This is a genomic window from Hydrogenophaga sp. L310 (genome assembly GCF_055703065.1).
Genome location: NZ_JBVPZA010000001.1, coordinates 621,707 through 675,626, shown reverse-complemented (window position 1 = coordinate 675,626; position 53,920 = coordinate 621,707). Strand labels below are relative to the sequence as shown.

60 protein-coding genes and 1 pseudogene (2 of these 61 cut by a window edge) are annotated in these 53,920 nt (G+C 64.7%); 32 read left to right on the top strand and 29 right to left on the bottom strand.

What is annotated here, in order from left to right; genetic code table 11:
* The 5 genes in view from AC0GNO_RS03305 to AC0GNO_RS03285 are tightly spaced (at most 27 nt apart) and all read left to right on the top strand, a layout consistent with a single transcriptional unit that may run on beyond the window.
* Positions 1 to 184, top strand: the 3' portion of a protein-coding gene (locus tag AC0GNO_RS03305) for a DsrE/DsrF/TusD sulfur relay family protein (RefSeq protein WP_472902929.1). The gene continues 167 nt to the left of window position 1, outside the view; only the last 184 of its 351 coding nucleotides appear in the window; its start codon lies beyond the left edge, outside the window; it ends in the stop codon at positions 182 to 184.
* 14 nt (positions 185 to 198) lie between these two features.
* Positions 199 to 948, top strand: coding sequence for an MBL fold metallo-hydrolase (locus AC0GNO_RS03300; protein WP_472902928.1), 750 nt, complete (start codon positions 199 to 201; stop codon positions 946 to 948).
* 7 nt (positions 949 to 955) lie between these two features.
* Positions 956 to 2,233, top strand: a complete 1,278-nt coding sequence (locus AC0GNO_RS03295; protein WP_472902927.1) for an MFS transporter — start codon at positions 956 to 958, stop codon at positions 2,231 to 2,233.
* Between the two features lie 27 nt (positions 2,234 to 2,260).
* Positions 2,261 to 2,719, top strand: a complete 459-nt coding sequence (locus AC0GNO_RS03290; RefSeq protein ID WP_472902926.1) for a rhodanese-like domain-containing protein — start codon at positions 2,261 to 2,263, stop codon at positions 2,717 to 2,719.
* A 12-nt stretch (positions 2,720 to 2,731) separates the two neighbouring features.
* On the top strand, positions 2,732 to 3,169 hold the full coding sequence (locus AC0GNO_RS03285) for a hypothetical protein (RefSeq protein WP_472902925.1): 438 nt from the start codon (positions 2,732 to 2,734) through the stop codon (positions 3,167 to 3,169).
* A 347-nt stretch (positions 3,170 to 3,516) separates the two neighbouring features.
* On the opposite strand, the gene istB is transcribed toward AC0GNO_RS03285, so the two are convergent.
* Positions 3,517 to 4,269, bottom strand: coding sequence for an IS21-like element helper ATPase IstB (gene istB, locus AC0GNO_RS03280; RefSeq protein ID WP_472902924.1), 753 nt, complete (start codon positions 4,267 to 4,269; stop codon positions 3,517 to 3,519).
* Between the two features lie 2 nt (positions 4,270 to 4,271).
* On the bottom strand, positions 4,272 to 5,030 hold the full coding sequence (locus AC0GNO_RS03275) for a Mu transposase domain-containing protein (protein WP_472902923.1): 759 nt from the start codon (positions 5,028 to 5,030) through the stop codon (positions 4,272 to 4,274).
* A gap of 144 nt (positions 5,031 to 5,174) precedes the next feature.
* On the opposite strand from AC0GNO_RS03275, the gene AC0GNO_RS03270 reads away from it, so the two are divergent.
* On the top strand, positions 5,175 to 5,585 hold the full coding sequence (locus AC0GNO_RS03270; protein ID WP_472902922.1) for a LysR substrate-binding domain-containing protein: 411 nt from the start codon (positions 5,175 to 5,177) through the stop codon (positions 5,583 to 5,585).
* A gap of 126 nt (positions 5,586 to 5,711) precedes the next feature.
* On the opposite strand, the gene AC0GNO_RS03265 is transcribed toward AC0GNO_RS03270, so the two are convergent.
* Positions 5,712 to 7,241, bottom strand: coding sequence for a catalase (locus AC0GNO_RS03265; RefSeq protein ID WP_406560094.1), 1,530 nt, complete (start codon positions 7,239 to 7,241; stop codon positions 5,712 to 5,714).
* 103 nt (positions 7,242 to 7,344) lie between these two features.
* Between AC0GNO_RS03265 and AC0GNO_RS03260 the strand changes: the two are divergent.
* Positions 7,345 to 7,496 (top strand): annotated as a pseudogene (locus AC0GNO_RS03260) (IS481 family transposase); the annotation flags it as partial.
* A 51-nt stretch (positions 7,497 to 7,547) separates the two neighbouring features.
* On the opposite strand, the gene AC0GNO_RS03255 reads toward AC0GNO_RS03260, so the two are convergent.
* The 4 genes from AC0GNO_RS03255 to AC0GNO_RS03240 all read right to left on the bottom strand — a co-directional run bounded on the left by AC0GNO_RS03255 (position 7,548) and on the right by AC0GNO_RS03240 (position 11,542).
* Complete coding sequence (locus tag AC0GNO_RS03255) at positions 7,548 to 8,063, bottom strand: DUF6933 domain-containing protein (protein ID WP_413964545.1); 516 nt, start codon at positions 8,061 to 8,063, stop codon at positions 7,548 to 7,550.
* Between the two features lie 871 nt (positions 8,064 to 8,934).
* On the bottom strand, positions 8,935 to 10,371 hold the full coding sequence (locus tag AC0GNO_RS03250; RefSeq protein ID WP_472902921.1) for an aminotransferase-like domain-containing protein: 1,437 nt from the start codon (positions 10,369 to 10,371) through the stop codon (positions 8,935 to 8,937).
* A 107-nt stretch (positions 10,372 to 10,478) separates the two neighbouring features.
* The gene (locus tag AC0GNO_RS03245) at positions 10,479 to 11,147 is read right to left on the bottom strand and encodes an LrgB family protein (RefSeq protein WP_472902920.1); all 669 of its coding nucleotides are present in this window, start codon (positions 11,145 to 11,147) and stop codon (positions 10,479 to 10,481) included.
* On the bottom strand, positions 11,147 to 11,542 hold the full coding sequence (locus AC0GNO_RS03240; RefSeq protein WP_472902919.1) for a CidA/LrgA family protein: 396 nt from the start codon (positions 11,540 to 11,542) through the stop codon (positions 11,147 to 11,149). Before AC0GNO_RS03240 ends, AC0GNO_RS03245 begins: the two co-directional genes overlap by 1 nt.
* Before the next feature lie 159 nt (positions 11,543 to 11,701).
* Between AC0GNO_RS03240 and AC0GNO_RS03235 the strand changes: the two genes are divergently transcribed.
* From AC0GNO_RS03235 to AC0GNO_RS03220, 4 genes are all read left to right on the top strand, one after another.
* Positions 11,702 to 12,370, top strand: coding sequence for a hypothetical protein (locus tag AC0GNO_RS03235; RefSeq protein WP_472902918.1), 669 nt, complete (start codon positions 11,702 to 11,704; stop codon positions 12,368 to 12,370).
* 5 nt (positions 12,371 to 12,375) lie between these two features.
* Positions 12,376 to 13,785, top strand: a complete 1,410-nt coding sequence (ccoG, locus tag AC0GNO_RS03230) for a cytochrome c oxidase accessory protein CcoG (RefSeq protein ID WP_472902917.1) — start codon at positions 12,376 to 12,378, stop codon at positions 13,783 to 13,785.
* 10 nt (positions 13,786 to 13,795) lie between these two features.
* A complete protein-coding gene (locus AC0GNO_RS03225; protein WP_472890587.1) occupies positions 13,796 to 14,437 on the top strand; it encodes a Crp/Fnr family transcriptional regulator in 642 nt (213 codons plus the stop codon).
* A gap of 282 nt (positions 14,438 to 14,719) precedes the next feature.
* A complete protein-coding gene (locus AC0GNO_RS03220; RefSeq protein ID WP_472902916.1) occupies positions 14,720 to 14,962 on the top strand; it encodes a hypothetical protein in 243 nt (80 codons plus the stop codon).
* A 379-nt stretch (positions 14,963 to 15,341) separates the two neighbouring features.
* On the opposite strand, the gene AC0GNO_RS03215 is transcribed toward AC0GNO_RS03220, so the two are convergent.
* Together AC0GNO_RS03215 and AC0GNO_RS03210 are read right to left on the bottom strand one after the other, a co-directional pair.
* Positions 15,342 to 16,139 (bottom strand): hypothetical protein, encoded by a 798-nt coding sequence (locus AC0GNO_RS03215; protein ID WP_472902915.1) that lies wholly within the window; start codon positions 16,137 to 16,139, stop codon positions 15,342 to 15,344.
* Between the two features lie 196 nt (positions 16,140 to 16,335).
* Positions 16,336 to 17,292 (bottom strand): ParA family protein, encoded by a 957-nt coding sequence (locus AC0GNO_RS03210; protein WP_472902914.1) that lies wholly within the window; start codon positions 17,290 to 17,292, stop codon positions 16,336 to 16,338.
* A gap of 135 nt (positions 17,293 to 17,427) precedes the next feature.
* Here AC0GNO_RS03210 and AC0GNO_RS03205 point away from each other — a divergent pair, with 135 nt between their 5' ends.
* Positions 17,428 to 17,610: a hypothetical protein gene (locus tag AC0GNO_RS03205; protein WP_472902913.1), complete on the top strand. Its 183-nt coding sequence runs from the start codon at positions 17,428 to 17,430 to the stop codon at positions 17,608 to 17,610.
* 41 nt (positions 17,611 to 17,651) lie between these two features.
* On the opposite strand, the gene AC0GNO_RS03200 is transcribed toward AC0GNO_RS03205, so the two are convergent.
* The 8 genes from AC0GNO_RS03200 to mltG all read right to left on the bottom strand — a co-directional run bounded on the left by AC0GNO_RS03200 (position 17,652) and on the right by mltG (position 24,518).
* Positions 17,652 to 19,163: a tripartite tricarboxylate transporter permease gene (locus AC0GNO_RS03200; protein ID WP_472889256.1), complete on the bottom strand. Its 1,512-nt coding sequence runs from the start codon at positions 19,161 to 19,163 to the stop codon at positions 17,652 to 17,654.
* A 15-nt stretch (positions 19,164 to 19,178) separates the two neighbouring features.
* Positions 19,179 to 19,667, bottom strand: a complete 489-nt coding sequence (locus AC0GNO_RS03195) for a tripartite tricarboxylate transporter TctB family protein (protein WP_472889257.1) — start codon at positions 19,665 to 19,667, stop codon at positions 19,179 to 19,181.
* Positions 19,668 to 19,821: 154 nt separating this feature from the next.
* Entirely contained in the window at positions 19,822 to 20,373 is a 552-nt protein-coding gene (locus AC0GNO_RS03190; RefSeq protein ID WP_472902912.1) for an ankyrin repeat domain-containing protein, read from the bottom strand.
* A 134-nt stretch (positions 20,374 to 20,507) separates the two neighbouring features.
* Positions 20,508 to 21,317: a TatD family hydrolase gene (locus AC0GNO_RS03185; protein WP_472902911.1), complete on the bottom strand. Its 810-nt coding sequence runs from the start codon at positions 21,315 to 21,317 to the stop codon at positions 20,508 to 20,510.
* A 61-nt stretch (positions 21,318 to 21,378) separates the two neighbouring features.
* Positions 21,379 to 21,750, bottom strand: a complete 372-nt coding sequence (locus AC0GNO_RS03180; protein ID WP_472889260.1) for a PilZ domain-containing protein — start codon at positions 21,748 to 21,750, stop codon at positions 21,379 to 21,381.
* An 11-nt stretch (positions 21,751 to 21,761) separates the two neighbouring features.
* A complete protein-coding gene (locus AC0GNO_RS03175) occupies positions 21,762 to 22,811 on the bottom strand; it encodes a DNA polymerase III subunit delta' (RefSeq protein ID WP_472902910.1) in 1,050 nt (349 codons plus the stop codon).
* Positions 22,812 to 22,821: 10 nt separating this feature from the next.
* Positions 22,822 to 23,505, bottom strand: a complete 684-nt coding sequence (tmk, locus tag AC0GNO_RS03170; protein WP_472902909.1) for a dTMP kinase — start codon at positions 23,503 to 23,505, stop codon at positions 22,822 to 22,824.
* A 5-nt stretch (positions 23,506 to 23,510) separates the two neighbouring features.
* Positions 23,511 to 24,518: an endolytic transglycosylase MltG gene (mltG, locus tag AC0GNO_RS03165; RefSeq protein WP_472902908.1), complete on the bottom strand. Its 1,008-nt coding sequence runs from the start codon at positions 24,516 to 24,518 to the stop codon at positions 23,511 to 23,513.
* A gap of 109 nt (positions 24,519 to 24,627) precedes the next feature.
* Here mltG and ygfZ point away from each other — a divergent pair, with 109 nt between their 5' ends.
* On the top strand, positions 24,628 to 25,563 hold the full coding sequence (gene ygfZ / locus AC0GNO_RS03160) for a CAF17-like 4Fe-4S cluster assembly/insertion protein YgfZ (RefSeq protein ID WP_472902907.1): 936 nt from the start codon (positions 24,628 to 24,630) through the stop codon (positions 25,561 to 25,563).
* 31 nt (positions 25,564 to 25,594) lie between these two features.
* Complete coding sequence (locus tag AC0GNO_RS03155; RefSeq protein WP_472889265.1) at positions 25,595 to 26,449, top strand: NRDE family protein; 855 nt, start codon at positions 25,595 to 25,597, stop codon at positions 26,447 to 26,449.
* A 1-nt stretch (position 26,450) separates the two neighbouring features.
* Here the strand turns inward: AC0GNO_RS03155 and AC0GNO_RS03150 are convergent, their stop codons facing one another.
* Positions 26,451 to 27,311, bottom strand: a complete 861-nt coding sequence (locus tag AC0GNO_RS03150; RefSeq protein WP_472902991.1) for a YbgC/FadM family acyl-CoA thioesterase — start codon at positions 27,309 to 27,311, stop codon at positions 26,451 to 26,453.
* Between the two features lie 34 nt (positions 27,312 to 27,345).
* On the bottom strand, positions 27,346 to 28,326 hold the full coding sequence (locus AC0GNO_RS03145; RefSeq protein WP_472902906.1) for an alpha/beta hydrolase: 981 nt from the start codon (positions 28,324 to 28,326) through the stop codon (positions 27,346 to 27,348).
* 129 nt (positions 28,327 to 28,455) lie between these two features.
* Between AC0GNO_RS03145 and AC0GNO_RS03140 the strand changes: the two genes are divergently transcribed.
* Both AC0GNO_RS03140 and AC0GNO_RS03135 read left to right on the top strand, forming a co-directional pair.
* The gene (locus AC0GNO_RS03140) at positions 28,456 to 29,592 is read left to right on the top strand and encodes an iron-containing alcohol dehydrogenase (RefSeq protein WP_472902905.1); all 1,137 of its coding nucleotides are present in this window, start codon (positions 28,456 to 28,458) and stop codon (positions 29,590 to 29,592) included.
* A gap of 113 nt (positions 29,593 to 29,705) precedes the next feature.
* Positions 29,706 to 30,014, top strand: coding sequence for a DUF3817 domain-containing protein (locus tag AC0GNO_RS03135; RefSeq protein ID WP_472902904.1), 309 nt, complete (start codon positions 29,706 to 29,708; stop codon positions 30,012 to 30,014).
* Between the two features lie 62 nt (positions 30,015 to 30,076).
* On the opposite strand, the gene AC0GNO_RS03130 is transcribed toward AC0GNO_RS03135, so the two are convergent.
* Positions 30,077 to 30,574, bottom strand: coding sequence for a hypothetical protein (locus AC0GNO_RS03130; RefSeq protein ID WP_472889269.1), 498 nt, complete (start codon positions 30,572 to 30,574; stop codon positions 30,077 to 30,079).
* Between the two features lie 162 nt (positions 30,575 to 30,736).
* Positions 30,737 to 31,720: a YcjF family protein gene (locus AC0GNO_RS03125; RefSeq protein ID WP_472902903.1), complete on the bottom strand. Its 984-nt coding sequence runs from the start codon at positions 31,718 to 31,720 to the stop codon at positions 30,737 to 30,739.
* Between the two features lie 133 nt (positions 31,721 to 31,853).
* On the opposite strand from AC0GNO_RS03125, the gene AC0GNO_RS03120 reads away from it, so the two are divergent.
* The 6 genes from AC0GNO_RS03120 to AC0GNO_RS03095 all read left to right on the top strand — a co-directional run bounded on the left by AC0GNO_RS03120 (position 31,854) and on the right by AC0GNO_RS03095 (position 37,066).
* Positions 31,854 to 32,411, top strand: coding sequence for a septation protein A (locus AC0GNO_RS03120; protein ID WP_226466885.1), 558 nt, complete (start codon positions 31,854 to 31,856; stop codon positions 32,409 to 32,411).
* A complete protein-coding gene (locus tag AC0GNO_RS03115) occupies positions 32,408 to 32,692 on the top strand; it encodes a BolA family protein (RefSeq protein ID WP_472902902.1) in 285 nt (94 codons plus the stop codon). Before AC0GNO_RS03120 ends, AC0GNO_RS03115 begins: the two co-directional genes overlap by 4 nt.
* Positions 32,693 to 32,762: 70 nt before the next feature.
* Positions 32,763 to 33,542 (top strand): peptidylprolyl isomerase, encoded by a 780-nt coding sequence (locus AC0GNO_RS03110; protein WP_472889273.1) that lies wholly within the window; start codon positions 32,763 to 32,765, stop codon positions 33,540 to 33,542.
* Positions 33,543 to 33,679: 137 nt separating this feature from the next.
* A complete protein-coding gene (locus tag AC0GNO_RS03105) occupies positions 33,680 to 35,026 on the top strand; it encodes a glutamine synthetase family protein (protein ID WP_472902901.1) in 1,347 nt (448 codons plus the stop codon).
* A gap of 10 nt (positions 35,027 to 35,036) precedes the next feature.
* Positions 35,037 to 36,422, top strand: coding sequence for an aspartate aminotransferase family protein (locus AC0GNO_RS03100; protein WP_472902900.1), 1,386 nt, complete (start codon positions 35,037 to 35,039; stop codon positions 36,420 to 36,422).
* The gene (locus tag AC0GNO_RS03095) at positions 36,419 to 37,066 is read left to right on the top strand and encodes a GntR family transcriptional regulator (RefSeq protein ID WP_472902899.1); all 648 of its coding nucleotides are present in this window, start codon (positions 36,419 to 36,421) and stop codon (positions 37,064 to 37,066) included. The genes AC0GNO_RS03100 and AC0GNO_RS03095 overlap by 4 nt, the downstream gene beginning before the upstream one ends.
* Here AC0GNO_RS03095 and AC0GNO_RS03090 read toward each other — a convergent pair whose 3' ends face one another.
* Both AC0GNO_RS03090 and AC0GNO_RS03085 read right to left on the bottom strand, forming a co-directional pair.
* Positions 37,067 to 37,828 carry a heparan-alpha-glucosaminide N-acetyltransferase gene (locus AC0GNO_RS03090; protein ID WP_472902898.1) on the bottom strand — a complete coding sequence of 254 codons (762 nt, stop codon included), beginning with the start codon at positions 37,826 to 37,828 and terminating at the stop codon, positions 37,067 to 37,069.
* Positions 37,829 to 37,839: 11 nt separating this feature from the next.
* Positions 37,840 to 38,592, bottom strand: coding sequence for an alpha/beta fold hydrolase (locus AC0GNO_RS03085; RefSeq protein ID WP_472889278.1), 753 nt, complete (start codon positions 38,590 to 38,592; stop codon positions 37,840 to 37,842).
* A 69-nt stretch (positions 38,593 to 38,661) separates the two neighbouring features.
* Between AC0GNO_RS03085 and AC0GNO_RS03080 the strand changes: the two genes are divergently transcribed.
* The 6 genes from AC0GNO_RS03080 to AC0GNO_RS03055 all read left to right on the top strand — a co-directional run bounded on the left by AC0GNO_RS03080 (position 38,662) and on the right by AC0GNO_RS03055 (position 45,590).
* On the top strand, positions 38,662 to 40,635 hold the full coding sequence (locus AC0GNO_RS03080) for a peptidase U32 family protein (protein WP_472902897.1): 1,974 nt from the start codon (positions 38,662 to 38,664) through the stop codon (positions 40,633 to 40,635).
* Between the two features lie 345 nt (positions 40,636 to 40,980).
* Entirely contained in the window at positions 40,981 to 42,168 is a 1,188-nt protein-coding gene (locus tag AC0GNO_RS03075) for an ABC transporter substrate-binding protein (protein ID WP_472889280.1), read from the top strand.
* 75 nt (positions 42,169 to 42,243) lie between these two features.
* Positions 42,244 to 43,107, top strand: coding sequence for a branched-chain amino acid ABC transporter permease (locus AC0GNO_RS03070; RefSeq protein WP_472902896.1), 864 nt, complete (start codon positions 42,244 to 42,246; stop codon positions 43,105 to 43,107).
* A 16-nt stretch (positions 43,108 to 43,123) separates the two neighbouring features.
* Positions 43,124 to 44,116: a branched-chain amino acid ABC transporter permease gene (locus AC0GNO_RS03065; RefSeq protein WP_291188151.1), complete on the top strand. Its 993-nt coding sequence runs from the start codon at positions 43,124 to 43,126 to the stop codon at positions 44,114 to 44,116.
* A complete protein-coding gene (locus AC0GNO_RS03060; protein ID WP_472889283.1) occupies positions 44,113 to 44,874 on the top strand; it encodes an ABC transporter ATP-binding protein in 762 nt (253 codons plus the stop codon). Before AC0GNO_RS03065 ends, AC0GNO_RS03060 begins: the two co-directional genes overlap by 4 nt.
* Before the next feature lie 2 nt (positions 44,875 to 44,876).
* Positions 44,877 to 45,590: an ABC transporter ATP-binding protein gene (locus AC0GNO_RS03055; protein WP_472902895.1), complete on the top strand. Its 714-nt coding sequence runs from the start codon at positions 44,877 to 44,879 to the stop codon at positions 45,588 to 45,590.
* Positions 45,591 to 45,593: 3 nt separating this feature from the next.
* Here the strand turns inward: AC0GNO_RS03055 and AC0GNO_RS03050 are convergent, their stop codons facing one another.
* Positions 45,594 to 46,361, bottom strand: coding sequence for an IclR family transcriptional regulator domain-containing protein (locus AC0GNO_RS03050; protein ID WP_472889285.1), 768 nt, complete (start codon positions 46,359 to 46,361; stop codon positions 45,594 to 45,596).
* 141 nt (positions 46,362 to 46,502) lie between these two features.
* Between AC0GNO_RS03050 and pobA the strand changes: the two genes are divergently transcribed.
* Together pobA and AC0GNO_RS03040 are read left to right on the top strand one after the other, a co-directional pair.
* Entirely contained in the window at positions 46,503 to 47,675 is a 1,173-nt protein-coding gene (gene pobA, locus AC0GNO_RS03045; RefSeq protein ID WP_472889286.1) for a 4-hydroxybenzoate 3-monooxygenase, read from the top strand.
* A gap of 113 nt (positions 47,676 to 47,788) precedes the next feature.
* Positions 47,789 to 48,727, top strand: coding sequence for a CoA transferase (locus AC0GNO_RS03040; RefSeq protein ID WP_472902894.1), 939 nt, complete (start codon positions 47,789 to 47,791; stop codon positions 48,725 to 48,727).
* 6 nt (positions 48,728 to 48,733) lie between these two features.
* On the opposite strand, the gene AC0GNO_RS03035 is transcribed toward AC0GNO_RS03040, so the two are convergent.
* Positions 48,734 to 49,426: an aspartate/glutamate racemase family protein gene (locus AC0GNO_RS03035; RefSeq protein ID WP_472902893.1), complete on the bottom strand. Its 693-nt coding sequence runs from the start codon at positions 49,424 to 49,426 to the stop codon at positions 48,734 to 48,736.
* Positions 49,427 to 49,553: 127 nt separating this feature from the next.
* Between AC0GNO_RS03035 and AC0GNO_RS03030 the strand changes: the two genes are divergently transcribed.
* Positions 49,554 to 50,015, top strand: a complete 462-nt coding sequence (locus tag AC0GNO_RS03030; protein ID WP_472902990.1) for an Lrp/AsnC family transcriptional regulator — start codon at positions 49,554 to 49,556, stop codon at positions 50,013 to 50,015.
* Between the two features lie 4 nt (positions 50,016 to 50,019).
* On the opposite strand, the gene AC0GNO_RS03025 is transcribed toward AC0GNO_RS03030, so the two are convergent.
* Positions 50,020 to 50,637, bottom strand: a complete 618-nt coding sequence (locus tag AC0GNO_RS03025; RefSeq protein WP_472902892.1) for an AAA family ATPase — start codon at positions 50,635 to 50,637, stop codon at positions 50,020 to 50,022.
* Between the two features lie 22 nt (positions 50,638 to 50,659).
* Positions 50,660 to 51,007, bottom strand: coding sequence for a TA system antitoxin ParD family protein (locus AC0GNO_RS03020; RefSeq protein ID WP_472889290.1), 348 nt, complete (start codon positions 51,005 to 51,007; stop codon positions 50,660 to 50,662).
* A gap of 89 nt (positions 51,008 to 51,096) precedes the next feature.
* Between AC0GNO_RS03020 and AC0GNO_RS03015 the strand changes: the two genes are divergently transcribed.
* The gene (locus AC0GNO_RS03015; protein ID WP_472902891.1) at positions 51,097 to 51,789 is read left to right on the top strand and encodes a DUF1294 domain-containing protein; all 693 of its coding nucleotides are present in this window, start codon (positions 51,097 to 51,099) and stop codon (positions 51,787 to 51,789) included.
* A gap of 45 nt (positions 51,790 to 51,834) precedes the next feature.
* On the opposite strand, the gene AC0GNO_RS03010 is transcribed toward AC0GNO_RS03015, so the two are convergent.
* Both AC0GNO_RS03010 and AC0GNO_RS03005 read right to left on the bottom strand, forming a co-directional pair.
* On the bottom strand, positions 51,835 to 53,184 hold the full coding sequence (locus AC0GNO_RS03010; RefSeq protein WP_472902890.1) for a TIGR03862 family flavoprotein: 1,350 nt from the start codon (positions 53,182 to 53,184) through the stop codon (positions 51,835 to 51,837).
* Positions 53,181 to 53,920: the 3' portion of a UvrD-helicase domain-containing protein gene (locus AC0GNO_RS03005; protein WP_472902889.1), read on the bottom strand. 2,668 nt of this gene lie beyond the right edge of the window; 740 of the gene's 3,408 nt are visible here — the last part of the coding sequence; its start codon lies beyond the right edge, outside the window; it ends in the stop codon at positions 53,181 to 53,183. Before AC0GNO_RS03005 ends, AC0GNO_RS03010 begins: the two co-directional genes overlap by 4 nt.

Below are 53,920 nucleotides of genomic sequence, written 5' to 3'. Positions count from 1 at the left end.
TTTTTACAACCTTGAGGTGATGCTGGGCGCTGTGGTGAAGCACGGCGGCGTCATCGGTGTCTGCGGCACTTGCATGGACGCACGCGGCATCGCCGCGGAAGACCTCATTGCGGGTGCGCACCGCAGCACCCTCGACGAATTGACCCAATGGACAGCCTGGGCCGACAAGGCCTTGGTGTTCTGACCCAGGAGACGACCATGTTTTTCCGCCAGCGCCCGGCCGCCAACGCCACGCTTTCCTATCTTTTCGGTTGCGTCGGTCTGCAGAAGGCCGTTGCGGTGGACGTCGTCGCCGGCGACGAGGGCTGGTTCATCGAGGAGGCGCAAAGAGCAGGCGCACCTATCGTCCACGTCATCGACACCCATGTGCACGCCGATCACTACTCGGGTGGCCCCGAGCTCGCGCGTCGCGTCGGGGCGGCGTACCACCTCCACGAGAGCAACATCGGACGCGTGGGCTTTGATTTCTCCCCGCTGCGCGACGGTCAGCGCTTGGAAGCCGGTAACGTCGTGGTCGACGTCATTCACACGCCTGGGCACACCCCGGACAGCGTCTGCCTGGCGGTGCGAGACCTGCGCCGGGGCGACGAGCCGTGGTTCGTCATCACCGGCGATACCTTGTTCGTGGGCGCCGTTGGCCGCCCCGACCTGGCAGGACAGGAGCGCGAGATGGCCGGGCAGCTCTACGACACGCTGCAGTCGCGGCTGCTGTCGTTACCACCCGAGCTTGAAATTTATCCGGGCCACCAGGCCGGCAGCGCCTGCGGCGCCGGGCTCTCGGGCAAACCGGCGTCCACCATTGGTTTTGAGAAGCGCTTCAACCCGATGTTGTCGATGTCGCGGGATGAATTTGTTGCCGCGCTGACCTCAGAAATTCCGCCCCAGCCTGCGGACATGGCTCGCATCGTCGAGGCCAACTTGCGCGGCGTGGCGCCAGCCACCGCCTGAACTGTCCATGCAGTTCGGCATTCGCGCCAACCTGGGCCAGTTCCTGCAGCAGCTGCTGCAGGTGCTGCTCGTGGGCATGACCATCGGGATGATGCGCAACGTCGTGCCGGCGCTGGCGGAGTCCGAATTCGGCGTGCCGCGCGGCTCGTTCATGCTGCTCGCGGCCTTCGTCGTTGCTTTTGGGTTCGTCAAGGGCACGATGAACTTCGTGGCAGGACGCCTGGCCGAGGAAATGGGGCGCAAGCGGGTGTTGCTGCTGGGCTGGCTGGTCGCCTTGCCCATCCCCTTGCTCATCTATTTCGCCACCAGCTGGGCCTGGGTCGTCTTTGCCACCGTACTTCTGGGCATCAACCAGGGCCTCACCTGGTCGATGACGCAGACGGCGAAGCTGGACATCACACGCGCCGACCAGCGTGGTCTGGTCATCGGACTGAACGAATTCTCGGGCTATGTCGGCCTGGCCATCGCTGGTGTCATCACGGGCTACCTCGCATCCATGCTCGGCCCGAGGGAGGGACTGCTGTGGTTCGGCATGGTCGTGATCGGGCTGGCCACGGCGCTGTCCTGGCTCTCCATTTCCGAGACGCTGCCTTGGGCGCGTGACGAGGTGAAACGCCATGCAAGCCCCAACGCCACACTGCTGAAGCCTCGTTACCCCCATGCGGTCAGCGACAGACCCTCCACGTCGGAGGTGTTCGCCCTGATGAGCTGGCGTGACCGTCGCATGGCAGCACTCTGCCAGGCAGGGCTTGTCGAGAAGTTTGTCGATGCGTTGGTCTGGGTTTTTTGGCCTGTCTATTTGCACCAACAGGGCGTGAGCCTGCCGGGCATCGGCTGGATAGTCGGCATTTACGGCTTCACTTGGGGTGCCATGCAGTTCTTCACCGGCCGGATGTCCGACCGCGTGGGAAGGCATCTGCTGAACTCTTGGGGCATGTGGGTCTGTGGCGCGGGCGTGGCCCTGATGCCGCTGGGCACGGGTTCGCTGTGGTGGAGCGCATCCGCCGCCATAGCCGGCCTTGGCATGGCCATGCTCTACCCGAACCTGAGTGCTGCCGTGGCCGACATCGCCCACCCCAACTGGCGTGCATCGGCCATCGGTATCTACCGCTTCTGGCGCGACCTCGGCTATGGCATCGGTGCACTCGGGCTGGGCGCAGCCGCTGCGCTGGGTGGCCGCATCGAGAGCGCATTCTGGTTCGTTGCCGTGGCCATGTTGGTGTCCGGCGCCATCCTGTTCCGCTGGGGGGAAGAAACCCACCCCCGGCTCAATCCCGCCACCTGATTTCCCACAACCACCCTGGAGACAACCATGAACACGCGCCGACTCACCTTGACCCTGGCACTTGCAGCTGCTACCTGCCTGCCGCTGGCGGTATACGCCGAGGCCGACAAAGCCACCATCAACGCATTGGAGGGGTACTTCGATTTTGCGGACGCCAACAGCGGCACCATCATGGCCGAGCAACTGGCTGCCGAGGACTACAAAAAGTTGCTCGTGCTCGACGTGCGCGATGCGGGGCAGTTCGCCAAGGACCACATCCCGGGTGCCATGAACATCGAATGGCGTCAGGTGTTCGCGCAGCGCGCCAAACTGCCCAAGGACAAGACCATCCTTGTCTACTGCAACACGAGCTCGTTCGCTGGCCAGGTCGCCATGGCGCTGCGCATGGATGGCTATGAGAACGTGCGCCTGCTGCACGGTGGCTATAACGAATGGAAGGCCGCCGGCGGCATGAACGCCCAGGCACGTGCCGCAAAAAAGAGCTGAGGTTTTTGCATCATGAATATCCGTACATTCGCATTGATTTCCGCCCTGGTGAACACCAGTGCGCTCTCCTGGGCTCAGACTGCCCCTGGGCCTTTGGAGATCGACGGCCGAAAAGTGCTGACCCTGGTCAGCAACGATCCACCTGGCCTGCGCTGCAACAACAACATTCAGGTTGCTGCCGAACTCGCCAACACCTACAAGGTGCCCATCCTCATCTACCCGGTGTCTTTCATGCCAGCCGGCACCAAGGCGCCGATCGTCTGGTTCGGCGGCGAGAACATTGCCCAGAGCGGTGGCAAGCTCAACGGCATGATTTCGTACACCGAACTGGCCGACCGGTTCGAGGTCGAAGGGGTAACGAAGCAAGACAAGTCTGGGTTGCTGATGGCCCCTGCCGTGAACAGCAGTTTCGAGGCGCTGAAGCAAAGCATTAAAGGTAAGCAGCCATAGAGCGGAGAAACTCGCACGGCACTCTCCAACCTGCCGCACGGGGTAGACAGGTTTGGAGAGTGCTGCAGGCCTTCAAGTAGTGCTTGTTTTGAAGCCGTTGCTGCGACCTTACAGTTTAAAATGCCTCGGCCGCGAATGTCTGACACCAGCTTCACTTGACCTTGGTCACGAGCGAGTGAACTGCCGCTTCTGGCCGATTCCTTAAGTCTAGCCTTGGAGCTGACGATCGGCTACCTATCAATATGGGAACGCCAGCTTGGCTCAGTTTTGCGATGGTTGCAGCCGCTCTGCAGCTGTAGGAACAGGCCGCCCCATTGCAAGGTAACGACCAGGAAAGCTCGACCTTATCAGCCAGGATTCAGAGCAGCTCGCCCTCTGATCTTGCGCATCGATTCGCCCTTCAGCTGGACCCGATGAGCTTGATGCACCACGCGATCAAGAACCGCATCCGCGACGGTTGGATCTGGGAAGAAACCGTGCCAAGTGTCCGCAGGGTACTGACTGGTCAGAAGCAGAGATCCCGTGCGCATGCGCCGGTCGGCAACATCGAGCAAGACCTGCGCTGCGGTTGGGGACATTTCCCCGATTCCAAAGTCATCAAGGATCAGCAGGTTGGGTTTGTAGAGGGACGTTTTGAGTTTTGGCAGCGAGGCATCGAGCACCGCTTGACCGATGCTGGTGAAGAGGTCGTTGGCCACGTAGAAGGCCACGGTCATGCCCAGCCGACAGGCCTGGTGGCCGAACGCCGACGCTAGCCAGGTTTTACCCACACCCGTGGGCCCGAGGATCATGAGGTTCTGCTTTCGCGTGATCCAGCTGCAATTGGCCAACGTTGACATCAGCGCCGTGTCCAGCCCTCGACTTGCACGCGCGTCATAGTCTTCAAATGCGGCAATTTCCGGAAAGCCGGCCGATTTCACGAGGCGATTGAGCTTGCGGGAGTTCCTCGTGGAGACTTCCGACTCAAGAAGCAAACCAAAGCGATCGTCAAACGCAAGATGTTGCAGCTTGGCCTGCTCTTGCTGGAGTTCGTAGGCTGTCGCCATGGCGCTCAGGCGCAGTTCGCGCAACTTGCTCAAGTTCTGGGTATGGGTGCTCATGTTTAATCTCCGAAGTATTGGGCGCCGCGCAGGTTGTCGTGCTCCATGCGGGGCGGTGGCGTGGCTGGACGGGGCCGCAGGTCGGCCTGGTTGGTCAGGATCGAAGTGATGCTGCGCAGCGAAGTGATGTTCAGCGGGAGTGCGTAGCGGCAGACGGACTCGAAGCGATCCTCGCCATGGTCCCGCGCCAGATCTCGCATGCGTCGGGCAGCGCGCATGCCATTTGCGGGATCGCGCCGCTCGTTGAGGTGGTAGCCGATCATTTCCTGAGCACTGACGCCCACCGCAGTGGCCCATTGCATCAGCGCCTTGGGCTCGCCTTCCAGAACCCGTTGGTGGGCAACAGGCCGGTGTTCAGGCAGCGTGGTGCTGTTGCCCGGCTCAGTGAGCAGCGCGTGCAACGCTACCCGGCGGCCACCTCGAAACACCTCCACCATGGATGCGGTGATGCGCAGGTCGACGCGTTCGCCAGCCAGCTGAGAGGGAACGGAGTAGAAGCAGCGCAGGTGCTCTACGTGGTGGTCATTGCCCACGCGGACTTGATAGCGCCAGTCGCACAACTCGAAGCGCTTTTGCACAAGCGGCTTGAGCGTGGCGCGTTCATCGCTTTCAAACCTGCTGCGCCGACAGCCTGGCAGCTTCTTGAACGGATGATCGTTGAGCTCGTGGTTCAACCGGCGCAGCTCCTTGTTGAGCTCGTCGATGCTGAAGAACACCCGATCGCGCAGTTTGAACAGTATCCAGCGCTGCGCGATCTGCACGCCCACCTCAGCTTTGGACTTGTCCTTTGGGCGCCTTGGCCTGGCGGGCGCAGGAGCCGTGTCGTAGTGGTGCAGAACTGCTGCCGCATCGGTGGCAGAGCGCTGCCATCTGATTCTCAGCCATGACCGCCAGCGGCGGTCAATATGGGGTGCCCGGACGGATACTTTCATGCGCACAAACGCTATCTGGACAAGCACGGGACTCCCAGCTCTCTGGCTGATCTGGCTCAGCACGCGCTGATTGGCTTTGATGAAGAGACGCCGTTCGTGCGTGCCGCACGCAAGGCATTCCCAATCTGGAACCGCGAAAACTTTGCGGTGCGTACCGACAACGACATGGCACAGATTGCGCTGATCCGAGCTGGCTGCGGTATTGGCGTGTGCCAAATGCATATAGCGGCGCGCGACCTGAATCTGGTGAACATATTGCCTGGCAGCATTCCGCTGAGCCTGGAGACCTGGCTCACCATGCACGAAGATCTGCGCAATAACCCGAGCTGCAAGGTGACATTTGATGCACTGTTGAAGGGGCTACAAGACTACGTGACTCCCTAGCAAGTCGACATCGATCTGACCAGATGAGGTTGCTTGCCAATGACTGAAGAACCTGACTTAGTTGACGGTGTGAGAAAAGAGCCTTGGCGTCTACCAAGGCTCTTTTTCATATTTCCGGCGCTTTTACTACGCAGGCAGGGCGACCAGTGGGTTTCCGTACATAGGGTCATCCTTTTTTGAGGCCAGTGCCTTTTCAAGGTTGATGCCCAGGGCCTTGGCTACGCCTGCACCGTATGCAGGGTCTGCGGCGTGGCAATTGCGGATGTGACGGAACTTGATGAACTCTGGAGCGTCGCCCATGGCTCTGCCGGTGTTGCCAAAAAGCGCTTCCTTCTGACCGTCGTTCATTAGACGGAACAACTTGCCAGGTTGCTCGAAGTAGTTGTGGTCATCTTTGTCGTAGCTCCAGTGGGCTGCATTGCCGGTGAGCTTGAGCGGCGGCTCCGAGAACTGCGGCTGGCCCTGCCATTGGCCAAAGCTGTTGGGTTCGTAGTGCGGCAAAGCACCATAGTTGCCATCGACCCGCCCCTGACCATCGCGGTGGTTGCTGTGCACTGGGCAGCGAGCCTGATTGACAGGGATCTGGTGGTAATTTACGCCCAGTCGATAGCGCTGAGCATCGGCGTAGTTGAAAAGGCGTGCTTGCAGCATACGGTCCGGACTGACACCGATACCAGGTACCAGATTGCTAGGGGAAAAGGCCACCTGTTCAACGTCGGCGAAAAAGTTCTCGGAGTTTTTGTTCAGCTCGAACTCACCAACTTCGATGAGCGGATAGTCGCCCTTGTACCAGACCTTGGTCAGATCGAACGGATGCAAGGCGTACTTCTCCGCATCAGCCTCTGGCATGACCTGAATAAACATCGTCCACTTGGGATATTCGCCACGTTCGATGGCTTCATACAGATCGCGCTGATGGGTTTCACGATCCTGGGCGACCAATTCGCCGGCCTCTGCATCGGTAAGGTTCTTGATGCCCTGCTGGGTCCGGAAATGCATCTTGACCCAGAAACGCTCGCCGGCCTGGTTCCAGAGGCTGTAGGTGTGCGAGCTGAAACCGTGCATATGACGGTAGCTGGCAGGGATGCCGCGATCGCTCATGACGACAGTGACTTGGTGCAGAGCTTCGGGCAGAAGCGTCCAGTAATCCCAATTGTTGGTGGCGCTGCGCAAGTTTGTGCGAGGGTCGCGTTTGACGGCCTTATTCAGATCAGGGAACTGGCGAGGATCGCGGATGAAGAACACCGGAGTGTTATTGCCCACCATGTCCCAGTTTCCCTCTTCGGTATAGAACTTCAGAGCAAAACCACGGATATCGCGCTCGGCATCGGCCGCACCGCGCTCCCCAGCTACCGTAGTGAAGCGGGCAAACATCTCCGTCTTCTTTCCTACCTCGCTGAAAATCTTAGCGCGGGTGTACTTGGTGATGTCGTGCGTGACCGTGAATGTGCCGAAGGCACCCGATCCCTTGGCGTGCATGCGGCGCTCTGGGATGACCTCGCGCACAAAACCGGCCAGCTTTTCATTCAGCCAGACATCCTGAGCCAATAAGGGGCCGCGAGGACCTGCAGTGAGGCTGTCGCGGTTAGTGACCACGGGGGCGCCGAAGTCAGTAGTCATGTGGGTTACGGGGCACTTTTTGGTGTCGTCGCTCATGAATTTCTCCTAATTGGTTGTGGGGCCATCAACGACTATAGGCTAGTTGTTTGATCGCAAGTTTTGATGGTGCAATCTTTTACCTTGAATAGAAGAAAGCATTATGGGCCAGGTTCTGCACGGAAGTGCCACAACGACAAAGGTTGTCCGTCGATCAATACAAAATAGTCAACGCTTTCTGCGCGCCATGAAATCAACCTGAAAACGATAGTGAGGTGGAAGAAACGGACCCCGATCACAGGTCGGCCTATAGGGTCGCATGACTGCTTAGGGTCGAAACTTGAAGCTCGCGTCAGAGTGAAGCGGTCACCGGCCGATGGCCGCCTGCAGCGCCCGGTGAGCAGCGAACGCAGCGAGTGTGGCTTGGTCGGGTGCACCGTAGTCGATGACTTTCAGGGGCGTCTTGGCCAACCAGAGCGATTGCGCCGTCAGCGTTCGATCCGGGAAGTTGAGCAGTCCGACGTGAAGCTGAAATGCCAAGTCGTTGAGCGATCCGAGGACTCTGCGATTTGCCGTCTTTCCAACTGCCCAACGTTGCATCGCACCGCGCTCGGCAGCGGCTTCGTCCGCTGAAACGCCGATTTCGGTGAGGATCGGCTCCAGGGCCTCGCACAGTCGCTGAACGAGGGTTCGACTATCCCGTGCTGGCACCACTACGGGCAGCAAGCTTCGCTCGCTGACAGCGAGCACAACCTGGATTCGGCCAACGCGGATCAGATTGGCGTACCAGTCGCCGAGGACTGTGTCCGGCGGTGCGATCTCTGGATCAGGCTTTGAACTCAGCCGGTCAAGGAGCTTTTGTGTGCAGCGAAGGACAAACACAGTGCAGAGACGGAGAGACAAATGGCAAGTATCGACGCTAACCTATGTTCCCTTTCGGCGGAAGTGCGGTCGTTCCTTTCCCGGACCATCGAACGGCCAGTGATGAACGTCGCCGCTGATCAGGACTCAACATCGAACGACTCAGTACAGCCTGGAGCGACCTTCGCAATTTGGCGTGCGGCTTCGCAGTGACCTCGGTCGTTGAGGGTCGCGCCCGCGATTCACGATCACGGCCACATTGCTGTCATCCAAGCGCCAGGGATGTCGAGGCTCAGAGCTTAGCTAGCAAGAAACTGGTCGTCCAATGTGCAAACGCCAAGCAGGCCGATACAAGCGTTCCTCTTTGGTGCCCCACCTAGACAACTGCAGCCATGTTGGGCAACACGGTGATGTCCCGCGAGGATCACGAGATTCGCACCTGGAAGAAAAGGTAATCAGCGGGCGCGCAGTACATGGAAAACCTGCTGCCTGATCAACCCATGAGCCACAAGGCACCGTGGTTTGACGCTGCACAAGGCATCGCCAGCTCGAAGGCGTCCAGGTCACCCAGTGGCGCGACAATCCAGCGCTCGACCGGAGCGCGCTCAAGGCACTGACGATTCCCGCGCTGCTCATCTACGGCGACTGCACACAGGAGGTTCACCGATCGACCGCGCCGGCCCTCTCCCACGACCTATCACACGGGCGCCAGGCGGAAGTGGCGACAGCGGCCATGGTGTGCACCGCGACAACCCGCAGGCCTTAAACGCGCTGCTGCTGGGCTTTCTGCGTGAGGTGTGCCCGCAGGCAGATCGTCCGGTCGCGGAGCCCGTCCAGCTTCCTTGATGGGACCTCAGCGCATGGCGTGAATCACGCCACGGAAGCATGCGCCTCAGCGGCTCGCCATCAAATCCACCGCCAGCCGCCCCAACGTCTTGATCGCGCCGTCGAACCGCGCGTCGCCTGGGTGCCCTACGTTCAGCCGCATGTGGTGGATGAAGCGGTGGTCGGCCGAGAACAGCACGCCCGGCGCGGTGCTGATGGCGCAGGCCCTGCCCCGCTGGTGCAGCGCCAGCGCGTCCACCTCGGGCGGCAGTTCCAGCCAGAGGAAATAGCCGCCTTCGGGCCGGGTGACGCGGGTACCGGCCGGGAAGTGCCGCTCCACCAGCTTCAGCGCGTGCGCCTGCTGCGCGGCCAGGGCCTCGCGCAGGCGGCGCAGGTGGCGGGCATACCCACCCTGGGCCAGGTAGTCGGCCACCGCCAGCTGCGGGGGAATGGCCGTGGCCAGCGAGGTCATCATCTTCAGCCGCTCCACCTGTGGCGCGTAGCGCCCGGCCGCCGCCCAGCCCACGCGGTAGCCCGGCGCCAGGCACTTGGAGAACGACGAGCAGTGCAGCACCCCGCCCTGCTGGTCAAAGGTCTTGGCCGGTGGCGGGCGCCGCACGCCGGCGTGCAGCTCGCCGTACACGTCGTCCTCGATCAACGGCACGCCGTGCTGCGCCAGCAGCGCCACCAGGGCCTGCCTCCGCGCCACCGGCATGAGCGCGCCCAGCGGGTTCTGGAAGCTGGGCATGAACCAGCAGGCCGCCACCGTCTGCCGCGCCAGAAGCTCGCCCAGCGCGGCCAGGTCCACGCCCTCCTTCGGATCGGTCGCCACCTCCACCGCCTTCAGGTGCAAGCGCTCGAGCGCCTGCAGCGCGGCATAAAACGTGGGCGACTCCACCACCACCACGTCGCCGGGCTTCGTGACCGCCTGCAGGCACAGGTTGAGCGCTTCCATGGCGCCGTTGGTGATGATGAGTTCGTTGTCGGCCAGCGGCACGCCCTGCAGCGCGTAGCGCTTGCGCAGCGCCAGGCGCAGGCCTTCGTCGCCCGCGGTCAGTGCGCCGGTGATCTGGCTGGCCTTCAGGCGGCGCATGGCGCGCGCGCCGCTGCGCGCCAGCTCGTCGAACGGGAACAGGTGCGGCGCCGGAAAGGCCGAGCCCAGCGGCACCACGTCGGCGTCGCGGGTGGAGCCCAGCAGGTCGAACACCAGCTCGCTGATGGCCACCGGCGTGGCCTCGCTGCGCGGGGGCGCCGGCTCGGGGCCGGCCCGCAGCGGGCGGCGCGTGGCGCGCACGAAGTAGCCTGAACGGGGGCGCGCCTCGATCAGCCCCTGCGACTCCAGGTGGCCGTAGGCCTGGAACACGGTGGACGGGCTCACGCGCCGCTGCTCGCAGGTGACGCGCACTGAAGGCAGTCGTTCACCCGGGCGCAGCAGGCCGGCGCGGATCGCGTCGGCCATGTCTTCGGCCAGCTGTTGGTATCGGGTCAGGCGGGTGCCGATCATCTGATCTTCATAGGTCCAATTTTCTGGGTATATTACAGCTCAGATGGTGGACGCCGTGGCCGGAAGCCCATCCTGCTCCAACACACTCGGCGAGTGAACCGGCACCGTCACACCCAACGCGACAGCAGCACCAGCACCAGCGAGGTGGCCACGCCGTTAAGGCCCATGGCCAAGGCCGCGAAGGCCACGCTGCCGGGGTGCGTCTGCAAGACCCGCGCGACGCCGATGGCGTGTGCCACCAGGCCGAGCGTGAAACTGCGCACGACCTCGCCGTCCGCGCCGCCCTCGGTTCCTTCCGCCACCCACAACCAGCGCAGTAGCGGCCCCGCCAGCAAGGGGCCCAGCACGCTCGTGGCCACCACCGCCATGGGCGCCACCGCAGGCACGCCGCCCGCGCGCTCGGCCGCCAGCAAGGCCATGGGCATGGTCGCGGCCTTGGGCGCCAGCGACAGGGCGAATGACATGGGCGTGTCGAGAAGCCAGCACAGCGCCACCGTGCCCAACACCGACACCAGGCAACCCGCGGCCAGCGCCGCCAGCAAGGCCGCCTGCCGGTACAGGGGCACGGCCAGTGCGATGACAGCCGGCCCCGACAGCCAGCGCAGCACCCGGGTAGCCTCGGCGTACACCGGGTAACCGGTGCCGGCCAGCGCCAGCGCGGCGAGCACCAAGCCCGTGCCGGTGAGCACGGGCAGGCACAGCAGGTGGTGGCCACTGCGACGGTACAGCCACAGCGCGGCCAGGTAGGCGGCGAGCGTGATGAGCGACCAAAGCATCAACGCCGCGCCCGCTTCAGGAGGCGCTGCAGGGTCCAGGCGGTGACCACAATGGTCAGGGCCGTGCCCCCCACAGACACCAGCAGGAACGCCACCGCGTGTTGCGCCAGCAGCCCAGCGTACAGGCCCACCGCCGCCACCGACGGGATGAGCAGCAGCATCAGGTGGCGCAGCAGGGGCGCGCTCACATCGTCCAGCGCCTGGGGTACGTGGCCCCGCAGCACCAGGCTCGCCAGGAGTAGCAGCAAGCCCACCAGTGAACTGGGTACCGGCCAGCCGGTTCGCGCTACCAGGGCATCACCCAGCCACTGCAGCGCCACCAGACCCGCCATGGCCAGCAGCGCTTTGGCGGGGCGTGCGATCCGGGGCCACCGGCGGGTGTGTGAATCAGGCATGGAACGAGCATCCGCGCGCCGCTCCTGCCGGCCCGGCTCAGAAACGGCTCTTTTTCCGAAACAGCGCATCAGATGCCATAAACATCGGGATCTGATCTGGTTCGATTTTTTTTCAACTGAATCTGTGCAACCAGATGATCCCCGGCGACCATCGTGGCCATGCTCACCGACACCGGACTCCCTGGCACCGCTCCCGTTGTGAACGCGCTTCACGCTTCACCGTCTCCCCTGCAGCGGGTGGTGGACTCAGGCCTGCTGCGCTGTGCCGTCCCGCGCTCGCTGGGCGGCAAAGGCGGCCTCGACGATCTGGTGCATTCCGCGATGCTTCTGCAACAACAGGACCCCGAGGCTGCGGCGGTGCTGTGGGCGCAGCGCCTGGCCATCGAGGCGCTGGTGCAGACCTTCAACGTGGGGCTGCGTGAGCTCTGGCTGCCCGAATTCCTGAGTGGCACACGGGCGGCCACGCTGGCCCCAGGCTGCCGTGAACTCACCGCTGAAGACACGGGCCGGGGCTGGCTGCTGAGCGGGCGATTGCACGGGGTGCCCAACCTGCCCTGGGAGGGCTTCTCGCTGGTCGCACCGGTGCTCCTCGGTGACGGCAACGCGGGCTGGGTGCTGCTGCGCAGCGAGGAAGACGGTCTGTCGGTTCATGCCGCACCTGAAGCCCACCCGCATGGACACGAATCGTCCCATGCCTCGATCCACCTGAATCGCGTCTTCTTCCGCGAAGACGAATGGCTGGGCGAACGCGACCTGGCGACCCTCCTGACCCCTGCGGCTGAGGCTCTGGCGTCGTGCCGGCCAAGCGCTGCCGCCTTGAACACTTGAATCCCATGACCCATCGCACCATCCCCATCGTCCCGTTCAACAACCGGTCCGCTGAAGACAAGATCCAGGTGCGCTCGATCACCGGCGTGTTCACCCGCTGGCGCTGGGCCATGGTGTGGATCACGCAGCTGGTGTACTACGGCCTGCCTTGGCTCTCCTGGAACGACCGCCAGGCCGTGCTGTTCGACCTGGAGGCGAGCCGATTTTTCCTGTTCGGTGCGGTGCTCTACCCGCAGGACCTGATCTACCTCGCCGGCCTGCTGGTGATCAGCGCCCTGCTGCTGTTTTTCGCGACCACCGTGGCGGGTCGCGTGTGGTGCGGCTTCGCCTGCCCGCAGACGGTGTACACCGAGCTGTTCCAGTGGATCGAGCACTGCACGGAGGGCGACCGCCAGGCCCGCCTGCGGCTGGACCGCAGCCCCTGGAACGCCCACAAGATCACGCGGCGCGGCGGCAAACACCTGGTCTGGGCGCTGCTCGCCCTGTGGACCGGCTTCACGCTGGTGGGCTACTTCACGCCTATCCGCGAACTGGCCCTGGCCGTGCCGTACGAGTTGGGCCCCTGGGAGGGTTTCTGGATCGGCTTCTACGGCCTGGCCACCTACGGCAACGCCGGTTACCTGCGCGAGAGCGTGTGCCTGCACATGTGCCCTTACGGCCGCTTTCAGGGGTCGCTGATGGATCAGCGCACGCTGAATGTCGCGTACGACCACCGCCGGGGCGAGCCGCGCCGGGCGGGTGCCGACAGCGACACCCGCGCCAAATCCGCCGGGCACTGCATCGACTGCACGCTCTGCGTTCAGGTCTGCCCGACGGGCATCGACATCCGCCAGGGGCTGCAGGCGGCCTGCATCGGGTGTGGGCTGTGCATCGACGCATGCAACCAGGTGATGGACAAGATCGAGGCACCTCGGGGCCTGATCCGCATGGCCTCGCTGCGGGAGCTGGGTGGTAGAACGTCGGCGCCAGGGGTGACCCTGCAGCGGTTCTGGCGACCCCGTGTCGTGGTCTACGGAACGCTGCTCCTGATAGCCATGGCGGCCATGACCAACGCGTTCCTGACGCGTTCGGAGGTGCGGCTCAACGTCGTGCGCGACCGCAGCGTGATGGCGCGCACAGTGGACCAGGGCGCGGTGGAAAACGTGTACACCCTGCAACTGATGAACGCATCTGACCGTGTGCAGTCGTTGAGCATCGCGGTGCAACCGGCCGCCGAGCTGCGCCTGCTCAACCATTCCACCGTGGTCTTACAACCCGCGCAGGCCCACACCTTCACGGTGACGGCGCGCATGTCCTACCAGGTCGCAGCCTCAAAGGCAGGAGAGATTATCGACATCCACTTCGAGGTGAGCGATCCGGCCCACCCGTCGCGCGAGCCGGTGCGCGAGCCTTCGACCTTCATCGTACCGCGATAGGTTTCGAAGCGTGGGCCTGCGCGCATCCAACACACCGCGCCCCCTCATCCAGCTGGTCCCGAAGCTGGCCAGATTCCCGGCTAAAAGCTACATCTATCAGCAGGGCGAACCTTCCTCGACCGCGTTCGTGATCCGATCGGGCATTGCCTGCCTGGAGAGCGTCAATCACAGGGGCGAGCGCTGCATCGTTCATTTCCTTGGCCCGGGGGCGCTCATTGGCCACGAAGCCTGTCTGGGCGAGCCACGGTATTTCGATGCCCGTGCCTGCACAGATATCGTGTTGGAGCCATTCGGCAGCCAGGCCAGGTCGGACCCGGGTCGCCACGCGGGCATCCAGTCAGGGTCCGGTATGGCCGTATCACACCTGCTACGGGACATTACAAACTTTCGGGTGGAGCTGCACCGCTCAAGCGCCAGGCGCCGAGTGCTGTTGCTGCTGGAGCAGCTCAGAAAAGCCCACCCCAGAGAAGCCACGCCCCTCTGGCTACCGAGCCGCCAAGACATAGCCGACACGCTGGACATCAACCACGTGACCGCCAGCCGAGTGGTCGCCCGCCTGTACCGCGAGAAGGTGCTGCTCCGGGCCGCCCGCAACGACGAGGTGGGCATTGACTGGCACCGGGTGCACCGCCTGCTGCAAGCGGAACCCTGAGCTTCATGCCCACACCTGTGGTGTCGGCTCGGCGCGGTTTCGAGAAAAAATTTAATCCATCGATATGCAACAACGTTTGCATTGATAGGACAACTTTCACAAGACACCTAAGCTCGCGCTAACAGTCAAAACCCAGCCACCGAACGGCTGGAAAACACAACAAGTCGAGGTGTCTAGACACCTCCGACAGGAGACAAACATGGAGCGTTCGTTCGCTGAAGAGTTCTCACGCCTGTCGCTGGGCGCTGGAGAAAAATTTCATGGTGAAGGCACGCGTTCGCCATGAAGTCGCAGATGTGGCTGATGGACCCCCGGCCCAACCTGACCTCCATCGTCGAGGCGGTTGAGAAGAGCTTTGAGCTCTCCGAAGCCAGCCACACGCCGGTCATGCTGCAGTTGCACATCCGCGCCTGCCACGTGCACGGCTCCTTTGTCTGTAAAGACAGGTTCCTGGGCAAAGGCTTGGCCAGCAACGCAAGCACAGCCTCGCGGTTGACCGTGAAGTGGGTTCGCGTGTTGGCGTGAACACGCGTCGAAATCAAGCCCAGTTGGCTCAACCGGTCAATCGACCGCTGTACCTCCCACCTATTCAGACACCCTGAAAGTGCGTCTAGGGCTACCTTGACGGCTGTTGACTTGAACTCCGAGTCATCCGCACCTTGACGAAGTAGGTAGTGCAACAACATTGCATCGCTGTACTTGCCGTCCTCGTATTTGCGCAAACGATGGAGCAATTCGTTGAAGAGCGCTTTACTGTCCATGGTTCATCTCCCTAAAAAAAGTGACCCGTTTTCGTCTACTCAGCGCCGGGTGCCACGTTGCGCGTTTTGCGCCACTTGGCACGGCGTGCGGTGTTGCGCGTTTTGCGCTACTTGTTCTCGAACGATGTTTACGTGCGACTTCATCACCGACCGTCACGTGACGTTGTGAACGCAGCCTTCAGTTCGAGCAGGCGCTGCCGGTTGGCACGCTTGACCTCGGAATCCACAGGCGCTGGCTCGGTCTCACGGCCCTGGTTGCTGCCGGTCAGCACTTGATCCCGGTGCTGTAGAAGAACGGGCTCAAAGATCGACCTTGGCACGTCGAACTTGGCCGCCACGGTCATCGCGCCAGAGATACCCGGTCGGAGGATTTCGTTGACCTCAGTTGCCTTGAGCCAGGGACCAATGGGTGACAGGTGTTCTACAGCGAAGGCAAAGTTCTGGATAACCCGGACCCCGAAATTAATCCCATGGGATTTCAGTTCGCGGCCCAAGTCACCGGTGCTGAGAATCACACCGTGTTCCTTTTCGTGCGCCTTCTTGAAAGTAGCTACGCCCTGGGCTTTTTCCCAGAATGAAATGTCCCCTCGATTTTCGTTTTCAGCGAGGTGTGCCGAGATGACGTTGGCATCACCTGGCCACGCCTTGACGATTACCTTGAGGGTGTTGAATCGGGAGTCACCATTGGCCTGCAACTCCTTGGCAATCGCCAGTCGAGTGTTGCCACCGCCATAGGGGTGGTACTTCGACGAGTCGGGCCGCCTCGTGACGGTAATCGGGTTCGTGATGCCATCCGCAACGATACTTGCGCGGATGTCGTCATACCTCGGGTTGTTGCCCGTTCGAGGGTTGTGCTCATAGGTTTCAACCTCACCGATGGGCAAGATTGAAAACGAATCGTCTGCGTCGGCCTGAGGGTCCAGTGATGGGCTCTGTGCCATGAGCCTGCTCGGCCGACCAATCTGACCCAGGTTTGCGCGCGCTTGATCGGCCACGGCCGCATTTCTGGCTTCCGTTCTCGATGTGGTCTGGGGTCTGGGTGTGAGGCTCAAACGAGGCATTGGCGCACCATTGCGAGCCAGCGTCGCTGCGCGCTCTACAGCCGTCAGCGTTTCGGGAGTTTTCCGGATGGCCATCTCACTCCTCCGTTTCGAGGTCTGTGTCAGGCTCTTGGGCAGCAACGGCTCGCGGTAGAACGATCAAATCGCCCTTGTGGTTAGGTGTGAACTTGCCCTCCAGAGAGGGAATGAGCTCCCACATCAACCGGTGCATGATGTCTCCTGCTTTGCCGGGATCTATCCAATGCACAGGGACCTGAGCAGTCGAGGCTTTCGGAAAAGCAGCGATAGCTGGAACCATGGTGTCCATCACGGTCACCTTGCCTCGCAGCTCGATGAACTGCTCACGAATTAGCGTGGTGATCGTGCGGCTGTCTACCGTGTTCTGGTAGTGGTTGATCACCGCTTTCATTGGAGGGACCGAGTAGCCCATGTTCCCGGCGGACTCATGTCGGTCGATCAACAAGAGTGAGCCTGAAATGAATTCCCGTGCTGAAACGATGTCCGGCTTGGCCGGTATCAGCAGCATGTCGGCAGCATTCACCGCGGCATCCTGCAGGTGACCTACGGCTCCCTGCGTGTCGATAATCACCACGTCATATTTGGACGACACAGCATCGTTTTTAATGGCCATCCGAATTCGAACCAGACGGTCGAAGCGGTTTGCTAGCCAGTCTTGAAGGGCGCTGTCGTACTTGAATACCCCCCGCTCCTCATCCCATGTTTGGGTATCAGAACGAACCAGGTGTAGGAACCCGCCTCGGACGTTGAGAACCGAGACGTCCCCCCGGAAGGTTTCGGGAGGTAGGCTCACATGACTGATGCAGTCGTCGGCGAGTGCTCCGCGCTGGATCATGGTCGTGAGGCCATGCTCAGCAATATGAGAGAGCTGAAAGTGGCGCGTCAATGCCGGTTGGATGTCGGCATCGATAAGAAGGACACGGTATCCCATGTCCGCCAACAAACCACCAATGTTGGCACAGAGTGTGGTTTTTCCTACGCCGCCTTTGGTGGCAACTACTGAAAGAGTGAGCATTCGATCCTCGCTGAACTGGGTTAAACCTGTTCAGGCGTGATCAGCACTTTTTTATCAAACCAATTTCAGATATGAGTACTTATTGCTCTACTATTGAATTAATTAATCGCAAATAGTAGACCTATAATATACATCGTGGAATATCAAGGCTCGGCGGATCAACACCGCCAGAGACCCGGAACAGTCGCAATATTTTCCCTCGTTTTTTTGGTCATGGTCTACGTCAACGCGATGCTGGCTGTGAGCTTCATCGTGGCGGCCATCGGCGCACAAAAAGACTTGCGTTTCCAACAAAAAAGCCCGATCAGATGTCTCTGATCGGGCTTCCCAGGCGTGTCCGCCAGGTCAATAGATCAACCTCAGTCCTCGACAAAGGCCTCTTCGCGTTTCTTCTTGATCGAAGGCAGCAGCACCACCGTGAGCAGGATCGCGGCGATGGCCAACAAGCTGGCGGACAGCGGCCGGGTCACGAACACCGACCAGTCTCCGCGGGAGATCAGCATGGCGCGGCGCAGGTACTCTTCCATCATGGGGCCCAGGATCAGGCCCAGCAGCAGAGGCGCCGGTTCGCAGCCGAGCTTGATGAACAGGTAGCCGATGAAACCGAAGATAGCAACCATCCAGATGTCAAAGCTGTTGTTGTTGGTCGAGTACACGCCGATGGCGCAGAACAGCACGATGGCCGGGAACAGCCAGCGGTAGGGCACGGTCAGCAGCTTGATCCAGATGCCAATCAGTGGCAGGTTCAGGATGATCAGCATCGCGTTGCCGATCCACATCGAGGCGATCAGGCCCCAGAACAGCTCGGGGTTGCTGGTCATGACCTGCGGGCCCGGCTGGATGTTGTGGATGGTCATGGCGCCGACCATCAGCGCCATCACGGCGTTGGGTGGAATGCCCAGCGTCAGCAGCGGGATGAACGAGGTTTGCGCACCCGCGTTGTTGGCCGCTTCGGGCCCTGCCACGCCGCGGATGTTGCCTTGTCCAAAGGGCACTTCACCGGGCTTGAGCTTGATCTTCTTTTCGAGGGTGTAGGCCGTGAAGGCCGACAGCAGCGCACCGCCACCGGGCAGGATACCCAGGGCCGAGCCCAGGGCGGTGCCGCGCAGCACGGCGGGCAACATGTTCTTGAAGTCTTCCTTGGTGGGCATGATGCCTTCGACCTTGCCGGTGAAAACTTCCCGGTGTTCTTCGGGGCGCGACAGGTTGCTGATGATCTCGCCGTAGCCGAACAAACCCATGGCGATGGCCAGGAAGCTGATGCCGTCGGTGAGTTCAGGAATGTCGAAGCTGTAGCGCGCCACGCCAGAGTTCACGTCGGTCCCCACCAGTCCCAGCAGAAGACCCAGCACGATCATGGCCAAGGCCTTGATCAGCGAGCCCGATGCCAGCACCACGGCGCCGATCAGGCCGACGATCATGAGCGAGAAGTATTCGGCGGGGCCGAACTGGAGCGCCACCTCGGTCAGCGGTGGCGCAAATGCAGCCAGGATCAGTGTGCCGACGCATCCGGCGAAAAAAGAACCCAGACCAGCGGCCGCCAGAGCGGGGCCTGCCCTGCCCTTGCGCGCCATCTGGTAACCATCGATGACAGTCACCACCGATGATGCCTCGCCCGGCAGATTGACCAGGATGGCGGTGGTGGAGCCGCCGTATTGCGCGCCGTAATAAATGCCGGCCAGCATGATGAGCGCAGCCACCGGCGGCAAGCCGTAGGTGGCGGGCAGCAGCATCGCGATGGTGGCAAGCGGCCCGATGCCGGGCAACACCCCGATGAGCGTGCCCAGCAGGCAGCCCACGAAGGCATAGATGAGGTTCTGGAAGGTGAAGGCGACGCCAAAACCCAGCGCGAGGTTGTCAAACAATTCCATGGTGGTGCCTTGTGATCAGTTCGTCAGGAACGCAGGCCACACCGGGAACTGCAAGCTCAAAAGTTTGACAAAAGCACCGTAGCTGCCAATTGCCAGGATCGTCGCCAGAATGAGCGTCGGCTTCAGCTTGGCGCCCGGTTGCGCCAGGCTGGAGATGAGCACCAGCGCATAGATCGCCACGATCAGGCCCATGGCCGGGAAGCCGATTGACGGCAGACCCACCAGCAAGGCACCGAAGGCCAGGTTGGCCCCCAGCACGAAACCCAGCGGGCGCCAGGCAAACGCACCGATCTTGTCACCGCCGGGATGGCCCTTGGTGAACGACTGAAACGTGATGATGATGCCGAGAATCGCCAGCAGAATGCCCAGCATGAGCGGGAAGTAACCCGGGCCCATGCGGGCGCCCTCTCCCACGGTGTATTCCGTGGCGCCCCAGGCAAACGACCCACCCACCGTGGTGAACATGAGTCCCGAAAAAAAGTCCTTCTGACTGGCCAGGGCCACGATGCATCTCCTCTTGTTTGGAATGTGGGGCATTCTGGAGGACTGCCAACAGGAAATCGTTGTGGGTTTCACCTACCGAGGGATTACACCTAGTCTTGCCCGACAGGTGTTCCCGCCGTTCACCGGGAGCGGAAGCGTTCCGCCGGGATGCAGGTCACCAGGTGCCGGCGGGGCGTTTCCTGCGCACAAAGGACGCGATGAGGTCGGCGGCCTCCTGACGCGCGCCCCGCCGCGCGAAATCAATCGCTGTCAGGCCCTGTTCGTTGCGCAGCAGGGGATCGGCCCCCTCTTCCAGCAACAGCTTCACCACGGCCGGGTGGCCGTAGTGCGCCGCCATCATCAGAGGCGTGCTCCGGTTGGGTGATTCGGCGTCGATGTAGGCGTGGTGCTCCAGCAGCAAGCGAACCATGTCTTCGCTGGCCTCTGTGGCGTTGGAGGCAGCGTAGTGCAGGGCCGTCCATCCCGGTTTGTTGACCTCGGCTTTGCGCTGGATCAGGCGTCTGGCCATGTCCAGATCGCCCTTCAGAGCCGCCAGCATCAACGGGCTTTCACCGTTGGGGTTGCGTGCCTCAACCTTGACCGAGGGTTGTTCCAGCAGGAACAGGGCCACCTTGCGCGAACCCTCGCGCACGGCGATCAGCAGCGCGCCTTCACCGCGTTGGTCAACGGTGTTGAGATCAAACCCACGCAGGGTGAGCCCGACCATCACGGGCTCGTTGTCCAGTTTGGCGGCGCTGAAAAAATCTTCGAAGGCGCCCGCGGAGGCTCCTGAAGTAAATGCAAAAAAATATGCAAAAACAATAAACTTTTCAATGAACTTAAAGTGTTTCATGAATATTTTCAGACCACAACGCGATTGAAAAGCTGCTCAAAATTGCGGCTGGTGGCGTCGGCCACGGCTTCCACAGCCATGCCCCTGACCTCTGCAATCTGCTGAGCCACAAAGGGCACGAAGGCCGGGTTGTTGGTTTTGCCGCGGTGGGGTACCGGTGCCAGATACGGGCTGTCGGTTTCGATCAGCATGCGGTCAAGCGGCACGAACCGAGCGATCTCGCGCAGATCGCCGGCATTGCGAAAGGTCAGGATGCCGGAGAAAGAGATGTAGAAATCCAGGTCCAGCGCGGCGCGGGCCACCGCCTCGGTTTCGGTGAAACAGTGAAAAACCCCCCGCGATCTGGGCCACTCTGAAGGGGCCGTGCTGTCAAAGCCGCCCTCTTCGCGCAGGATCGCCAGCGTGTCTTCCGACGCGCTCCGGGTGTGGATCACCAGGGGCAGGTCGGTCTGGCGGCCGGCCCGGATGTGGGTGCGGTAGCGATCGCGCTGCCAGGCCATGTCGGCCACGCTGCGGCCGTTCAGGCGGTAGTAGTCCAGCCCGGTTTCCCCCACGCCCACCACCCGCGGGAGCGCTGCGCGCTGGAGCAGGTCGTCCAGCGTGGGCTCCTGCACGCCTTCGTTGTCGGGGTGCACGCCCACCGTGGCCCAGAGGTTGGCGTGGTCACGCGCCAGCCCGTGCACGTCGTCAAACTCTTCGAGCGTCGTGCAGATGCAGAGGGCGCGATCCACCTGAGCCTGGCTCATGGCGGCCAGGATCGCAGGCAGGTTCCCGCGCAGTTCCGGAAAATTCAGGTGGCAATGGGAGTCGGTGAACATACGGGGCTGGTTGCGGCGAGAAGACGGGCGCCCCGCCGGAAGCGGTTTGAACCGCCTCGGTTCAGAGGGTCTGGGTGGGGCGGTCCGAGCCGAGGCTGGTGCCCAGGATTTCTTCAATCTTGAGCTTGAGCAGGCGCGATTTTTCGTCAGCCGGGAAGCGGATGCCCACGCCTTGCGTGCGCCCACCCTGCGCCTTGGCGGGTGTGACCCAGGCGACCTTGCCGGCCACGGGGTAGCGCTGTGGGTCGTCGGGCAGGCTGAGCAGCACATAGACGTCGTCGCCGATGCGGTACTCGCGCGAAGACGGAATGAAGATGCCCCCGTCGGCAAACAGCGGAATGTAGGCTGCGTACAGCGCCGCTTTCTCCTTGATGGAGAGCTGGATCACGCTCGGACGTGCAGAGGCGTTGGATGCGGAGGGGCTGGTACTCATGAGCAACAAGTTTAGCGGGAAACCAGCGCCTGCCGCGTGCGCGCGGCCCAGGCTTCCTGCATCAAGCCGGGGTTGTACGGATGTTCCACCGAGCGCGCCGCGTCCAGCAGTTCGCGCGACCACTTGGCCAGCACGCCCCAGCGCGGCGCCACCGGCAGGTTCGCAGCGCTGAAGAAGCGTGGCGTGCCGCCGGCCGCCTGCGCCATCAGGTCGTGGCAGAGCTTCTGCAGCAGCTCGAGCTGCTGCGCGGCGGGCCAGCCGGCCAGCGTGCTCCAGTCGCCTCGGGCCAGCGCGGCAGGCAGCTCGGCCCAGGCCTTGGCGTTCAGGCCGGTGCCGGCCCAGGCCAGGGCATCCACCGGGCGCCCACCGGCCGCGCGCAGCCAGACCTGGGCCTGCTCTGGTGTGGGACGGCTCTGAGCGGCCGCGTTGTCCTGGAGCCACTGCAAGGCTTCCGGCTCCGGGGGCCACTCCATGGCGTGGGTCTGGCAGCGGCTGCGGATGGTGGGCAGCAACTGGTGGGTGGCCTCGCTGGCGAGCACGAAGCGGGCGTCCCCGGGCGGCTCTTCCAGGGTCTTGAGCAAGGCGTTGGCCGCCACATGGTTCATGCGCTCGGCCGGGTACACCAGCACCGCCAGACCCCGCCCGCGTGCACTGGTGCGCTGGGCAAAGGCCACGGTGTCGCGCATGGCCTCGACGCGGATTTCCTTGCTGGGCTTGCGCTTCTTTTCGTCGATCTCTTTCTGCGCGGTCTCGGACAGGGGCCAGCCGAGTTCGAGCATGACCGTCTCGGGCATGAGTACCACAAAATCGGGGTGGGCGTGGGTATTCACCAGATGGCAGCTGCCGCAGACCCCGCAAGGCCCGGACGCCGTGGGCTGTTCGCACAGCCAGGTCTGCGCCAGCGCCAGACCGAGCTCGTACTGCCCCAGACCCGATGGTCCCTGCAGCAGCCAGGCATGACCCCGTTGCGCGAGCAGCGCCTGCAACTGGCGCTGAACCCAGGGGGAGCGGGTGGCTGTGGGTTGTGTGACGGCGTCAGGAGGTGTTGAGCGGGTGGCCATGGGTGCTTTGTCAGGAGGCGGAAGGGCTGGACGCTGCCGGTGCGGGCAACCAGCCCCGCTGGACAAACACCGCCGCGATCGCCGCCCAGACCTGCTCGCGCGCCTGGTCGGCGTTGATGCGCGCAAAGCGCCGCGGCTCGGCTTCTGCACGCGCCGCATAGCCAGCGGCCACTGCGCGGAAAAACGCCACCGGCTGGGCCTCAAAACGGTCGGGCGTGCGGGCGTCGGCCAGGCGGGCGGCGGCGGTTTCGGCCGGCAGATCGAACCAGACGGTCAGATCGGGCTGGCGGATGCTTTTGCCCCGCATGGCGGGCGTGGCCTGCACCCAGCGCTCCAGTGTGCCCAGGATCTGCGTGTCAAAACCGCGCCCACCGCCCTGGTAGGCAAAGGTGGCGTCGGTGAAGCGGTCGCACAGCACCACTTCACCGCGCGCCAGTGCCGGTTCGATCACGGTGAGCAGGTGGTCGCGCCGTGCCGCGAACACCAGCAGCGATTCGGTGAGCGGGTCCATGGCGTCGCCGAGCACCATGGCACGCAGCTTCTCGGCCAGCGGTGTGCCGCCGGGTTCGCGCGTCAGGGTCACGGTGAGGCCCTGGCCCCTGAAGGCGTCGGCCAGACCCGCGATATGGGTGGACTTGCCCGCACCGTCGATGCCTTCAAAGGAGATGAACAGGCCAGACGAACGAGCGGTCATGGGGGTCATTTGATCTGGTAACGGCGCACCGCGGCATTGTGTTCGTCCAGCGTGCTGCTGAACTGGCTGCTGCCGTCGCCGCGCGCCACGAAATACATCGCGGGCGTGGCCGCCGGTTGTACCGCCGCGAGCAACGAGTTCCAGCCGGGCATGGCAATCGGTGTGGGCGGCAGCCCGGCGCGGGTGTAGGTGTTGTAGGGATTGTCTGTCTCAAGGTGCACCCGGCGCAGATTGCCGTCGAACCGTTCACCCAGGCCGTAGATCACGGTGGGATCGGTCTGCAGGCGCATGCCGATGCGCAGCCGGTTGCTGAACACGCCGGCGACCAAGCCCCTGTCGCTTTCAGTGCCGGTTTCCTTTTCGACAATGCTGGCGAGGATCAGCGCTTCTTCGGGTGTGCGCAGCGGCGAACTGGGCGCGCGCTGGGCCCAGGCCTGGGCCAGGCGCTGGTCCATGGCCTGGGCCGCCTGGCGCAACACGCTGGACGCGGTGGCGTGTTTGACCATGCGGTAGGTGTCTGGGAAAAAGCGGCCTTCGGGGTGCCGCCCGGCGTAGCCGATGCGGGCCATGATCTCGGCCGGGTCCAGGCCCTCGAGATCCTGGTTCAAATCTGGAGAAGCGCGCACTGTCGCCAGCACTTCGCGCACGTTCCAGCCCTCCAGCAAGGTGAGGCTGCGCAGCGCCTGCTCCCCGCGCACCAGCTGGCTCAGCAGACTGCTCGGCGTGGCGCCGGGTTTGATTTCGTAGACCCCCGCCTTGATCGACCGGCCCTGTCCGGAGGCACGAAACCAGGCGTAGAGCAGGCTCGGCGGCACGGCGACCCTGGCGTTGCTGACGGCCTGCGCCACATCCCGCGCGGTGCTGCCTGGCGGGATGTTCAACTCCACCGGCGCCTGTGCGCTGGCATCGGCCGGCAAGACCAGCGGCTGGTGCAGCCACCACCAGCCAGCGCCCACAACCAGTCCCAGCGCGAGCAGCGGCAGCCAGAACAGCAGGAACAGGAGGCGTTTCACGAATCGGAATGGTGCGAGGAGATGGGTGGCGTCGCCGGCAGGGAACCGGGCCAAAGATGATAATCGACCGCTGTCACCCCCACCCGCCACGCCACCAACCCGAAGCTCCATGAACCCGCCCTCCCCGCCCAGCGTTTCCCCGCCCGCGCTCCAAGGCGCGACCCTGTTGCCCCAACTGGGGGTCATCCGCGTGCAGGGTGAAGACGCGGCGAAGTTCCTGCATGGCCAGCTGACGCAGGATTTTTCACTGCTCGGCCTGTCCGAAGCGCGGCTGGCGGCGTTCTGTTCGGCCAAGGGCCGCATGCTGGCGAGTTTTGTGGGCTTCAAGCTCGCGCACGACGACCTGCTGCTGGTCTGCAGCCGTGACCTGCTGCCGGCCACGCTCAAGCGCCTGTCCATGTTCGTGCTGCGGGCCAAGGCCCGGCTGAGTGACGCGAGCGCGGAATTTCAGGTCTGGGGGCTCAGCGGGTCCGCCGCGCCCGCAGACGCCCAACCCTGGAGCAAGTCCGGAGAACCGGGCACCGCTCAAACCATCGCGCTGTATCCGTCGCAAGGCCTGCCCCGCGCGCTGTGGGTGGCACCGGCCGGCCACCCACCTCCCGCGGGCGACGCCCTGCCCGAAGCCCACTGGGCCTGGCTGGATGTGATGGCCGGCGTGGTCACCCTCACCCAGCCGATCGTGGAAGCCTTTGTGCCGCAGATGCTGAACTACGAATCGGTGGGCGGCGTGAACTTCAAGAAGGGTTGTTACCCCGGCCAGGAAGTGGTGGCGCGCAGCCAGTTCCGCGGCACGCTCAAGCGCCGCGCGTTTCTGGTGCAGTCCGATGAACCCTTGACCGTGGGGCAAGACGTGTTCCACAGCAGCGACGCCGAACAGCCCTGCGGGACGGTGGCCGCTGCTGCCGCCAACCCTGCTGGCGGCTGGAGCGCCACCGTGTCCATGCAGACCAGCGCGGCCACCAGCGGCAGCCTGCACGCGGGCAGCGTCAGCGGCCCCGCGCTGCAGTTGCTGCCCCTGCCCTACCCGCTGCTCGAAGACGTCTGAGCAGTCCAGCGCTCATCTGGCGTCGACGCCCATGTGCCTGATCGCCTTTGCCATCGATGCCAGCCCGGCCTGTCCGTTGCTGATCGCGGCCAACCGCGACGAATTCCTGGACCGCCCGACCGAAGCCCTGCACCGCTGGACCCTGCCCGACGGCACGGGGGTGGTGGCCGGGCGCGACCTGCGGGACGGCGGCACCTGGCTCGGTGTCAGCGACACCGGCCGCGTGGCCATGATCACCAATGTGCGCAGCGCCCACGCCGGGCCGGGCCAGCGCAGCCGGGGCGAACTGGCCACACGCTGGCTGAATGGCGGGTTGTCCTGGCAAGCGTTGCTGGACGACCTCGATCCGGCCGCGTACGGTGGCTTCAATCTGGTGGTCGGTGATTTCCACAACAAATTCTGGGCCTGGGCCGGCAACCGCGACCCAGAGCGTCCGCACGACGAACACCCCACCGGCCTGCACAGCCGCCGCCTGGAGGCGGGTGTCTACGGCCTGTCCAATGCAGCGCTCGATACCCCCTGGCCCAAGAGCGAACGGCTGAAACAGGCACTCGGTGATTGTCTGGCGCAGCCCGCTTCTTCACCCTTGCCGATCGCCAGCCTCACCGCGGCGCTGGCCGATGCCCGGCGCATGCCCTCACACGAGCTGCCGCAGACCGGTGTACCGCTTGAGATGGAGCACGGCCTGTCCAGCCCCTTTGTGAGCATGCCCGAGCGCGGCTATGGCACCCGCAGCAGCCTGGTCCTGAGCGTGCAGAGGTTCGAAACCAGCGCGGTGCCAGCGGCCTGGCGGGTGGCGGTGGACGAATGGAACCACGTGCCCGCACCCGGCGGCGAACACCGCTGGAACCCTCACCACCGGCGCAGCGAGACCCTGTTCTGGTGATTCAGACGAGCGACTTGAACATCTCCTGGTGCTCGATGCCCGCCTCCTCGAACACCACTCCCCGGGCCTGGTAGCCCAGACGCTCGTAAAAGCCCACGGCGCTGCGCTGGGCATGCAGCATCACCTCGGTTTGTCCGCCGTCGCGGGCTGCGTCCATCAGCGCCTGCAACACCTGGCGCCCCAGCTGGCCGCCGCGCAGCACGCGGTGCACCGCCAGGCGTCCGACCTTCACCACGCCGGGCTCGTGTGGCACGAAGCGCCCGGTCGCCACCGGCCGGCCCAGGCGGTTGTAGGCCACGGCGTGCACCGCCGTCAGGTCGGCCGCGTCGCTTTCCAGGTCTTTGGGAATGCGCTGCTCCTCCACAAACACCGCGGTGCGGATGCGCCGTGCATCGTCGCCGAGCTCGCTCCAGCGCCCGACCTTGATCGTCACCATGGCCTCACCCGCCTCGTAGCCGAGCACGATGTCGCGCAATGCCTGGGGCACCGGGCGCGAGGTTTGCGTGACCGGGTCGGCAAACACGTAGACGATGTCGCCTGAGATCAGGTGTTCGTCGCCGCGGAAGATGGCGCCGGTGAATACCATGGAAGAAGTACCGATGCGGCTGCATTTCATCGCCACCTCGATCTGGTCGTCCACCCGCGCCGAGGCGTGGAACTCCACCGTGGCCTTGACCACATAGAGGTCGCCGTCGAGCTGGTGCATCGACTCTTCGTAAGGCAGCGCCAGCGCGCGCCAGTAGTCGGCGATAGCGGTGTCGAAATACATCAGGTAGTGCGCGTTGAACACGATCTTCTGCATGTCCACCTCGGCCCAGCGCACGCGCAGGCGGTGGAAGAAACGGAAGTCGGCGCGTTTCATCTGGGGCATGTGGGCGGTCTCCGTGTTGTGGGTATCAGGTGCCGAAGGCGTGGCGCAGTGCACGGGTAGCGTCGTTGTGCGCCGTCAGCGCCTGCGGGATGGCGCGGCCAAACTGGATGAAGCCATGCACCACACCGGCGTAGATCTCCAGGTCGACCGGCACACCCGCCATGCGCAGGCGGTCGGCGAACATCACGCCCTCTTCCGTCAGCGGATCGCATTCGGCCAGGCCGATCCAGACCGGGGCCACGCCGTCGAGGTCGCGCACCTGGCCGGATGCATCCACGCCGTCCAGCGGGGCGAAGCGCCAGTCGTCGCGGTCTTGTGGCGAGCGCAGGTAGTGGTTGAAGAAGTAGGTGATGTGGGCCTCTTCGAGCAAAAAACCTTTGGCGAAGGTCTTGTGGCTGGGTGTGTTCTGGTGGCCGGCGGTGCCGGGGTAGAACAGCAGTTGCAGGGCCAGCGGCCAGCCGGCGTCGCGAGCGCCGATGGCCGTCACGGCAGCGAGCGTGCCACCCGCGCTGTCGCCGCCCACCGCGATCCGGCTGCCGTGCAGGCGCAGCGCCGCGGCGTTGTCCCGCAGCCAGGCCAGGCTGTCCCAGGCATCGTGCACGGCGGTGGGGAATGGCCATTCGGGCGCCAACCGGTAGTCCACCGAGACCACGGCACAGTGGGAGAGGTGGGCCAGGTGGCGGCACAGGGGCTCGTGGGTGGCCACGCTGCCGACGGTGAAGCCACCGCCGTGAAAGTACAGCAGCACCGGCAGCGGGTGCTCGGAAGCAGGTGCGAACAGCCGGGCAGGCAGCTCAAAGCCGTCACGCGCGGGGATCTTCAGATCTTCAACTCGCGCCAGCTTGTGCGAGGGAATGTCGAGCACCCCGGCGCCCGCGGCGTAGGCCTGCTTGGCCTGCGCGGGTGAAAGCGCGTGCATGGGCGGGTGGCCGGCGCGGGCGATGCGGTCGAGCACGCCGCGCATGGCGGTCGTGAGCAGGGATCGGGGGTTGGGGTGGTGCGACATGGGTGGAAAGGGTGTGCGCAGGATTGTGGCTGTCTTTTCCGCGACCGGCGGTCACCCCGGTGGCATTGGCCGCGAAAGAGCGCGGCCGTATAGTTTTGGTTTCGCCTCCCACAACCACACGAGACAAACATGGCCCAGATCCTCTATGTGACCAACATCCTGATCGACTTCGGCGCGCTCGCGCAGCTGCAGGCCGAGTGCGAACGGGTGGGCATCCACCGCCCGCTGATCGTGACCGACGCGGGTGTGAGGGCCGCGGGTCTGCTGGACAAGGCGCTCGCCGCCCTGCCCGGCCTGAAGCTCGCCGTGTTCGACCAGACGCCGTCGAACCCGACCGAAGCCGCCGTTCGCGCGGCGGTGGCGGTCTACAAAGCCGAGGGCTGCGACGGCCTGATCGCGCTCGGCGGCGGCAGCTCCATCGACTGCGCCAAGGGCGTGGCGATTGCCGCGGTGCACGAAGGCCCGCTCAAGACCTACGCCACCATCGAAGGTGGCTCGCCCAAGATCACCGACCGCGTGCCGCCGCTGATCGCCGTGCCCACCACCGCCGGCACCGGCAGCGAGGTGGCGCGCGGCGCCATCGTGATCGTGGACGATGGCCGCAAGCTCGGTTTCCACAGCTGGCACCTGGTACCCAAGACCGCCCTGCTCGACCCGGAACTCACGCTGGGCCTGCCGCCCATGTTGACCGCGGCCACCGGCATGGACGCGATCGCCCACTGCATGGAAACCTTCATGGCGCCGGCCTTCAACCCACCGGCCGATGGCATTGGCCTGGACGGCCTGGAGCGCGGCTGGGCGCACATCGAGCGCGCCACCACCAACGGACAGGACCGCGAGGCGCGGCTGAACATGATGAGCGCGTCCATGCAGGGCGCTCTGGCGTTCCAGAAGGGGCTGGGCTGCGTGCATTCACTCAGTCACAGCCTGGGCGGCGTCAACCCGCGCCTGCACCACGGCACGCTCAACGCCATGTTCCTGCCCGCGGTGATCGCATTCAACGCCGGGGCCGAATCCATCCGGAAAGAAAACCGCCTGCAGCGCATGGCCCACGCCATGGGTCTGGCCAGCGGCAGCGACATCGGCGAAGCGATCAAGGACATGAACGCCCGCCTGGGTCTGCCCAGCGGCCTGGCCGCGATGGGTGTCACGCCCGACCTGTTTCACAAGGTGATCGAGGGCGCGCTGGCCGACCACTGCCACAAGACCAACCCGCGCATCGCCAGCGCGGAGGAATACCGCGCCATGCTGGAAGCGGCGATGTGAAAAGGGGTCCTGGCGCTTGACGGAAAGCAAGGTGCAACGCCGCAATGCTTGCGACACTGATCTTGTTTCTCATTTTCTGGGGTGCTTTGGCGCCCCATTTTTTTTATCACGTCATGAACCTTGCTGTCTCCCGCCTGCGCCAGTTGCGCTGGGCCTCCCTCGCCGAGGGTGCCACCCTTTTGCTGCTGCTGGGCGTGGCCGTGCCGCTCAAACGCCTGGCTGGTCTACCCGAAGCGGTGTCGGTCATGGGACCGATCCACGGCGGGGCGTTCATCGTGTACTCGTTGCTGGTGCTGAATGCCCGGAACAAGGGCTCGCTCACCACGACCGAGACGCTGCAGCTGCTGGGTGCCGCGTTCGTCCCTTTCGGCGCCCTGATGGTGACCGGCATCTTCAGGCGCAAGCTGGTGCCCGTGAAATGAAAAGCCCGTCACCCACCTGACGGGTGGGTGACGGGCGCCGATGCCTCTTCTTCAGAAACGAATCAGATGCGCGACATGGACTTGTCGTAAAACGCGTTGGGGTAGCCCTGAGCGTCCTTGCTGGCGTCAGGGTCGCCGATCCGAAGGGTGTTGCCGCTCACGGTCAGCAGCACCTTGGCCGAACCCTGGTCGGCCGTGCCGGCGAACTTGTCGGCGGTCACGCCGCCGACCACCTTGGTGCCGTCGTGCGACATGACCATGTTGGTGAACACCTTCTCATTCTTGACGCTCGGGCCGGAACACGAGGTGCCGATGTAGGCGTAGGCCACCACCTCACCGGTGAAGCCGGTGGCAGAAGCCTTGGTGAAGTCGGCGCGCAGATGGGCCGAAGCGCCACTGTCTTCATAACACCCGCTTTCCCAGGAGCCGATGTACTTGGCCACCAGATCGCCCGAGGTGTCACCCGGCAAGGGATCGTCGTTGCCGCCGCAGGCGGTGAGTGCGGCGATGGCCAGGCTCAGCCCGATCAGTTTGAAACCACGTCGGATGTGCGTCGTCATAGGATGTGTCCTGAAGTGAAATGGGGTGCGTCGAACAATAACAAGGGAGTGGCTCGGCCACCGTGCGGAAGCGAACAGAAACCCCTTGCCGATTCTGGGGCAAAACCGCCAGACATCAGGAGGGCGGCGTGTCTGCGCTTGTAACAAAATCCGCCGTTGACTTCAGCCACCACGCACCATCGCCAGCACCTTGCCCATGTCCAGCGACTGGGCCTGTGCCTGGATCTGCGGCAGGTACTGCGCCTGCAGCTGTTTGGCCGGCGTGAGCAGATTCTGGAAAGTCTCCTGCAGCAGCGCCGTGCTCATCACCCGGCCACCGGCGTAGTAACGTTTGGCCACCTGACCCAGGGCGTAGGTGGTGGCAAACGAAAACGCCATGCCGGTGGCGGCGCGGCCCAGACCGCCCACGGCGCGGCCGGCCACCTTGCCCAGCAGGCCCCCGAGCAGCTTGCGACCGAACTGCTCGATGTACTGCGAGGTCGCACCCACGCCCGCCGCTGCGATGAACTCGCGGATGTGCCCCTGGTCCAGCTCCACGCCATGGGACTTGCCGATGTTGTAGACCATGCGCACCTGCAGCGGAATGATGGCCATCGAGGCCCAGGATTGCGGCAGCAATTCGAGCGCACCGTTGAGCATCGCTGCGTTCAGGATGGTCTTGTCAAGCTGGGCGTCAAGGGCGGCATCCCGCGGCGCGTTCTGTGACGCAGGTGGCGCCGTCGAGGCGGTTGCGACCGCTGGCACGGCCATCGGTGCCGCTTTGTCGGCTGCATCGAGAACCGCCTCTTCGTCGCGTTCGAACGCCGAGGCCTCTGCCGCGTCGAGTTGCAAACGGGCTTTCAGGTCGGCCAGGAAGGCCGTTTCCGCGGGACTCTGGCGCCCGTCGGCATCACAGACACACACGGCCATCTCGTAAGCGAGCTGGCGTTGTCCGGCGTCCACCAGGCCAGCCACAGCGTCGCCCAGCGAGACCCGTTTCAGCAGCACGTCCTGGTACAGCTGGGCCAGCCCGGCGCCGCCGCTTTCGTGTCCCAGCGTCTCGGCCAGTCTGCGGATGGCCTCACGTTCGGTGTCGGCCTTGTGGCCGTCCGCAAACGCGGCCAGCAGGGTGATGGTCAGGATGGACTGTTGTTCGGTGGCGAGCATGGTTGGTGAAGCTTCGTTGTGGCCAAAGGAGCACTGTAGAGCACCGATGGTGTTTGAAGTTCCGGCGCCGACCCGGGTACAGGGCGAAACCCCTGTCGCACGGCACCCGGCACACAAGCCCGATAATCGGATCATGCGTTTTCTCATCGACTTCTTTCCCATCGGCCTCTTTGTCGCAGCCTACAAGCTGCACGACATCTACACCGCCACCGCGGTGCTCATGGTCGCCACGCTGGTGCAGACGGGCCTCATCTACGCCATCGACCGCCGGCTGCAGACCCTGCAGAAGGTCACGCTGGTGCTGGTGATCGTGTTCGGCATCCTCACCCTGGCGCTGCACGACGAACGCTTCATCAAGTGGAAACCCACCGTGCTGTACGCGAGCATGGCGATCGTGCTGGGTGCGGCGCTCTGGATCTGGAAGAAGAATTTCCTGCAGATCCTGCTCGGCAGCCAGCTCACGCTGCCCACCGCGGTGTGGGCGCGGCTCACCGTGATCTGGATCGGTTATTTCCTTTTCATGGCCGGCATCAACGCCTATGTGGCGGCCTACTACTCCACCGAAGACTGGGTCAACTTCAAGCTCTGGGGTTATGTGTTCCCGATTGTCTTCATCGTCGGTCAGGGCCTGTACATCGCGCGCTACCTGAAAGACGGCGACACCCCCGGCGACGGAGCCCAGAAACCATGAACGCAACACCCACCCCCGTGATCACCACCGCCCCCGCTCTGGAAGCAACGCTGCGCGAGGCCCTGGCGCCCGAGGTGCTGGAAGTGATCGACGAAAGTGCGGCCCACGCCGGCCATGCGGGCGCCAACGGTCTGGGCCACGGCACGCACTTCCGGGTGCGCATCGGCGGGGCGGCCTTCGCTGGCAAAAGCCGCGTGGCGCAACACCGGCTTGTGTATGATGCGCTGCAAAAATTCACCGACGCGGGCCTGCACGCGCTGGCGATTGAAATCCAGACCTGACCAGCCAGCACACGGGCCTCGCACCCCTCCCTGCCCGTTGGCCCCCCGTTTTTTTCACCCGAGGAACACCATGAAATTTTCCCTGTCGGCCCTGACCGCGGCCGTCCTTCTTGCAGCCGCTCCCTGGGCCGCTGCGCAAAACGTGGCCATTGTCAACGGCAAAGCCGTACCGACCGCGCGGGTTGAGGTGCTGGCCAAGCAGATCGAGGCATCGGGCCGTCCGGTGACCGACGAGGTGCGTGCCCAGCTGAAAGAAGAAGTCGTGCTGCGTGAAATCTTCATGCAGGAAGCACAAAAACGCGGTGTGGCCGCGTTGCCCGAATACAAGGACCAGATGGAACTGGCCCGCCAGACCATCCTGATCCGCGCGCTGTTCGCGGACTATGAAAAGAAGAACCCGGTGACGGACGCTGAAATCCAGGCCGAATACGACAAGTTCGCAGCCAGCAATGGTGGCAAGGAATACCGCGCCCGCCACATCCTGGTGGAGAAGGAAGACGAAGCCAAAGCGGTCATCGCGTCCATCAAGGGCGGCGCCAAATTCGAAGACATCGCCAAGAAGCAGTCGAAGGATCCGGGCTCCGGCGCCAACGGCGGCGACCTCGACTGGGCCAACGCGTCCAGCTACGTGGCCGAGTTCTCCGAAGCCATGGTCAAGCTGGAAAAGGGCCAGATGACACAGGAACCGGTGAAGAGCCAGTTTGGCTGGCACATCATCCGCGTGGACGATGTGCGCCAGGCCCAGCTGCCCAAGCTCGAAGACATCAAGGACCAGATCGCCCAGCAGATGAAACAGCAGAAAGTGGCAGCGTTCCAGGCCAGCCTGCGGGAAAAGGCCAAGGTGGAGTAAGCAGCAGACGCTGGCTTACCCAGGCGCGACCTCCGGGTCGCGCTTTTTTTCGTCCAATCGCCATATTTGATCAAATATTCTCGGCAACTCAGATAAGTGACAGAATTGTGGTCACTTTTGATCAAATCAGGCTGCATATGAGCGTTTCAACCGACAGCTTGCGCGAGTTTCTCGCCCAGCACCGCATCCACGAGGTGGAATGCGTCATCCCCGACATGACAGGCATCGCCCGCGGAAAGATCCTGCCCAAGGACCTGTTCCTCAACTCCGGCCACATGCGCCTGCCCAAGAGCGTCTTGCTCAACACGGTCAACGGCCAGCAACCCGACAACACCGCCTTCGTCGGCGACACCGACCCGGACATGGTCTGTGTGCCCGACCTCGCCACCGCGCGCATGGTGCCCTGGGCGGCCGAGCAGGTGGCGGTGATCATCCACGACTGCGAAGAGTTCGACGGCACACCGGTGGCGCTCGCGCCCCGCAGCGTGCTGAGGCGTGTGCTGGCGCTCTACGAAGCGCAGGGCTGGCAGCCGGTGGTGGCGCCCGAAATGGAGTTCTACCTGGTGGCGCGCCACCAGAACCCGCACGAACCGCTGCAGCCGCCGCTGGGCCGCACCGGCAAGCCCGAGGCTGGCCGGCAGTCGTATTCCATTGACGCGGTCAACGACTTCGACCCCTTCTTCCTGGAGCTGTCACGCTTCTGCGAAGTGCACCGCCTGGGCGTGGAAACGCTGATCCACGAAGCCGGTGCCGGCCAGATGGAGATCAACTTCACCCACGGCGAGCCCATGGACCTGGCCGACCGCGTGTTCCTGTTCAAGCGCACGGTGCGCGAGACCGCGCTGCGCCACGGCATCTTCGCCACCTTCATGGCCAAGCCCATGGAAGCCGAGCCCGGCAGCGCGATGCACATCCACCAGAGCATCCTGGACGCCGAGACGAAGCAGAACATCTTCAGCCTGCCAGACGGCTCGGCCACGCCTGCTTTCCACCACTACATCGCCGGCCTGCAGCGCTACGTGCCGCAGATCATGCCCATGCTGGCGCCCTACGTGAACTCCTACCGCCGGCTCTCGCGCTTCATGTCGGCACCGATCAACGTGCAGTGGGGCTACGACAACCGCACCTGCGGCATCCGCGTGCCCGAGTCGGACGCCGCCAACCGGCGGGTGGAAAACCGCGTGCCCGGCGTGGACGTGAACCCCTACCTGGCGATGGCCGCCACGCTCGGCGCCGGCTACCTCGGCATGGTGGAAAAGCGCCAGCCCAGCGAACCCATGAACACCAGCGCCTGGGACATGGACTTCGAGCTGCCCAGCCACATGGAAGACTCGATCCGCCGCATGCGCGAATGCGAGCCGGTGCGCGACGTGTTCGGCGGCGCCTTCATCGACGCCTTTCTGGCGGTGAAGGAGCTGGAATACGCCACCTACAACCGCGTGATCAGTTCCTGGGAACGCGAGCACCTTCTCCTGCTGGTTTGAGGTGGCGCCCATGAACACTCACCCCCTTCAACGGGCCAGCCGCAATGGCCTCGACTGGACCCGCGCCCTCGCCTTCCTCGCCCGCGAGCGCCAGTCGTTTGCGGAGCGCAACCCGGCGTCAGCCGCCCTGGCCGCCCAGGCCAGCGAACACCTGCTGTTCGGCGTGCCACTGCACTGGATGAACGACTGGGGCACACCCTTCGCCCTGCACGTCTGCCAGGCCAGCGGCGCCGAGGTCACCGACGTGGACAGCCACCGCCTGGTCGATTTCTGCCTGGGCGATACGGGCGCCATGTTCGGCCACGCGCCTGCGCCGGTCGCCGCCGCTCTGGTGAAGCAGGCCACGCGCGGTTACACCACCATGCTCGCCACGGCCGACGCCGCCGCCGTCGGCGCCCTGCTGGCCGAGCGCTTCGGCCTCCCGTTCTGGCAGTTCGCCATGAGCGCGACCGACGCCAACCGCTACATCGTGCGCTGGATCCGCGCCGCCACCGGGCGCCAGAAGCTGCTGGTGTTCAACGGCTGTTACCACGGCACCATCGAAGACGTGTTCGTCGATCTCGTCAACGGCCAGCCCGTGCAACGCGACAGCCTGCTCGGCCAGGTGCACGACCTGACACAACACACGGTGGTGGTCGAGTTCAACGACCTGGCCGGTCTGGAGGCGGCACTGGCGCAGGGCGACGTGGCCTGCGTGCTGGCCGAGCCGGTGATGACCAACATCGGCATGGTGCTGCCCGAGCCGGGATTCTGGGACGAGGCACAGGCCCTCATCCGCCGCCACGGCGCACTGCTCGTGATGGACGAGACCCACACCATCAGCACCGGCCCCGGCGGCTACGCCCGCGCCCACGGTATCGAGGCCGACGCGCTCGTGCTCGGCAAGCCGGTGGGTGGCGGCGTGCCCTGCGCTGTCTACGGCATGAGCGCCGATCTCGCCGCCCGTGCCGTGAAAGCCAAGCAGGACGCGCCACCCGGCCACAGCGGCATCGGCACCACGCTCACCGGCAACATGCTGGCCATGGCCGCGATGCGCGCCACGCTCGCCGAGGTGATGACGCCCGCCGCCTATGCGCACATGCTCTCGCTGGCCGAACGGCTGGCGGACGGTCTGCGCGGCCTCATCGCGCGCCACGGCCTGCCCTGGTGCGTGACCCAGGTCGGCGCACGCACCGAGTTCCAGTTCTGCCCGGCCCCGCCCAGGAGCGGTGGCGAAGCCGAGGGCGTGCTCGACCCCGAGCTGGAGCACCTGATCCACCTCGGCCTGCTCAACCGCGGCGTGATGATCACGCCCTTCCACAACATGATGCTGGTCTGCCCGCAGACCAAGACCAACGATGTCGCGCAACTGATCGGCGCGCTCGACGAGGTGCTGGGCCAGATCACACTGGCATGAAATCCATCCCACCCACCCAGCAGGACCAGACCTACGCGCGCCTGCGCCAGTGGGTCACGGTGGGCCAGTTCCTGCCCGGCGAGCGGCTGAAGATCCACGCCATCGCCGAGCAACTCGGCGTCGGTGTCATGCCCGTGCGCGCCGCGCTGCAGCGTCTCGCGGCCGAAGGCGCCCTGGTCAACGTGCCGCACAGCGGCATGCTGGTGCCCAGACTCTCGCTGGCCGAGTTCGACGACGTGCTGCAGACGCGGCTGCTGCTCGAAGGCGAAGCCGCCGAGCGCGGCGCGCACCGGCTCGATGCCGCCGGCCTGGCCGAGCTGCTGGCCCTGGAGCAGCAGATGCGCGACGCGCTCAAGGTCAATCACGCCAAGGGTTATCTGGACGCCAACGAGCTGTTCCATCTGCGCCTCTACCAGGCGGCCGCCTCGCCCACCCTGCTCTCGCTGATCGAGACTGTCTGGCTCAAGGTCGGGCCGTTGTCCAACAAACTGTTCGAGGTGCCTGCTTCGTTGCGCGTGATCAACGAAGCGCACGGCGACGCGGTGATGGCGTTGCGCCTGAAGGACAGCGCGGGCGTGCGCCGCGCCATCGAGAAGGATCTGTTCGTGGCCGGGCAGTTCCTGCGGCCGTTTTGCGCAGGCTGATCAGCCGCGCAACCAGACCACAGCCGCCAGCAAGCCCATCAGCACCGGCTGGTGCAGCAGGTAATAACGGAGGCTCCAGCGTCCGAGCAGCACGAGCCCGCGCTTGGCGCCCGAGGCCGGCGCGTCGTCCGCGCCCAGCCAGTGCGGCCTGTGCGCCAGCGCCCAGCGCCCCGCCGCCACGCCCCACCACATCACCCCCAGCCAGGGCAGCAACGGTACATAGTCCTCGGTCACGGGCAGGCGGCTGATGAAACCCAGGGCGTTCCAGCCCGGGGCGTTGAGAAATTCCAGCACCGGCATCGCCGCGATCGCCGTCGGCGCGATGAACTTGGCCGCGATGGCCAACGCACCGGCCGGCCAGAGCCAGCCGCCCCACCCTGCCGTGAGCCGTACCACGATCAGCATCACCGCGATGCCGTGCAGCACACCGAAGTAGATGAAGGTGTTGGGGAACATCAGCGCCGAACCGGCCGACACCAGCAGTGCCGCGCCCGCCACCTGCCCCCAGCGTTTCCAGAAGCGCGGCCAGCCCTGGCCCTGTGACAGCGCCACCGCCTGCGACAGCCCGGCGGTGAACAGGAAGCCGCTCACGATGGCGCTGCGCTGCCAGGTCCAGAACGGATCGCGGGCGAAGTTCTCGTGGATCAGCCCGAAGTGGTCCAGGTCGAAACAGAAGTGGTAGGCGGTCATCCACAACATGGCCGCTGCGCGCAGCAGATCGATGCGGTCGAGGCGCCTGGGGAGCGTGGGCGGAAAAACCATCGGCGACGCGCTCAGACCGGCTGGCCCTGAACACCCCGGAGCAAAGCCGCCAGTGCGGCAGGCTCGCTGACCATCGGATCGTGTCCGGTCGCCATCTCGATCACCGACCAGCCCGGTTCGCTGCGCACACGCTGGCGCATCACGGCGATCGTCGGCAGCGCGGGCGATGTGCAATCGATGAAGGTCCTCGGCAATGCCGCCACACGCGCGGCGTCGAAGTCCAGCGGCTGCAGGTAGACGGCCAGCGGCTGGGGCCTCTGGCGGCGGTTGACCCAGTCGCGGTCCGCGCCGGTCAGGCCAAACACGCTGGCGTCGGGCGGCGGAAAGCTGATGCCGCCGCTTGGCGCGGCCGCATCGATGCGCGCCTGCCGCGTTTCGGGCGTGTGCTGGCTGCTCCAGCTCTCGCCGGGGTGTGGGGTCACGGCGTCCAGGTACACCAGATGCACGAGCAGACCGGGGCGCTCGCGCTGCAGCCGGTGTGCCACCCCGGTGATGACGATGCCGCCGTAGCTGTGGCCCACGAGCACCACGCGCTGCAGCTCTTCGGCCTCGATCAGTCCGATCACGTCCTGGATGTGGGTGTTGAGGTCGATGCCGGGGCCCATGAGGTGCGCGCGTTCGCCCACGCCGGTGAGCGTGACCGCATGGGCTTCAACGCCGGCAGCCCGCAGCAGGGGCAGGACACGGCGCCAGCACCAGGCGCCGTGCCAGGCGCCATGCACCAGAACGAAAGCGGAGCTTGCGGAGGCAGCAGGTGCATTCATGGTCGTTCTCCAGGACAATATCGGGTTCTATTTCCGCCCGATTCTGCACTGCCTTCTTGTCGATTCATCATGCTGCCGCACCAACTCGAACTGCTCTCCCCCGCCCGCGACGCACACATCGGCATCGAGGCGGTGAACCACGGGGCCGACGCGGTCTACATCGGCGGGCCGTCGTTCGGCGCGCGCACCAGTGCCGACAACTCGGTGAAAGAGATCGCCCGCCTGGCGAAATACGCGCACCGCTTCGGCAGCCGCATCTTCACGACGATGAACACCATCCTGCACGACGACGAACTGGAGCCGGCGCGCAAGCTGGCCTGGCAGTTGTACGACGCGGGTGTCGACGCGCTGATCATCCAGGACATGGGCCTGCTGGAAATCGACCTGCCGCCGATCCAGCTGCACGCGAGCACGCAGACCGACATCCGCACGCCCGAGAAAGCGCGTTTTCTGCAGGACGTGGGCCTCTCCCAGATCGTGCTGGCGCGTGAACTCACGCTGCAGCAGATCGCACACATCCGCGCCGCCACCGACCCGGAGCGCTGCACGCTGGAGTTTTTCATCCACGGCGCCCTCTGCGTGGCCTACAGCGGCCAGTGTTTCATCAGCCACGCCCACACCGGGCGCAGCGCCAACCGCGGCGACTGCTCGCAGGCCTGCCGCCTGCCCTACGAAGTGAAAGACAGCCAGGGCCGCATCGTCGCGCACGACAAACATGTGCTCTCGATGAAAGACAACAACCAGAGCGACAACCTGCGCGCCCTGATCGACGCCGGCGCGCGCAGCTTCAAGATCGAAGGCCGCTACAAGGACATGGCCTATGTGAAGAACATCACCGCGCACTACCGGGTACTGTTCGATCAGATCCTGGAAGAACGACCCGAGCTGGCGCGCGCGTCCAGCGGCGAGTGCACTTTCAGCTTCCAGCCCGACCCGGACCAGAACTTCAACCGCGAGTTCACCGACTACTTCGTGCAAGGCCGGCAGGAAGACATCGGCGCCTTCGACACGCCCAAGAACCCGGGCCGCCCGATCGGCTATGTGACCCAGGTTGGCCCCAACTTCGTGGAACTCGAGACCGACGACCCGGCCACGGTGATCCACAACGGCGACGGCCTGTGTTACCTGGATCTGCAGAAGGAACTGACCGGCCTGCAGATCAACCGGGCGGAGTCGGCTGGCAAACCGGGCCTCTGGCGCGTTTTCCCCAAAGACGCCATGGACAGCTTCAAGGACCTGCGCAAGGGTGTGCAGGTCAACCGCAACCGCGACATGGACTGGGTGCGCGGGCTGGAGAAAAAATCGGCCGAGCGGCGCATCGGCGCCTGGCTGAAGCTGGATCAAACACCCGAAGGCCTCAGCCTCACCGCCACCGACGAAGACGGCCACAGTGCCACCGCCACCCTGCCCTGCACACTGGCGCCCGCCAAAGACCCGGCCCAGGCCGATGCCAGGCTGCGCGAGGGTCTGGCCCGCCTGGGTGAGACCATCTTCGAACCCATCAATGTGACGTTGAACCTCTCAGGCCCGCGCTTCGTGCCCGCCTCGCTGCTCAACCCGCTGCGCCGCGAAGCCATTGAAGCCCTGGAAGCCGCGCGCGCTGCCGCATGGACCCGCCTGCCCCGCACCCAGCCGGTGGAGCCGCCCGTGGCCTACCCGGAAGACACGCTCACCTACCTCGCCAACGTGTTCAACCACAAGGCGCGTGACTTCTATGCGAAACACGGCGTGAAGGTGATCGCTGCGGCCTACGAAAGCCACGAAGAAGCCGGCGAAGTGAGCCTGATGATCACCAAACACTGCGTGCGTTTCAGCCTGAGCCTGTGTCCCAAACAGGCCAAGGGCGTGACCGGCGTGCAAGGGACGGTGAAGGCCGAGCCCATGCAGCTCATCAACGGCAACGAGAAACTCACCCTGCGCTTCGACTGCAAACCCTGCGAGATGCACGTGGTGGGCAAGATGCGGCCCTCGGTGCTGAAAGCCGGGCAGACCAGTCCATTGAAGTTTTACCGGACGCGACCGGGCCAGGCGAGCCCGGTCTGAACGACACCGCTTGCTCTCAACTCCCAGCGCCACAAGCGTTGGCATCGTGTCGTCACACTTGAATACCAAGGGTTTCTGCTAGCTACCGGATTGCCGATGTGCAGTATATTGCCTGTCAACAAGCCGCGAAAGTGCGGCTTTTTTAGGCACTTTAATTCCAGTCTTCTACCACCAAACCCCTTCCGAGTGGTGGGGGCAGGCGCCCCGCACAGGGTGAAGGTCGGCTGCATCAGTCTTCAAGACTAAATAGTTTAGACATCAAGTACGGGTAATTCACTATCCACACGGCCGCAGCACCCGCATACATTGAGCCGGTCCATACACACCACCCACAGGAGACAAACCATGACCACCCGCCGACTGATCCTCACCCGCAGCGCCGCCGTGATTGGCGCCGCATCCACCGGCCTGCTGTTGCCCCAGATCGCCCTGGCGCAATCCGACAAGGTGCGCGTGGGCTTCATGCTGCCTTACACGGGCACGTTTGCGCAGCTCGGCGTGGCGATCGAAAACGGCTTCCGCATGGCACTTGACGAACAGGGCGGCAAGCTGGGTGGCCGCGAAGTGGAATTTTTCAAGGTGGACGATGAGTCCAACCCGGCCAAGGGCATCGAAAACGCCAACCGTCTGGTGCAGCGCGACAAGGTCGACGTGCTGGTGGGCACGGTGCACTCGGGCGTGCAGATGGGCATCCACAAGGTGGCGCGCGACAGTGGCGTGCTCAGCCTGATCCCCAACGCCGGTGTGCACGTGGCCACCCGCGCCCAGTGCGCACCCAATGTGTTCCGCACCTCGTTCACCAACTCCCAACCCACGCTGGCGCTGGGCAAGGCCATGGTGGATCGTGGCCACAAGAAAGCGGTCTGGATCACCTGGAACTACGCGGCCGGCGAAGAAGCCTACGAAGGCTTCGAACAAAGTTACACCGCCGCGGGCGGCACCATCGTCAAGAAGCTCGGCCTGCCCTTCCCCAACGTCGAATTCCAGGCCCTGCTGACCGAGATCGCCTCGCTCAAGCCCGACGCCGTGGCCTGCTTCTTCGCCGGCGGTGGCGCCGCCAAGTTCCTGCGCGACTTCCATGCGGCCGGCCTTTCCAAGAACATCCAGCTCTACGGTTCGGGCTTCCTGACCGAAGGTGTGCTCGAAGCCGCCGGCCCGGCCGCCGACGGCGTGCTGACCACCATGCACTACAGCGATGCGCTGGACACGCCGCGCAACAAAAAATTCCGCCTCGACTACGCCAAGACCTTCAAGACCCAGCCCGACGTGTACGCCGTGCAGGGTTACGACACCGGTCTGCTGCTGGTCAAGGGCGCCAACGCGGTCAAGGGCGACCTGTCCAACAAGAAGGCGCTGTACGCCGCCATGGAAGGCGCGACCATCGACAGCCCGCGTGGCCAGTGGACCATGAGCAAGGCCCACAACCCCATCCAGGACATGTACCTGCGCAAGGTGGAAAACAAGGAAAACAAGGTCATCGGCATCGCACAAAAAGCTGTGGCCGACCCCGCCACCGGTTGCCGCATGGGCTGATTCCGGCCCGGTGTTCCTGTCTTCGGTCCGCGCCTTTCGGGGCGCGGACCCTCTTTGCGCCCACGCCCCGAACCGATGGACTTCGCCAACTTCCTGATCCAGTTGCTCAACAGCCTGCAATACGGCCTGTTGCTGTTCATGCTGGCCGCCGGCCTGACGCTGATCTTCGGCATCATGGGCGTGGTCAACCTGGCGCACGGCAGTTTCTACATGCTGGGCGCTTACCTGGCCTGGTTTCTGGCTTCGCAGTTCAACAGCCTGGTGCTGGCCATCGTGGTCGGCACGCTGATCGCCGTGGCGCTGGGCTGGGCGCTGGAATGGCTGCTGTTCCGCCACTTCTACCAGCGCGACCACCTCGACCAGGTGCTGCTCACCTTCGGGCTGATCTACATCTTTGAAGAGGTGCGCTCCATCCTCTGGGGCGACGACGTGCACTCGGTGCAGGTGCCCGAACTCGTGAACTGGTCCATTCCGCTGACCGAGAACCTGTCTTACCCGGTCTACCGGCTGGTGATCTCGGCGGTGTGCGTGGCGCTGGCGCTGGGCCTGTATTTTCTGATCTCCAAAACCCGGCTGGGCATGAAGATCCGTGCCGGTGCCTTCAACCGCGAAATGACCGAGGCCCTGGGCATCAACATCCGCCTGATCCACGGCGTGGTGTTCGCACTCGGCGTGGCGCTGGCCGCCATCGCCGGCATGATCGCCTCGCCGATCTCCAGCGTCTACCCCGGCATGGGCAGCTCGGTGCTGATCATGTGTTTCGTGGTGGTGGTCATCGGCGGCATCGGTTCGGTGCGTGGCGCGCTGGTGGCCGCGCTCATGGTGGGCCTGGTGGACACCTTCGGCAAGGTGCTGATGCCGCAGATCGCCGGCATGGCCGTCTACATGCTGATGGCCGGCGTGCTGCTCTACAAGCCGGAAGGCTTGTTCAAACAATGAACACGGGCACCCTCGCATGAGCTCCCCCAAAGCCACTCTGGAAATCCTGCCCAAGGGCGTGCAGGCGCTGCTGGCGCTGGGCGCGATCGCGCTGGCGGCCTTCCCGCTGATCCCGTCGGACAGCTCGGACTTCTACCTGCAGATGCTCTCGCAGATGATGATCCTGGCCATCTTCGCCATGAGCCTGGACCTGTTGCAGGGCGTGACCGGCCTGGTCTCGCTCGGCCACGCGGCCTATTTCGGCCTGGCGGGTTATGCCCTCGCCTTCCTGACACCGGCCGACGTGCCCGTGAGCCTGTGGTGGTCGCTGCCCGTGGCTGCGCTGGGTGCCGGACTGGCCGCCCTGGTGATCGGCTTCTTTGTGGTGCGCACCCACGGTATCTACTTCATCATGGTCACCATGGCGTTCGCGCAGATGGTGTTCTTCCTGTTCTTTGACAACAAGGAACTGGGTGGCTCGGATGGCCTGTACGTGAACTTCCGGCCCGACGCCAGCCTCTTCGGCTGGACCGGCATCGACCTGGAAAACAAGACCACGTTTTTCTACTTCACGCTGGCCATGCTCGTGGGCATCTACGCCTTCCTGCGCCGCCTGCTGTTTTCACCCTTTGGCCGCGTGCTGGCGGGCATCCGCGTCAACGAGCACCGCATGCGCGCTGTGGGCTACGGCACCTTCGGCTACAAGCTCGCGGCCTTCGGCCTGGCCGGCACATTGGCTGGCGTGGCGGGCTACCTGTGGGCCGCGCAGACCGGTTTCGTGAACCCCGAACTGATGGGCTTTCACATGAGCGCACACGCCATCATGATGGTCATCCTCGGCGGTATGGGCAACTTCGCGGGGGCCATCGTCGGCGCCTTCGCCTTCGAATATGTGATGCATTTCTTCAAGGACCTGACCAAACACTGGCAGTTGCTCATGGGCAGCTTCATCGTGCTGGTGGTGGTGTTCGCGCCACGTGGTCTGCTGGGCCTGGGTGAGCGCTTCATGAAAAAGAAGGACGCGGCATGAGCGAGTTGCTGCTTTCAGCCCAGAAGCTCGTCAAGCGGTTTGGCGGCCTCGCCGCCGTGAACGAGGTTTCCGTGGACCTGTTCCGCGACCGTATCCACGCCGTGATCGGCCCCAACGGCGCGGGCAAGTCCACCCTGACCAACCTGCTCTCGGGCGACCTGCCCCCGACCTCGGGCCGCATCACGCTCAACGGCGCGGAAACCGCCGGCCACAGCCCGGAGAGTATCTCCCGCCTGGGGCTGGGCCGCAGCTACCAGAAGACCAACATCTTCCTGCCCTTCACCGTGTGGGACAACGTGCGCCTCGCCGCACAGTCGCGCGAACGCCATGCGCCCTGGAATCCGCTGCGCTGGCTCAGCGCCGCCGCCGGCATGACCCAGGTGAACCAGCGTTGCGAGCGCGCCATCGAGCTCGCGGGCCTGACGCAACGCAGCCAGACCGTGGCCGCCACCATCAGCCACGGTGAACAGCGCCAGCTCGAGATCGCCATGACGCTGGCGACCGAGCCCACTGTGCTGCTGCTTGACGAACCCCTGGCCGGCATGGGTCAGGCCGAGGCCGAAAGCATGATCGCCCTGCTGCAGAAGCTGAAGAAAGACCACGCCATGATGCTGGTGGAGCACGACATGGACGCCGTGTTTTCGCTGGCCGACCAGCTCACCGTGATGGTCAACGGCCAGGTGATCGCCAGCGGCACACCGGCCGAGGTGCGCAGCGATCCGCTGGTGCAAGCCGCCTATCTGGGCGAGGAACACTGAACATGAGCAATGCGCTGATTCAAGCCACCGGCCTGCACACCCACTACGGCGCCAGCCACATCCTGCGCGGCGTGGACTTCACCGTCGGCCAGGGCCAGACCATCGGTCTGATGGGCCGCAACGGCATGGGCAAGACCACCCTGCTCAAGTCGCTCATGGGCATCGTCAAACCCAGCGGCGGCGGCGTGCTGATCAAGGGCCGGCCCATGACGGGTGCCCCGACTTTCGAGATCGCGCGTCAAGGTATTGCTTATGTGCCCGAAGGCCGCGGTATCTTCGGCAACCTGAGCGTGAAGGAAAACCTGGTCATGTCGGCCTGCGCCGGCACCAAAGGCCAGCGCGACTGGACCTACGACCGCGTGCTGGAAACCTTCCCGCGCCTGGCCGAGCGCCTGAACCACGGCGGCCAGCAGCTCAGCGGCGGCGAGCAGCAGATGCTGACCATCGGCCGCGCGCTCATGACCAACCCCGACGTGCTCATCCTCGACGAAGCCACCGAAGGCCTGGCGCCGCTGATCGCGCGCGAGATCTGGCGCATCTGCGGCCTGATCCGCGAAAGCGGCATCAGCAGCGTGATCGTGGACAAGAACTGGAAACACGTGACCCAGATCACCGACCGCAACGTCATCCTCGTCAAGGGCGAGGTGGTGTTCGAAGGGAGCTCAGACGAACTGCTTTCAAAGCCTGAGTTGCTGGAGCAATACCTCGGGGTCTGAACCTCAGAGCAGCGGCCGCAGTTCGCGCGCCGCGTCCAGCAGCAAAGGCAGCAGATCACCGCGCATCACATCGGGCGCCAGCCGCTCGGGCGAAGCCACCACATTGAGCGCCGCCACGGTCTGGCCTTTCATGTTTCGCAGCGGCACGGCCAGCGCGTGCACGCCCAACTCGTGTTCCTCGCTGGCAACCGCGAAGTCGTCGGCCCGCACCCGGGCCACGATGGCGCGGAAGGCCTTGTGGTCGATGGTTGTTTTGGGGGTCAGGCGTGGCAGTTCGTGGCCCTTGAGCCAGGCGCTGAATTCGGCGCGCGGCAGCGCGGCCAGCAACACGCGGCCGGTGGAGGTGGCGTGCACCGGCAGGCGCGCACCCAGGTGCAGGCCGTAGGCCATCAGACGCTGGCCGCCGACCGAGGCGCTGCGCGCCACGATCACCACCTCGTCACCGTCCAGCACCACGGCGGAGAACGATTCGCGCGTCTGCGCCGCCAGCCGGTTGAGCGTGGGCTGAAGCAGGCGCGGCAGCCGGGCCGAAGCGAGGTAGCTGCCCGAGAAGCGCAATACCTTGGCCGAGAGCCAGTAGTGAGTGCCGTCGCTGTCGAGGTAGCCCAGGTGGGCCAGCGTGAGCAGGTGGCGCCGTGCGGCGGCGCGCGTGAGGCCCGCGCGTTCGGCCGCCTGCGTGGCGTTCAGGCGCTGGCGCTCGGTGTCGAAGCTCTCGAGCACGGCCATGCCTTTGGCCATGCCCTCGATGAAATCGGCTTTGGCGATGCTCATGCAGTTGCTCCCGAAAAAGTCCTGCGCGATCATCGCACATCACAACCAGTGATCGCGCAGTGTCGATAGACGGGTATGTTCATATGCGGCTCGGGAACCTACAGTGCACATATCCCCTTCCCCACAACACTGGAGACATCCATGCGCACCCAGGTAGCCATCATCGGCGGCGGCCCTTCCGGCCTCATGCTTTCCCAGCTCTTGCACCTCAAGGGCATCGACACCATCGTGCTGGAACGCCAGAGCCGGGAATACGTGCTCTCACGCATCCGGGCCGGTGTGCTGGAGCACGGTTTCGCCGCGCTCATGCGCGAGGCCCAGTGCGGCGAGCGCATGGACCGCGAAGGCGAGATCCATGACGGCTTCCTCATTTCCGACAACGGCAAGATGAGCCGCGTGGACCTGCACAAGTACAGCGGCGGCAGTTCCGTGGTGGTGTACGGCCAGACCGAACTGACCCGCGACCTGTACGAAGCGCGCGACAAGATAAACGGCGTGGTGATCCACAACGCCGAGGATGTGCAGCCGCACGACCTGAAGAGTGACAAGCCCTACGTGACCTACCGGGCGGGCGACGAGGTGGTGCGCATTGACTGCGACTACGTCATCGGTGCCGACGGCTTCCACGGCGTGAGCCGCAAGTCGATTCCGCGCGACGTGCTCAAGGAATACGAAAAGGTGTACCCGTTCGGCTGGCTGGGCGTGCTCTCGCGCACCAAGCCGGTGTCGCCGGAGCTGATCTATGCCAAGCACGAGCGCGGTTTTGCGCTGTGTTCGCTGCGCTCGCAGGTGCTCAGCCGCTACTACATCCAGGTGCCGCTGACCGACACCGTCGAGGACTGGTCCGACGACAAATTCTGGGAAGAGCTCAAGCGCCGCCTGCCAGCCGACGTGGCCGCACAGCTGGTCACCGGACCATCGATCGAAAAGTCGATCGCGCCGCTGCGTTCGTTCGTGGCCGAACCCATGCGATACGGCAACCTGTTCCTGGCCGGTGACGCGGCCCACATCGTGCCGCCCACCGGTGCGCGCGGCCTGAACAGCGCGGCGTCCGACATCTATTACCTCTATCACGCTCTGGTTGCGCACTACAAGGACGGCGACGATGCCGGCCTGGAGAACTATTCGGCCAAGGCGCTGGCGCGGGTCTGGAAAGCGCAGCGCTTCTCGTGGTGGATGACCACGATGCTGCACACCTTCCCGGACAGCATCGCCTACGACCAGAAGCTGCAGCAGACCGAGCTGGAGTACCTGTTCTCGTCCGAGAAGGCGCAGGGCTCGCTGGCGGAAAACTACGTGGGCCTGCCGTTCTGAACCACGGAGACCGATGCTGTCACCCGCAGGCTGGCCGAGAGGCCGGCTTCCGGGTTACAACCGGGCCAGGCCAGCGTCCGCTGGCCGTGATGCGCTGACCACCAATGGACGCCATGGCCCAGATTCCTGCAACTGCTACCTCATTCGCCGCGGCAACCGCGGCCCCCCTCAAACCATTGCGCGGTGTGCGCGTGCTCAGTCTGGCGCTGAACCTGCCCGGCCCGGCCGCGCTGATGCGCCTCAAGGCCATGGGCGCCAACTGCCTCAAGGCCGAGCCGCCCGGACCCAAGGGTGCGCCCGCCGGCACCAGCGGCGACCCGATGGGCCAGTACAACCCGACCGCCTACGCCGCGCTGCACGACCGCATCAAGGTCATCACCATCGACCTCAAGTCCGACAAGGGTCAGGCGCGGCTGCACAAGGAACTGGCCCGCACCGACCTGCTGCTCACCTCGTTCCGCCCTTCGGCGCTGGTCAAACTGGGCCTGGGCTGGAAGGCGCTGCACAAGTCGTATCCGCAGCTCTCGGTGGTGGCCATCGTCGGCGCACCCGGCGTGCGCGCTGAGGAACCCGGTCACGATCTCACCTACCTGGCCGACGCGGGGCTGATCACGGGGCTGGACCTGCCCGCCACGCTGTTCGCCGACATGGGCGGCGCCCTGATGGCCAGCGAGGCGGTGCTCCAGGCGGTGCTGGTGCAGAAAACCAGCGGCAAGGGATCGTTCCAGGAAGTGGCGCTGAGCGATGCCGCGGCCTGGCTCGCGCTCCCCCGCACCTGGGGCCTGACGCAACCTCAGGGCGCCGTCGGTGGCGCGCACGCGGGCTACCGCGTCTACCCCTGCAAGGGTGGTCGCGTGGCCGTGGCGGCGCTGGAGCCGCACTTTGCGGCCTCGCTCTGCGCCGCCGGTGACGTGGTGTTCGAGGGCATGGGCACGATGTTCAAGCCGGACACCCACGCCGCCATGGCCCGCTTCCTCGCGGGCAAGACGCGCCCGCAGCTCGACAAGCTGGCCATCGAGAAAGACATCCCGCTGCACACGCTGGCGGCCTGAACGCTTTCACACCGCCAGCGCGAAATCCACCGCCGCCATGGCGTGCAGTGCGGTGGTGTCGAAAGTGGGCAGGCAACTGTCCTGCGGGCCCACGATCAGCGGCAGCTCGGTGCAACCCAGCACCACGCCCTGCGCGCCGCGCGACTTCAGGTCGGTGATGCAGCCGCTCAGCCAGGCGCGCGAGCTCTCGCTGACTTCGCCCTGGCACAGCTCCTCAAAGATGATGCGGTGGATCTCGGTGCGTTGGGCTTCGTCGGGCAGCACGCAGCGGATGCCGCGCTCCCGCAGCCGATCCACATAGAACGCCTCTTCCATGGTGAAGCGCGTGCCCATCAGGCCCACGGTATCCAGCCCCTGCGCAAGGATCGCATCTGCCGTCACGTCGACGATGTGGATCAGCGGCACGTTCACATCGGCCTGCACCTCGGGCGCGAGCTTGTGCATGGTGTTGGTGCCGATCAGCAGGCACTGCGCACCCGTGTCCTGCAGGCGGCGCGCGGCCTGGCGCAGGATGGCGGACATGCCCGCCCAGTCGCCCGCGCGCTGGCGCTGGGCAATGTCCTGAAAGTCCAGGCTCACCAGGTTCAGGCGAGCGCTGCTCAGTCCACCCAGTCGCAGGGCAACCTCGCGGTTGATCAACTGGTAATAGAGGATGGTCGACTCCCAGCTCATGCCGCCGATCAGGCCAATGGTTTTCATGTGTGCTCCAAAGCTTCGTGGTGAATGCAAGGAGTGTGCGGGGACGGCCGCAGAACAGGCTTGCGTTTTTGGCTTTGTAAATGGCTTAATGGAGAAGAAAATTCTATGAATTCATATGAAAAAGAAACTGGATTCGATTGATCGGCAAATTCTTGCGATCCTGCAGCGTGACGCAGAAACACCGCTGGTCGACATGGCACAGGCGGTCAACCTGTCCACCACGCCCTGCTGGCGGCGCATCCAGCGGCTGCGCGAGAACGGCTTCATCACCCGCCACGTGGCCCTGGTCGATCCACTGAAGATCAACCTTGGCGTCACGGTGTTTGTGGCGGTGCGCACCAACCAACACAGCCAGACCTGGTTTGAGAGCTTTCGCGACGCTGTGCGTGACATTCCCGAAATCGTTGAGTTCTACCGGATGAGCGGCGACGTGGACTACCTGTTGCGCGTGGTGGTGCCCGACATCGCTGCCTACGATCTGGTCTACAAGCGGCTGATCCGCTCGGTCGATCTCTCGGACGTGAGCAGCAGTTTCGCGATGGAAGAGCTGAAATTCACCACCGCCTTGCCGCTGGACTACGCGGATTGAACGCTCAGCGCCCGGGCTCGGGGTTGATCACCTGCCGCGCCCAGCCGGGCAGCGGATCGGCCTGCCAGCCCAACTCACCACTGCGCAAGCGCGCCACCAGCCGTGGCGGCTGGAACACCTGCTCCGGCGGCAGCGAGGTGTCGTAGAGCAGCGCCAGATCGGCACGCCGCACGGCCACGCCCAGATGGTGCACGGTGCGCGGATAGCGCGCAAGGATGCGTTCGGGTGGCACCGGATGGCCGCCCTCCTCCACGCGCTGGCTCACGCGACCCAGCAACTGCTGCGGGTCGTCCACGCAAACCACCATCAGCACCACCGCAAAACCGGTGCGCTGGGCGGCGGACATCAGGTCGAGCTTGGAGGTGTGTGAGAACACCGTTTCGCTGGCGAATGAGCGCCCTTCGGCCAGACACTGTGCCCGCCGGGCATCGGCCCACTGGCGTGCCTGGCGCGAGCGTTCGGCCAGATCGCCCACATGGTGCAGATGACCCGCTTCGTACAGGTCGGCGTTGACGAACTCGGCCTCCGCGGGAATCAGGCCCTGCGCCACCGCGCCCCGGTACAACGTGGACTTGCCCGCCCCGTTGGGGCCAGCCAGCAGATAAAAAACCGGGGCAGCCAAACCGCGGATGGTTTCTGCCGTGTCAGGCGGCGCGCGGCAGTGCGGCGTCGGCCATCTTGCGGTTGGTGCTCACGGTGCCTCTCACCGCCTGCACCAGCCGACCGCTGGCTTCGGCGTCCACAAACCGCGCCTCGATGGCGTCCAGCGATTCGTCCAGAGCCCCGCCACGCTGGCGCGCGTCGTAGCGGGCGATGGCCTCGCGGGCTTCTTGCACCGTGAGGCCGGTTTCATCGGCAATGCGACCCAGGGTGGCCCAGTATTCGATCTGGCCAGCGACCGAACGGCGCTGCGGCTGGGCCGCTTCCCTGGCCTGCTTCACCAGAGCGGTGGGCAGTTTCACGGAAGAAAACGGGCTGGCAACGTGGGGCATGGAAAAACTCCTGTTTGGCGCATTTTGCGCCATTTTGGGCTTCGAGACAACCCAGATAATCCTCGGCAAATCAGGAGGAGCACCCCGTCATGAAAAAGCAAGGCACCGTGGTGCGATGGAACGAAGCCAAAGGATTCGGCTTCATCCACGGCCCGCAATCCAACGCCCAGTTGTTCTTCCACATTCGAGACTGGCGCGGCAACGCCACCCCCGCTGTCAACCAGCGGGTCAGCTTTGAAGAAATCCATGTGGGCAGCAAGGGTCCTCGTGCCATGGATGTGCGACCCGAAAGTGATCGCGCTACCTCTCCGGCTCGAGCGCACCAAACCACTGCTCGCCCACCAGCGCAGAACCCGCACCGGCAACCGCGGATGGCGCCATTGCGCCGCGTTGCACCGTCGCGCCAGGCGTCTCCCGCGTGGCCAGCCTTGTTGCTGATGCTGATCTGGGCGGGTCTTTTGATCGGGGGCATTGTGCTGGACCGCCTGAGCTGGCTGTTTTTGCCCGCGGCGTTCATTCTCAATCTGGGTACGTTCTACGCCTACTGGAAGGACAAATACGCTGCGGCCAAAGGCCAATGGCGAACCGCAGAGGACATGCTGCATGGGCTCGGCCTGCTGGGCGGTTGGCCGGGCGCCTGGTTCGCCCACCAGATCCTTCGCCACAAGTCGGTCAAACAGGCCTTCCGATCGGTTTACTGGGGAACGGCATCGATCCATGTCATCGCCCTGGCCCTCTGGGTTTTCTTGCCCTGGCTGCCCATTCCCGCGTTGAACCCATGAATGTGCTGCGCTGGCATGGGCGGGGTTCACCTGACGGGAGGCCACTCATCCAAGAGCGTCGTCGCTGCTCCCCGTGTCGGGCAACCGCGTCTGGAGCCAAGCCAACGCGCCCTGCCCCGCCAGCCGTCCGCTGGACAGGCAGGCCGTGAGCAGATAGCCCCCGGTGGGGGCTTCCCAGTCGATCATCTCGCCGGCACAGAACACACCGGGCTTCTCGCGCAGCATGAGGGCGGCATCCATCGCATCGAAGCGCACGCCGCCCGCCGTGCTGATGGCTTCGTCCAGCGGCCGCGCCGCCACGACCGTGACCGGCAAGGCCTGGATGGCGGCGGCCAGCAGCGCAGGCTGGTTGAGGGTGTCCCGGGGCAGCAGCTCGTTGAGCAGGGCGAGCTTGATGCCGTCCAGACCCAGCCGGCTTTTCAGGTGGCTGGAGAGGCTGCGAGAACCCCGCGGGTGGCTCACTTGGGCCAGCACCTGCGCCGCGCTGTGGTCGGGCAGCAGGTTCAACGTGAAGGTGGCCGATCCCTGGGCAGCGATCTGATCGCGCAACAGGCTGGACACGGCGTAGATCAGGCTGCCTTCGACGCCGGTGGCGGTGGCCACAAATTCGCCCCGGCGATCGAAGCGGTGGCCCCGGCTGTCGGCGAAATGCAGCGACACGGACTTGAAGGGTTGCCCGGCGAAGCGTTCGCTGAAGAAGCGGCTCCAGCCAGCGCTCACGCCGTGCACCGTCGAGCCGGCCACGTCGAAGCCGCAGTTGCTGGGCTGCAAGGGGGCCAGGTCCACGCCTGCGGTCTGAAGCACGGGCCACCAGGCACCGTCGGAGCCCAGCCGCGCCCAGCTGGCGCCGCCGAGCGCGAGCACCGTGGCGCGGGCCTGCACCCGCTTCTCGCCCTCGGGCGTCTGAAACAGCAGCGCGTCGCTGTCGTCGGCCCAACCGGTCCAGCGGTGGCGCATGTGGAAACGCACCGGCTCGCCGCCCTCTGCCGGATGCCGCAAGCGCTGCAGCCAGGCGCGCAGCAGCGGCGCGGCCTTCATGTCGGTCGGGAAGACCCGGCTGGAGCTGCCGACGAAGGTGTCGATGCCCAGGCCAGCCGCCCATTCGCGCACTTCGTGCGGCCCGAAGGCTTCGAGCAGCGGGCGCAGTGCGTCGGCGCGTTCGGCGTAGCGGCCGATGAAAGCGTCCAGCGGCTCGGCGTGGGTCAGGTTCATGCCGCCCTTGCCGGCCAGCAGGAACTTGCGGCCCACCGAGGGCATGGCGTCGAACAGGTGCACCGCCACACCGGCACACGACAGCACCTCGGCGGCCATCAGGCCGGCCGGGCCGCCGCCGATGACGGCGACGTCCACCTTCAGCGCAGACTCGGGAGTGTTCAAGGGTTCGGAATCGGTCATGAAGCCAGTTGTTCGGGTGAAAGCGGGATGAGCTGGCCCAGGGGGTTGATGAAGGCCAGCCGCACCGGCTCGCCCGGTCGGGCCAGCGCCATGGCCTGGCGGTAGCGCTGCATCTGCGCCAGGTACTCGGGCTGGCGCTCGGGGTGTTCGTGGCTCTTGAAGTCGAGCACCCACCAGGTGCCGGCCGCACCGGCCTCGCCGCGCTGGCGCACCAGGCGGTCCAGCCGCAGCAGCTCGCCCTGGTGGAACAGCTCGACCTCGTTGCCCCAGTGGTCGAGCTGCGTGGCGTCCCAGGCCCAGGCGGCCTTGCCGGCCACGATGCGGCGCGCCATCGCCAGCGCTTCGGCGGCCTGGGCCGGGCTCAGGCCGAACTCGCGCGCGGCGGCCTGCGTGTGGGTCGTGGTCCAGTCGAAGCCGTCGGCCGGCGTGGGAAACCACTGCAGCAGGCGGTGCAGCGCGAGGCCGATGCGGGTGTGTTCGTCGTCTGCGTCGGCCCCTGCTTGCTCTGCCGGGACGCTCGGCACCGCACTGCTGGGCGTCGCGGTGCAGGCCGGCAACTGGGCCAGCGCGAAGTCGGCCGCAGCGGCGGGCGCGGCCACGGCGCTGGCCGGTTCGGGGGCATCGATGGGCATGGCCAGGGGCTGCAGGCGCTGGTACCAGCTGGCGCTGCTGCCGCGCTGGCGCGGCTCGAAGCTGGACAGCACCAGGCGCTCTTCGGCCCGCGTCAGCGCCACGT

Bases quoted from the DNA above. Each gene is read 5' to 3' on its own strand.
- AC0GNO_RS03300 (WP_472902928.1), top strand. From the start codon at position 199: ATGTTTTTCCGCCAGCGCCCGGCCGCCAACGCCACGCTTTCCTATCTT.
- AC0GNO_RS03295 (WP_472902927.1), top strand. From the start codon at position 956: ATGCAGTTCGGCATTCGCGCCAACCTGGGCCAGTTCCTGCAGCAGCTG.
- AC0GNO_RS03290 (WP_472902926.1), top strand. From the start codon at position 2,261: ATGAACACGCGCCGACTCACCTTGACCCTGGCACTTGCAGCTGCTACC.
- AC0GNO_RS03285 (WP_472902925.1), top strand. From the start codon at position 2,732: ATGAATATCCGTACATTCGCATTGATTTCCGCCCTGGTGAACACCAGT.
- istB (WP_472902924.1), bottom strand. From the start codon at position 4,269: ATGAGCACCCATACCCAGAACTTGAGCAAGTTGCGCGAACTGCGCCTG.
- AC0GNO_RS03270 (WP_472902922.1), top strand. From the start codon at position 5,175: ATGGGGTGCCCGGACGGATACTTTCATGCGCACAAACGCTATCTGGAC.
- AC0GNO_RS03265 (WP_406560094.1), bottom strand. From the start codon at position 7,241: ATGAGCGACGACACCAAAAAGTGCCCCGTAACCCACATGACTACTGAC.
- AC0GNO_RS03250 (WP_472902921.1), bottom strand. From the start codon at position 10,371: ATGATCGGCACCCGCCTGACCCGATACCAACAGCTGGCCGAAGACATG.
- AC0GNO_RS03245 (WP_472902920.1), bottom strand. From the start codon at position 11,147: ATGCTTTGGTCGCTCATCACGCTCGCCGCCTACCTGGCCGCGCTGTGG.
- AC0GNO_RS03240 (WP_472902919.1), bottom strand. From the start codon at position 11,542: ATGCCTGATTCACACACCCGCCGGTGGCCCCGGATCGCACGCCCCGCC.
- AC0GNO_RS03235 (WP_472902918.1), top strand. From the start codon at position 11,702: ATGCTCACCGACACCGGACTCCCTGGCACCGCTCCCGTTGTGAACGCG.
- ccoG (WP_472902917.1), top strand. From the start codon at position 12,376: ATGACCCATCGCACCATCCCCATCGTCCCGTTCAACAACCGGTCCGCT.
- AC0GNO_RS03220 (WP_472902916.1), top strand. From the start codon at position 14,720: ATGAAGTCGCAGATGTGGCTGATGGACCCCCGGCCCAACCTGACCTCC.
- AC0GNO_RS03215 (WP_472902915.1), bottom strand. From the start codon at position 16,139: ATGGCACAGAGCCCATCACTGGACCCTCAGGCCGACGCAGACGATTCG.
- AC0GNO_RS03210 (WP_472902914.1), bottom strand. From the start codon at position 17,292: ATGCTCACTCTTTCAGTAGTTGCCACCAAAGGCGGCGTAGGAAAAACC.
- AC0GNO_RS03200 (WP_472889256.1), bottom strand. From the start codon at position 19,163: ATGGAATTGTTTGACAACCTCGCGCTGGGTTTTGGCGTCGCCTTCACC.
- AC0GNO_RS03190 (WP_472902912.1), bottom strand. From the start codon at position 20,373: ATGGTCGGGCTCACCCTGCGTGGGTTTGATCTCAACACCGTTGACCAA.
- AC0GNO_RS03185 (WP_472902911.1), bottom strand. From the start codon at position 21,317: ATGTTCACCGACTCCCATTGCCACCTGAATTTTCCGGAACTGCGCGGG.
- AC0GNO_RS03180 (WP_472889260.1), bottom strand. From the start codon at position 21,750: ATGAGTACCAGCCCCTCCGCATCCAACGCCTCTGCACGTCCGAGCGTG.
- AC0GNO_RS03175 (WP_472902910.1), bottom strand. From the start codon at position 22,811: ATGGCCACCCGCTCAACACCTCCTGACGCCGTCACACAACCCACAGCC.
- tmk (WP_472902909.1), bottom strand. From the start codon at position 23,505: ATGACCGCTCGTTCGTCTGGCCTGTTCATCTCCTTTGAAGGCATCGAC.
- ygfZ (WP_472902907.1), top strand. From the start codon at position 24,628: ATGAACCCGCCCTCCCCGCCCAGCGTTTCCCCGCCCGCGCTCCAAGGC.
- AC0GNO_RS03155 (WP_472889265.1), top strand. From the start codon at position 25,595: ATGTGCCTGATCGCCTTTGCCATCGATGCCAGCCCGGCCTGTCCGTTG.
- AC0GNO_RS03150 (WP_472902991.1), bottom strand. From the start codon at position 27,311: ATGAAACGCGCCGACTTCCGTTTCTTCCACCGCCTGCGCGTGCGCTGG.
- AC0GNO_RS03145 (WP_472902906.1), bottom strand. From the start codon at position 28,326: ATGTCGCACCACCCCAACCCCCGATCCCTGCTCACGACCGCCATGCGC.
- AC0GNO_RS03140 (WP_472902905.1), top strand. From the start codon at position 28,456: ATGGCCCAGATCCTCTATGTGACCAACATCCTGATCGACTTCGGCGCG.
- AC0GNO_RS03135 (WP_472902904.1), top strand. From the start codon at position 29,706: ATGAACCTTGCTGTCTCCCGCCTGCGCCAGTTGCGCTGGGCCTCCCTC.
- AC0GNO_RS03130 (WP_472889269.1), bottom strand. From the start codon at position 30,574: ATGACGACGCACATCCGACGTGGTTTCAAACTGATCGGGCTGAGCCTG.
- AC0GNO_RS03125 (WP_472902903.1), bottom strand. From the start codon at position 31,720: ATGCTCGCCACCGAACAACAGTCCATCCTGACCATCACCCTGCTGGCC.
- AC0GNO_RS03120 (WP_226466885.1), top strand. From the start codon at position 31,854: ATGCGTTTTCTCATCGACTTCTTTCCCATCGGCCTCTTTGTCGCAGCC.
- AC0GNO_RS03115 (WP_472902902.1), top strand. From the start codon at position 32,408: ATGAACGCAACACCCACCCCCGTGATCACCACCGCCCCCGCTCTGGAA.
- AC0GNO_RS03110 (WP_472889273.1), top strand. From the start codon at position 32,763: ATGAAATTTTCCCTGTCGGCCCTGACCGCGGCCGTCCTTCTTGCAGCC.
- AC0GNO_RS03105 (WP_472902901.1), top strand. From the start codon at position 33,680: ATGAGCGTTTCAACCGACAGCTTGCGCGAGTTTCTCGCCCAGCACCGC.
- AC0GNO_RS03100 (WP_472902900.1), top strand. From the start codon at position 35,037: ATGAACACTCACCCCCTTCAACGGGCCAGCCGCAATGGCCTCGACTGG.
- AC0GNO_RS03095 (WP_472902899.1), top strand. From the start codon at position 36,419: ATGAAATCCATCCCACCCACCCAGCAGGACCAGACCTACGCGCGCCTG.
- AC0GNO_RS03090 (WP_472902898.1), bottom strand. From the start codon at position 37,828: ATGGTTTTTCCGCCCACGCTCCCCAGGCGCCTCGACCGCATCGATCTG.
- AC0GNO_RS03085 (WP_472889278.1), bottom strand. From the start codon at position 38,592: ATGAATGCACCTGCTGCCTCCGCAAGCTCCGCTTTCGTTCTGGTGCAT.
- AC0GNO_RS03080 (WP_472902897.1), top strand. From the start codon at position 38,662: ATGCTGCCGCACCAACTCGAACTGCTCTCCCCCGCCCGCGACGCACAC.
- AC0GNO_RS03075 (WP_472889280.1), top strand. From the start codon at position 40,981: ATGACCACCCGCCGACTGATCCTCACCCGCAGCGCCGCCGTGATTGGC.
- AC0GNO_RS03070 (WP_472902896.1), top strand. From the start codon at position 42,244: ATGGACTTCGCCAACTTCCTGATCCAGTTGCTCAACAGCCTGCAATAC.
- AC0GNO_RS03065 (WP_291188151.1), top strand. From the start codon at position 43,124: ATGAGCTCCCCCAAAGCCACTCTGGAAATCCTGCCCAAGGGCGTGCAG.
- AC0GNO_RS03060 (WP_472889283.1), top strand. From the start codon at position 44,113: ATGAGCGAGTTGCTGCTTTCAGCCCAGAAGCTCGTCAAGCGGTTTGGC.
- AC0GNO_RS03055 (WP_472902895.1), top strand. From the start codon at position 44,877: ATGAGCAATGCGCTGATTCAAGCCACCGGCCTGCACACCCACTACGGC.
- AC0GNO_RS03050 (WP_472889285.1), bottom strand. From the start codon at position 46,361: ATGAGCATCGCCAAAGCCGATTTCATCGAGGGCATGGCCAAAGGCATG.
- pobA (WP_472889286.1), top strand. From the start codon at position 46,503: ATGCGCACCCAGGTAGCCATCATCGGCGGCGGCCCTTCCGGCCTCATG.
- AC0GNO_RS03040 (WP_472902894.1), top strand. From the start codon at position 47,789: ATGGCCCAGATTCCTGCAACTGCTACCTCATTCGCCGCGGCAACCGCG.
- AC0GNO_RS03035 (WP_472902893.1), bottom strand. From the start codon at position 49,426: ATGAAAACCATTGGCCTGATCGGCGGCATGAGCTGGGAGTCGACCATC.
- AC0GNO_RS03020 (WP_472889290.1), bottom strand. From the start codon at position 51,007: ATGCCCCACGTTGCCAGCCCGTTTTCTTCCGTGAAACTGCCCACCGCT.
- AC0GNO_RS03015 (WP_472902891.1), top strand. From the start codon at position 51,097: ATGAAAAAGCAAGGCACCGTGGTGCGATGGAACGAAGCCAAAGGATTC.
- AC0GNO_RS03010 (WP_472902890.1), bottom strand. From the start codon at position 53,184: ATGACCGATTCCGAACCCTTGAACACTCCCGAGTCTGCGCTGAAGGTG.